This is a genomic window from Rhizobium sp. BK538 (assembly GCF_014197575.1).
Taxonomy (GTDB): domain Bacteria; phylum Pseudomonadota; class Alphaproteobacteria; order Rhizobiales; family Rhizobiaceae; genus Rhizobium.
Map to the genome: position 1 here is coordinate 1 of NZ_JACIFT010000027.1, position 57,671 is coordinate 57,671.

General features: G+C 58.9%; 46 protein-coding genes and 7 pseudogenes. 26 read left to right on the forward strand and 27 right to left on the reverse strand.

Annotation, left to right across the window (positions count from 1 at the left end):
- The first annotated feature begins 188 nt into the window (after window positions 1-188).
- Window positions 189-2,192, forward strand: coding sequence for a CocE/NonD family hydrolase (locus FHX09_RS25650; protein WP_184450804.1), 2,004 nt, complete (start codon window positions 189-191; stop codon window positions 2,190-2,192).
- Between the two features lie 278 nt (window positions 2,193-2,470).
- Here FHX09_RS25650 and FHX09_RS25655 read toward each other — a convergent pair whose 3' ends face one another.
- Window positions 2,471-2,785, reverse strand: coding sequence for a hypothetical protein (locus FHX09_RS25655; protein WP_132593524.1), 315 nt, complete (start codon window positions 2,783-2,785; stop codon window positions 2,471-2,473).
- Between the two features lie 505 nt (window positions 2,786-3,290).
- Here FHX09_RS25655 and FHX09_RS25660 point away from each other — a divergent pair.
- Entirely contained in the window at window positions 3,291-4,535 is a 1,245-nt protein-coding gene (locus FHX09_RS25660; protein WP_184450805.1) for an ATP-binding protein, read from the forward strand.
- A gap of 3 nt (window positions 4,536-4,538) precedes the next feature.
- Window positions 4,539-5,201, forward strand: coding sequence for an RloB family protein (locus FHX09_RS25665; RefSeq protein ID WP_132593528.1), 663 nt, complete (start codon window positions 4,539-4,541; stop codon window positions 5,199-5,201).
- A gap of 532 nt (window positions 5,202-5,733) precedes the next feature.
- Here the strand turns inward: FHX09_RS25665 and FHX09_RS25670 are convergent.
- Both FHX09_RS25670 and FHX09_RS25675 read right to left on the reverse strand, forming a co-directional pair.
- A complete protein-coding gene (locus tag FHX09_RS25670; RefSeq protein ID WP_246699511.1) occupies window positions 5,734-6,480 on the reverse strand; it encodes a tyrosine-type recombinase/integrase in 747 nt (248 codons plus the stop codon).
- A gap of 80 nt (window positions 6,481-6,560) precedes the next feature.
- Window positions 6,561-7,802 carry a site-specific integrase gene (locus FHX09_RS25675; RefSeq protein ID WP_132593530.1) on the reverse strand — a complete coding sequence of 414 codons (1,242 nt, stop codon included), beginning with the start codon at window positions 7,800-7,802 and terminating at the stop codon, window positions 6,561-6,563.
- A 124-nt stretch (window positions 7,803-7,926) separates the two neighbouring features.
- Here FHX09_RS25675 and FHX09_RS25680 point away from each other — a divergent pair.
- Both FHX09_RS25680 and FHX09_RS25685 read left to right on the forward strand, forming a co-directional pair.
- Window positions 7,927-8,070, forward strand: a pseudogene (locus tag FHX09_RS25680) (transposase domain-containing protein); the annotation flags it as partial.
- Window positions 8,070-8,375, forward strand: coding sequence for a hypothetical protein (locus tag FHX09_RS25685; protein ID WP_132593532.1), 306 nt, complete (start codon window positions 8,070-8,072; stop codon window positions 8,373-8,375). The pseudogene FHX09_RS25680 and the gene FHX09_RS25685, both read left to right, overlap by 1 nt.
- Before the next feature lie 87 nt (window positions 8,376-8,462).
- On the opposite strand, the pseudogene FHX09_RS25690 reads toward FHX09_RS25685, so the two are convergent.
- Window positions 8,463-8,831 (reverse strand): annotated as a pseudogene (locus tag FHX09_RS25690) (transposase); the annotation flags it as partial.
- Between FHX09_RS25690 and FHX09_RS25695 the strand changes: the two are divergent.
- Window positions 8,775-8,942 (forward strand): annotated as a pseudogene (locus FHX09_RS25695) (IS630 family transposase); the annotation flags it as partial. The pseudogenes FHX09_RS25690 and FHX09_RS25695 sit on opposite strands and share 57 nt — an antisense overlap.
- 6 nt (window positions 8,943-8,948) lie before the next feature.
- Here the strand turns inward: FHX09_RS25695 and FHX09_RS25700 are convergent.
- The 3 genes from FHX09_RS25700 to FHX09_RS30375 all read right to left on the reverse strand — a co-directional run bounded on the left by FHX09_RS25700 (window position 8,949) and on the right by FHX09_RS30375 (window position 18,157).
- On the reverse strand, window positions 8,949-10,265 hold the full coding sequence (locus FHX09_RS25700) for an HlyD family type I secretion periplasmic adaptor subunit (protein ID WP_184450806.1): 1,317 nt from the start codon (window positions 10,263-10,265) through the stop codon (window positions 8,949-8,951).
- A complete protein-coding gene (locus FHX09_RS25705; protein ID WP_348632829.1) occupies window positions 10,258-12,045 on the reverse strand; it encodes a type I secretion system permease/ATPase in 1,788 nt (595 codons plus the stop codon). Before FHX09_RS25705 ends, FHX09_RS25700 begins: the two co-directional genes overlap by 8 nt.
- Window positions 12,046-12,121: 76 nt before the next feature.
- The gene (locus tag FHX09_RS30375) at window positions 12,122-18,157 is read right to left on the reverse strand and encodes a peroxidase family protein (protein WP_165933179.1); all 6,036 of its coding nucleotides are present in this window, start codon (window positions 18,155-18,157) and stop codon (window positions 12,122-12,124) included.
- Between the two features lie 237 nt (window positions 18,158-18,394).
- Between FHX09_RS30375 and FHX09_RS25715 the strand changes: the two genes are divergently transcribed.
- A complete protein-coding gene (locus FHX09_RS25715; RefSeq protein ID WP_165933180.1) occupies window positions 18,395-19,786 on the forward strand; it encodes an ATP-binding protein in 1,392 nt (463 codons plus the stop codon).
- Window positions 19,787-19,914: 128 nt separating this feature from the next.
- Here FHX09_RS25715 and FHX09_RS25720 read toward each other — a convergent pair whose 3' ends face one another.
- Entirely contained in the window at window positions 19,915-20,559 is a 645-nt protein-coding gene (locus tag FHX09_RS25720; RefSeq protein ID WP_132593542.1) for a response regulator transcription factor, read from the reverse strand.
- 543 nt (window positions 20,560-21,102) lie between these two features.
- Here FHX09_RS25720 and FHX09_RS25725 point away from each other — a divergent pair.
- From FHX09_RS25725 to FHX09_RS25735, 4 genes and pseudogenes are all read left to right on the forward strand, one after another.
- Complete coding sequence (locus tag FHX09_RS25725) at window positions 21,103-21,810, forward strand: hypothetical protein (protein WP_183722828.1); 708 nt, start codon at window positions 21,103-21,105, stop codon at window positions 21,808-21,810.
- A 161-nt stretch (window positions 21,811-21,971) separates the two neighbouring features.
- The gene (locus tag FHX09_RS25730) at window positions 21,972-22,202 is read left to right on the forward strand and encodes a hypothetical protein (RefSeq protein ID WP_062369725.1); all 231 of its coding nucleotides are present in this window, start codon (window positions 21,972-21,974) and stop codon (window positions 22,200-22,202) included.
- Between the two features lie 383 nt (window positions 22,203-22,585).
- Window positions 22,586-22,765: pseudogene (locus FHX09_RS30115) on the forward strand (aldo/keto reductase); the annotation flags it as partial.
- Window positions 22,762-23,244 (forward strand): annotated as a pseudogene (locus FHX09_RS25735) (substrate binding domain-containing protein); the annotation flags it as partial. The pseudogenes FHX09_RS30115 and FHX09_RS25735, both read left to right, overlap by 4 nt.
- A 120-nt stretch (window positions 23,245-23,364) precedes the next feature.
- On the opposite strand, the gene FHX09_RS25740 reads toward FHX09_RS25735, so the two are convergent.
- Window positions 23,365-24,105 carry an SDR family oxidoreductase gene (locus FHX09_RS25740; protein WP_113544111.1) on the reverse strand — a complete coding sequence of 247 codons (741 nt, stop codon included), beginning with the start codon at window positions 24,103-24,105 and terminating at the stop codon, window positions 23,365-23,367.
- A gap of 84 nt (window positions 24,106-24,189) precedes the next feature.
- On the opposite strand from FHX09_RS25740, the gene FHX09_RS25745 reads away from it, so the two are divergent.
- Window positions 24,190-25,164: an AraC family transcriptional regulator gene (locus FHX09_RS25745; RefSeq protein WP_246699512.1), complete on the forward strand. Its 975-nt coding sequence runs from the start codon at window positions 24,190-24,192 to the stop codon at window positions 25,162-25,164.
- A gap of 39 nt (window positions 25,165-25,203) precedes the next feature.
- A pseudogene (locus FHX09_RS30120) lies at window positions 25,204-25,506 on the forward strand (class I tRNA ligase family protein); the annotation flags it as partial.
- Between the two features lie 137 nt (window positions 25,507-25,643).
- Here the strand turns inward: FHX09_RS30120 and FHX09_RS25750 are convergent.
- The gene (locus FHX09_RS25750) at window positions 25,644-26,477 is read right to left on the reverse strand and encodes an enoyl-CoA hydratase/isomerase family protein (RefSeq protein ID WP_132593548.1); all 834 of its coding nucleotides are present in this window, start codon (window positions 26,475-26,477) and stop codon (window positions 25,644-25,646) included.
- A gap of 125 nt (window positions 26,478-26,602) precedes the next feature.
- On the opposite strand from FHX09_RS25750, the gene FHX09_RS25755 reads away from it, so the two are divergent.
- Together FHX09_RS25755 and FHX09_RS25760 are read left to right on the forward strand one after the other, a co-directional pair.
- Complete coding sequence (locus tag FHX09_RS25755) at window positions 26,603-26,977, forward strand: helix-turn-helix domain-containing protein (RefSeq protein WP_007826017.1); 375 nt, start codon at window positions 26,603-26,605, stop codon at window positions 26,975-26,977.
- 264 nt (window positions 26,978-27,241) lie between these two features.
- Complete coding sequence (locus FHX09_RS25760) at window positions 27,242-27,445, forward strand: cold-shock protein (RefSeq protein ID WP_007826019.1); 204 nt, start codon at window positions 27,242-27,244, stop codon at window positions 27,443-27,445.
- 672 nt (window positions 27,446-28,117) lie between these two features.
- Here the strand turns inward: FHX09_RS25760 and FHX09_RS25770 are convergent.
- From FHX09_RS25770 to FHX09_RS25800, 7 genes are all read right to left on the reverse strand, one after another.
- Complete coding sequence (locus FHX09_RS25770) at window positions 28,118-28,936, reverse strand: type IV toxin-antitoxin system AbiEi family antitoxin (RefSeq protein WP_132593552.1); 819 nt, start codon at window positions 28,934-28,936, stop codon at window positions 28,118-28,120.
- A 150-nt stretch (window positions 28,937-29,086) separates the two neighbouring features.
- Window positions 29,087-30,076, reverse strand: a complete 990-nt coding sequence (locus FHX09_RS25775; protein ID WP_132593554.1) for a tripartite tricarboxylate transporter substrate binding protein — start codon at window positions 30,074-30,076, stop codon at window positions 29,087-29,089.
- Window positions 30,077-30,123: 47 nt separating this feature from the next.
- Complete coding sequence (locus FHX09_RS25780) at window positions 30,124-31,629, reverse strand: tripartite tricarboxylate transporter permease (protein ID WP_132593556.1); 1,506 nt, start codon at window positions 31,627-31,629, stop codon at window positions 30,124-30,126.
- Window positions 31,630-31,638: 9 nt separating this feature from the next.
- Window positions 31,639-32,100 (reverse strand): tripartite tricarboxylate transporter TctB family protein, encoded by a 462-nt coding sequence (locus tag FHX09_RS25785; protein ID WP_007800836.1) that lies wholly within the window; start codon window positions 32,098-32,100, stop codon window positions 31,639-31,641.
- 142 nt (window positions 32,101-32,242) lie between these two features.
- Entirely contained in the window at window positions 32,243-33,226 is a 984-nt protein-coding gene (locus tag FHX09_RS25790; RefSeq protein WP_132593558.1) for a tripartite tricarboxylate transporter substrate-binding protein, read from the reverse strand.
- A 184-nt stretch (window positions 33,227-33,410) separates the two neighbouring features.
- The gene (locus FHX09_RS25795) at window positions 33,411-34,757 is read right to left on the reverse strand and encodes a sigma-54 dependent transcriptional regulator (RefSeq protein ID WP_132593560.1); all 1,347 of its coding nucleotides are present in this window, start codon (window positions 34,755-34,757) and stop codon (window positions 33,411-33,413) included.
- On the reverse strand, window positions 34,757-36,586 hold the full coding sequence (locus tag FHX09_RS25800) for a sensor histidine kinase (RefSeq protein WP_348632830.1): 1,830 nt from the start codon (window positions 36,584-36,586) through the stop codon (window positions 34,757-34,759). The genes FHX09_RS25795 and FHX09_RS25800 overlap by 1 nt, the downstream gene beginning before the upstream one ends.
- 288 nt (window positions 36,587-36,874) lie before the next feature.
- On the opposite strand from FHX09_RS25800, the gene FHX09_RS25805 reads away from it, so the two are divergent.
- On the forward strand, window positions 36,875-37,675 hold the full coding sequence (locus FHX09_RS25805) for an inositol monophosphatase family protein (protein ID WP_132593562.1): 801 nt from the start codon (window positions 36,875-36,877) through the stop codon (window positions 37,673-37,675).
- 50 nt (window positions 37,676-37,725) lie between these two features.
- On the opposite strand, the pseudogene FHX09_RS30125 reads toward FHX09_RS25805, so the two are convergent.
- A pseudogene (locus tag FHX09_RS30125) lies at window positions 37,726-37,860 on the reverse strand (hydrolase); the annotation flags it as partial.
- 130 nt (window positions 37,861-37,990) lie between these two features.
- On the opposite strand from FHX09_RS30125, the gene FHX09_RS25810 reads away from it, so the two are divergent.
- Complete coding sequence (locus FHX09_RS25810) at window positions 37,991-38,629, forward strand: hypothetical protein (protein ID WP_132593564.1); 639 nt, start codon at window positions 37,991-37,993, stop codon at window positions 38,627-38,629.
- Window positions 38,630-38,720: 91 nt separating this feature from the next.
- On the opposite strand, the gene FHX09_RS25815 is transcribed toward FHX09_RS25810, so the two are convergent.
- A complete protein-coding gene (locus FHX09_RS25815) occupies window positions 38,721-39,158 on the reverse strand; it encodes a hypothetical protein (RefSeq protein WP_132593566.1) in 438 nt (145 codons plus the stop codon).
- A 382-nt stretch (window positions 39,159-39,540) separates the two neighbouring features.
- On the opposite strand from FHX09_RS25815, the gene FHX09_RS25820 reads away from it, so the two are divergent.
- Window positions 39,541-40,320, forward strand: a complete 780-nt coding sequence (locus FHX09_RS25820) for an ATP-binding cassette domain-containing protein (protein ID WP_132593568.1) — start codon at window positions 39,541-39,543, stop codon at window positions 40,318-40,320.
- A 189-nt stretch (window positions 40,321-40,509) separates the two neighbouring features.
- A complete protein-coding gene (locus FHX09_RS25825) occupies window positions 40,510-41,727 on the forward strand; it encodes an SfnB family sulfur acquisition oxidoreductase (RefSeq protein WP_132593570.1) in 1,218 nt (405 codons plus the stop codon).
- A gap of 72 nt (window positions 41,728-41,799) precedes the next feature.
- On the opposite strand, the gene FHX09_RS25830 is transcribed toward FHX09_RS25825, so the two are convergent.
- Together FHX09_RS25830 and FHX09_RS25835 are read right to left on the reverse strand one after the other, a co-directional pair.
- The gene (locus FHX09_RS25830; RefSeq protein WP_132593572.1) at window positions 41,800-42,999 is read right to left on the reverse strand and encodes an acyl-CoA dehydrogenase family protein; all 1,200 of its coding nucleotides are present in this window, start codon (window positions 42,997-42,999) and stop codon (window positions 41,800-41,802) included.
- Window positions 43,000-43,073: 74 nt separating this feature from the next.
- Window positions 43,074-44,117: a substrate-binding domain-containing protein gene (locus FHX09_RS25835; protein WP_132593574.1), complete on the reverse strand. Its 1,044-nt coding sequence runs from the start codon at window positions 44,115-44,117 to the stop codon at window positions 43,074-43,076.
- Window positions 44,118-44,349: 232 nt separating this feature from the next.
- Here FHX09_RS25835 and FHX09_RS25840 point away from each other — a divergent pair, with 232 nt between their 5' ends.
- The 7 genes from FHX09_RS25840 to FHX09_RS25870 all read left to right on the forward strand — a co-directional run bounded on the left by FHX09_RS25840 (window position 44,350) and on the right by FHX09_RS25870 (window position 53,014).
- The gene (locus tag FHX09_RS25840) at window positions 44,350-45,825 is read left to right on the forward strand and encodes a sugar ABC transporter ATP-binding protein (RefSeq protein ID WP_184450807.1); all 1,476 of its coding nucleotides are present in this window, start codon (window positions 44,350-44,352) and stop codon (window positions 45,823-45,825) included.
- Window positions 45,822-46,874 carry an ABC transporter permease gene (locus tag FHX09_RS25845; RefSeq protein ID WP_132593578.1) on the forward strand — a complete coding sequence of 351 codons (1,053 nt, stop codon included), beginning with the start codon at window positions 45,822-45,824 and terminating at the stop codon, window positions 46,872-46,874. Before FHX09_RS25840 ends, FHX09_RS25845 begins: the two co-directional genes overlap by 4 nt.
- Before the next feature lie 120 nt (window positions 46,875-46,994).
- The gene (locus tag FHX09_RS25850; protein ID WP_132593580.1) at window positions 46,995-47,999 is read left to right on the forward strand and encodes a sugar ABC transporter substrate-binding protein; all 1,005 of its coding nucleotides are present in this window, start codon (window positions 46,995-46,997) and stop codon (window positions 47,997-47,999) included.
- A 60-nt stretch (window positions 48,000-48,059) separates the two neighbouring features.
- Window positions 48,060-49,601, forward strand: a complete 1,542-nt coding sequence (locus tag FHX09_RS25855; protein WP_132593582.1) for a sugar ABC transporter ATP-binding protein — start codon at window positions 48,060-48,062, stop codon at window positions 49,599-49,601.
- The gene (locus tag FHX09_RS25860) at window positions 49,591-50,610 is read left to right on the forward strand and encodes an ABC transporter permease (RefSeq protein ID WP_132593584.1); all 1,020 of its coding nucleotides are present in this window, start codon (window positions 49,591-49,593) and stop codon (window positions 50,608-50,610) included. The genes FHX09_RS25855 and FHX09_RS25860 overlap by 11 nt, the downstream gene beginning before the upstream one ends.
- 2 nt (window positions 50,611-50,612) lie before the next feature.
- On the forward strand, window positions 50,613-51,590 hold the full coding sequence (locus FHX09_RS25865) for an ABC transporter permease (protein WP_184450808.1): 978 nt from the start codon (window positions 50,613-50,615) through the stop codon (window positions 51,588-51,590).
- A 35-nt stretch (window positions 51,591-51,625) separates the two neighbouring features.
- Complete coding sequence (locus FHX09_RS25870; protein ID WP_132593588.1) at window positions 51,626-53,014, forward strand: LLM class flavin-dependent oxidoreductase; 1,389 nt, start codon at window positions 51,626-51,628, stop codon at window positions 53,012-53,014.
- Window positions 53,015-53,234: 220 nt separating this feature from the next.
- Here the strand turns inward: FHX09_RS25870 and FHX09_RS25875 are convergent, their stop codons facing one another.
- Genes FHX09_RS25875 through FHX09_RS25900 form a run of 6 tightly spaced genes read right to left on the reverse strand, consistent with a single transcriptional unit; the run spans window position 53,235 to window position 57,469 of the window.
- Window positions 53,235-54,044: an IclR family transcriptional regulator gene (locus FHX09_RS25875; RefSeq protein WP_007800163.1), complete on the reverse strand. Its 810-nt coding sequence runs from the start codon at window positions 54,042-54,044 to the stop codon at window positions 53,235-53,237.
- A 14-nt stretch (window positions 54,045-54,058) separates the two neighbouring features.
- A complete protein-coding gene (locus tag FHX09_RS25880; protein WP_132593590.1) occupies window positions 54,059-54,448 on the reverse strand; it encodes a RidA family protein in 390 nt (129 codons plus the stop codon).
- Between the two features lie 17 nt (window positions 54,449-54,465).
- A complete protein-coding gene (locus FHX09_RS25885; protein WP_132593591.1) occupies window positions 54,466-55,236 on the reverse strand; it encodes an amino acid ABC transporter ATP-binding protein in 771 nt (256 codons plus the stop codon).
- Between the two features lie 12 nt (window positions 55,237-55,248).
- Window positions 55,249-55,908, reverse strand: a complete 660-nt coding sequence (locus FHX09_RS25890; protein ID WP_007800158.1) for an amino acid ABC transporter permease — start codon at window positions 55,906-55,908, stop codon at window positions 55,249-55,251.
- A gap of 4 nt (window positions 55,909-55,912) precedes the next feature.
- Complete coding sequence (locus FHX09_RS25895; RefSeq protein ID WP_132593593.1) at window positions 55,913-56,575, reverse strand: amino acid ABC transporter permease; 663 nt, start codon at window positions 56,573-56,575, stop codon at window positions 55,913-55,915.
- Window positions 56,576-56,629: 54 nt separating this feature from the next.
- Window positions 56,630-57,469, reverse strand: coding sequence for a transporter substrate-binding domain-containing protein (locus FHX09_RS25900; protein ID WP_007800155.1), 840 nt, complete (start codon window positions 57,467-57,469; stop codon window positions 56,630-56,632).
- Between the last annotated feature and the right edge of the window lie 202 nt (window positions 57,470-57,671).

Sequence of the window (57,671 nt, forward strand, 5' to 3'; positions counted from 1 at the left end):
TTCGGCCCGAAATCGACGGCGCTGTCGCCGCCCTTTGACGACTACACGGATCTGCTCTTGAAATCCGTGCCGGAAATGGAGATCGGCTGGCTGGAGAAGGTGCTCACGACGCGAAAGATGGCCAGCGCCGGGAATTGACCAAGCGGTCGTTCGAGACCAGCAGGCGTAATGAAACATGGAATTATACAATGACTAACCGCAGCTTCACTGTCATCGAAAACGAATGGATCATGCTCAAGGACGGAACGCGGCTGGCGGCGCGTATCTGGATGCCTGACAATGCCGAGGCACAGCCGGTGCCGGCGGTGTTAGAATTCCTACCCTACCGCAAGCGCGACGGAACCAGCCTGCGCGACGAATCCACCTATCCCGTCTTTGCCGCGGCCGGCATTGCCGGGGTGCGCGTCGATATCAGAGGGTCCGGTGAATCCGACGGCGTTATCGACGGCGAATATACCGAGCTCGAACTCGCCAATGCCTGCGAATTGATAGCCTGGATCGCAGAACAGCCCTGGTCGAACGGCTCCGTCGGCATGATGGGCATCTCCTGGGGCGGCTTCAATTGCCTTCAGGTCGCGGCCCTTCGCCCGCCGGCGCTGAAGGCGGTGATTTCGATTGCCTCCACTGTCGACCGTTACAACGACGATATCCATTACAGGAACGGTTGCCATCTGTCGGCGCAGCTCTCCTGGGCTGCCACCATGCTTGCCTATCAATCCCGTTCACCCGATCCGGCCATCGTCGGTGAAGACTGGCGGGAGATGTGGCTGCGGCGCCTTAAGCAGGAACCTTTCTTCATGGAGGAATGGCTTCAGCATCAGCGCCGCGACGACTTCTGGCGACATGGGTCGATCTGTGAGGACTTCGACAGCTTCGATATTCCGGCCCTCGTCATTGCCGGCTGGGCCGACGGCTATCGCAACACGCCGTTGCTCGCAGTGGAAGGCCTCGGCGAGAAGGCGAAAGCGCTTGTCGGACCATGGATCCACAAATATCCGCACCTCGCCTGGCCGATGCCGCGCGCTGATTTCCAGGGCGAAGCCATTGCCTGGTGGAATCGCTGGCTACGAAACGGGGATAATGGTGCGGAGACCATGCCATCCGTGCGCGCCTATATTCTGGATGCCATCAAGCCCGCCACGCGCCGGGATTTCGACCCTGGCTTCTGGATCGCCAAGCGTAGTTGGCAGCAGCCTGACATGCAGTGCTTCTATGTAGAGCAGTTCGGCACCTTGATGGAAGGCATGCCGATCCCGCACGCGCCGGAGCACCCCGTCTATCTGCGCTCGCCGCTCGACACGGGCACCGCCTCGGGCGAGTGGTTCTCGCTGAAGCCGGATGCGGAACTGGCGATCGATCAGCGCGTCGATGACGCCGGGTCGCTGACCTTTCAGACCGCGGCGCTGGCCGAAGATCATGATTATCTCGGCCGTCCGGTTGTGACGCTGGCGCTCAGATGCGATGCCGAAACCGCCAATCTCTGCGCAAGGCTTGTCGATATCCATCCGGACGGCACAGCAACCCGTGTCTCCTTCGGCCTGCTCAATCTCGCCCATCGCGATAGCAACGCCGCGCCCGAACCGATGAGCAAGGGTGAACGCACGACTGTGAACCTGACTCTCGATGCCTGCGGCTACCGTTTTCGCAAGGGGCACCGCATCCGTCTATCGCTATCGACTGCCTATTGGCCAATGGTTCTGCCGCCTCCGGAAGATCCGGGTCTGACGATCGACATCGCCTCCATCGGCCTTGGCCTGCCAATTCTCGGGCCGCATGAGCTCATCGACGTGAAGCAGCCTGACAATCCCGATCCGCTGCCGAAATATATCGAACATGCGCCGGGCTCGACGAAGCGGCAAGCGGTGCGCGATCTCTCGGCCGGCCTTACCCGCTATGAAATCCAAGAGGACACCGGCCTTTTCGAACATCCCGGTACCGGCCTGTCGACGCGGCAGCTGCGCGAGGAAACCTGGTCGATTGCGCCGGATGACCCGCTGTCGATGTCCGGCATCTCGACCTGGACCTGCGATATGCAGCGCCCCGGCTGGTTCGTTCGCACGGTCGCGACCTCATCCATAGCCTGCACGGCAAAGGACTGGATCATCAGCGCCTCGGTCATTGCCTATGAAGGCGAGACAGAGATCTTACGGAAGATATTCGAAGAGAAGCGCATCGCGCGCGACCTGATGTAAATCAGCGCTGACAGGCAAATGGGCTCGCCGCCGCAAACCGCGGCATGATTGCAATTGGTGGGGCAGTTTAGCCCGTGCCCCAAAAATGCTTAACCAGCTTGGGACAAATGTCCGGACATCGATGTTAAGGGCGTGCGTGCTTTCCATTTCAAGAGCTGGTGGAGAGCGGCCCAATTTCCGGCCAACTTCGCATCGATCCCGACGTGGATGCTATTGAGCCAGTCGCACGCTGATTGCAGCACTGCCAATTCCTGCGTCACGAGGTTGGGGTCGTATCGCTATGTCTCGACGATCTCGTCCTCCTGGTTCAACGTGACCAGAGCCCTGAGCGCGCTGCGCTGATCCCTGTCCCACCCCGTCAACTCCTCGGCGGTAATCGGTTTCTTCACCGACTTCGCTACGTTTCTGTCCGTTGGATACCGGAAGAACACACCGCGCTCATCCATTGCCTCTATAGCGCTAATGGCCCTGTCAAGTTCGTCCGGCATCGGCAGCCACGCCGTTCGCGCCTGCTTTTCAAGCTCAGCTTGGTTCTTGCTAAGGACATCGACCAACGTAGCGTACGGTGCTCCAACGCCGTGCACGCCGGTCATGGGCCTGAATTTACCCCCACCGACACAGCAGGATAGCCCGCGCCCCGGCCTACAAATGCTCGATGCGCCACCACAACGGCGGACTTCTAAAACAACTCGGTCGCGTGTCACTGTAGAAAGCAAGTGGCAATTTTCGATCGGAATCCTTCTCCGCAGCCAGCGACATCTCTGCGCTGGCTTTGAAAGCACCGGCCATAGCGCCGAATCCATCATCCGAATGGTGGTCGTAAGAAGGTGTAGTAGCCAAAGCACGGTGGGGCACATCGCTTGGACTGAGGCGGAATGGTTGCTTTGAGAAATCGCCGGCCGCGAAGAGGAAAAGGAAATCAGCGAGTTGTCTGTCATCCCTGTTGTCCAGCGGCGTCGCCCCAACGTGAACGGCCGCCGGTGGCGATTCTCCGGTAAGCTGCACGTATTCGATCTATTTCGGCGCGTCAGCCGAAATAAATTGACTTTTTGCGGAATTTACGCGAAATATGGACTTGATACAGGAAGGCCATAAATTATGTTGCTCGAATTCCGCGTCAATAACTACCGCTCAGTCCGTGACGAGGCTGTGCTAAGCATGGCCGCGAGTTCCGACTCCACCCTAGAAAGCACGCATACCCGCGAAACCGGCCTGGAAAAGGTCAAGCGGGTGCTCAATACCGCGGCTATTTATGGAGCCAACGCCAGCGGCAAGACGAACATCATCCGTGCCCTGCAATTCATGCACAGCATGGTGATAACCTCAAACCAGGTTCAACCCGACCAGCAAAACAACCTGACCCCATTCCGAATGCGGCCAGATCATGAAACTCACCCGACCTTATTCGAGGCGACGTTCCTTATTGCCGGAAAGCGCTTTCAGTACGGTTTCGAGCTGACGCGCACCCATGTCCTAAGCGAATGGCTGCTGGTTTACGAAAGTGCGAAGCCGCAGGTCTGGTTCTCCCGCACGTACAATGAGAAGAAAAAGAGCCGCTACGACTATACCTACAGCGACTATTTCACCGGCTCGAAGAAGCTCTGGGAGAGCGCGACCCGAAAAGAAACGTTGTTCCTCACAACGGCGATCCAGCTCAACAACGAGCAGCTGAAGCCCCTCTACCGGAAGTTCGCCGAGGATATGGCCATCTTCCCCGACGGAGGAGGTATAGGCTACGGGTTCTCAGCTAACTATGCGGAAGAGAACTCCCGCAACCTTTCGAGCGTTGTGTCCCTGATCGCTGCGGCCGACACGGGCATCTGCCGTGTATCCTTCACGAAACAGCCGGGTCGACAATTTCATATTAATCTAGGCACAGGTGTGCCGGAGGTTAAAGACACGGAAATCGACGTTCCGCAGTTTGGCCACCTCGCCGAAGGCCAGGTATACGAATTTGAGTATGGCGAGGAATCCGCCGGCACTCAGATCCTCTTCAGCCTCTCGGGGCCAATCTTGGATATTCTCCAGCGCGGCCGCCTACTGATCGTCGATGAACTTGATCGGAGTCTTCATCCGCTGCTGGTGCAGAAGATCGTCAAGATGTTCAACAATCCGGAGCTGAACCCCAAGGGAGCGCAGCTGATCTTTACCACCCATGACGTGTCCCTGCTCGACGGCAAACTCCGGCGCGACCAGATCTGGTTTGCCGAAAAAGACGCAGCCCAGGTCTCGCATCTCTTCCCCTTGCTGGAGTTTTCGCCACGGAAAGGCGAAGCCTTGGAGAAAGGCTATTTGGGCGGTCGCTACGGCGGCATCCCAATCTTCGGTACGATGAAAGAGTAAGATTTGGCCAAGAAGCACCGCTTTGAACGCACCGAAGCACGCCTGACACGCCGACCGGGTCGGAAGAGGTCCTATGACCGGACGCTGATCGTGTGCGAAGGCGAAAAGACTGAGGTCAATTATTTCGAGGCGATCCGCCGCGAAAAACGGCTTCCCAACGCCGATGTCCGGATTGTGCCGTCCGACTACGGAACCTCCCCATTGAACATCGTCGAGTATGCGATCGACCTGTTCAACGAAACCAAGGGCTTTGATCGCGTCTACGTCGTCTTCGACCGGGACGACCATCCGAGCTACCACAATGCCCTCGCCAAAGCTGAGGCCACCGACAAGAAGCTGAAAAGCGACGAGGGGAAAGCGGTTCCGTTTACCGCCATCCCATCGGTTCCGAATTTCGAGCTGTGGGTATTGTTGCACTTCCGCGACATTCTCGCTCCCATCCACCGGACCGAGGTTCATGCCGAGTTGAGAAAGCCGGCGCACTACCCAACCTACGCCAAGAACAGCAAGACAGTGTATGAAGACACCAAGGACCGGATTCCCACCGCCACGGCCCGCGCGGTTAATCTTCGCGCGCACTTTAACGCACATAACGGCACGGATCCCTACACGGCCGCCGACGTGCTGACCGGCGAGCTGATGAAGATTGCCGGACGGTTCTCCTAGATGGACGAGCTTGCAAAGGCGACCGCGGCGTTTCGGGCTGCGATTGAACATACGCCGTCGAGCAAGTTGTAGATCGGCCTTCAGTGGTTCCCCCGTAGAGCCCGTGGCGATACGACTGACCGTCTAGGCTACTATCTGAAAACTCACGGGGATCCGGATCAGGACAGGTTTGCCTATCATCTCCGCCGCTGTGAAGCCAACAGGCGCTTCGCGCCCCCATTCCAACTGGTGTCAAGCCGTCCAGCGTCTTGTTCTCACGTGCCCTTTATGGGACCCCAAAGGAGGATCTGGTCCGATCTTAAATCGAATTCGCCTTGAAGGGATCAGAACCAAGCATCCTGTTATTACACATTTCCTTTGTAATAGTTTCGTTAGGAGAGCCAAGAACTTGGCCTAACTGGATTGGGTGGTGATATGTGAGGAGGCGCAGGGACGATCCTGCACCTCCAAGCTTTAGTAGAAACCTGCTACGGGTAAAACGCCGCGCCATATCGCGGTGAGAACCATGGCAAGCGCGGCGAGGATCGCGAGATTACCATCGGCTTTTGCTTCGAATACGTAGAGCTTGAATTTCAGCCACATCTTCGCCAGCGCGATGCCAGTTGATCAGGGTCTGGACGGCGAAACGGTGACGAAGATCGTGAATCCGCGGGCCATCGCGATCCCCCTCCTGCCGTAAACCAATTTGCCGGGATAGTCGCCAGAACACCCGGTGCACGTATTGATGCAGCAACCTGCCGCCCTGTTCGGCGACGAAGAAATAGGGACTGCGCGGCGTGCCAAGGTGTGCATCGCGTCGAGCAGCATAGTTTGTAAGGACAGCGATTGTCGTGCCATGCAGCGGCACCAGCCGTGACTTGCCGAACTTTGTCTCTCGGATAGTGAGGACACCTTGCTCGAGATCGACGTCGGCCCGGAGCAGGCCGAGCGCTTCAGAATGGCGCAGTCCGGCGACCGCTATCAGTCCGAACAGGCAATGATACGTCCAGCGTCGAAGGGCGTTGGCTGGCGGCAGCGACAGTGCTGCCGCCAGCAGCGCCTGAATCTCGATGTCGCTATAGATGTAAGGCTTTGTCCGCCGCGCCGGCGGCACTGCGTCGCTCGGTGGCACTTCCGTCAGAGGATCGAAATGACTGAGGTGCTGGGCAAAGCCGCGCACATCAGCCAGGCGGATGGACCAACTCGGCTGTCGGCCCATCGACGTCACCCACTGCATTGCCAGGTCCGACGTGATGGTCTCGGCGCCGCGGGCTTCCATGAAGGTGACGAATGCCGACAACCGTCGTGCCGGCCCATCATATTTGTATCCCAGCCCTCGGCGCATGCCGACATAGCGGTTGAGGGCAGTGCGAAGCCGGCTCATTGGACACCTCCCGGCCAGGGCAGGCTCAGTCCACGCAGCTTCTCAACATCGAGCTTGGCATAGATCCTTGTGCTGTCGATGCTTCGATGGCGCAGCAGTTGGCCGATCTCGGCAAAGCTGGCACCCGACCGTAAAAGGTCGGTCGCGAGGCTGTGGCGGAAAAGATGGGCGCCGTGATGGGCATAGCCATCAATGCCTGCCCGCTCGAGTGCCTGCTTCGCGATCATCGTGATGGCGCAGCCGGAGGCAAAGCCCACGTGCGGCGCAAGTGTTCGCAAGAAAACTCGCCGACACGCCGAAGCGGGACGCCCATGCCGGATATAAGCCACGATAGCTGTTCCGACGTCGTGACGCAGCGGCATAGTCGCTTGCCGCCGGCCCTTTCCTTGTACGAGAATCGTGCCCGACTGCCAGTCGATGTCATCGAGATTGAGGCTAGCAACTTCGCTAGCGCGCAAACGGAGCTTGGCCAAGATCATCAGAACCGCATAGTCCCGATGCCCCATTGCCGTCGTCCGGTCACAGGCATCGAGAACCTTCTGGACCTTTTCTGGCGGCAGGAAGGTTGGAAGGCCGGCAAGTCGCCAGCGGCGGATGGATGGCACGCAATCGGCCAACGCCGTCGAAATGAAGCCCTTCAAATGCAAGTAGCGCAGCAAGGCACGCACAACCCCGCACATTGCCTTGCCGCTGTCGGCGGAGCCATCGAGCGCATTTCGTTCGACATACCCGATGACAATCTCCGGGGTGAGCGCTGCAAACCCATTCGCGCCGGCAGGACAGGCCTCCCGTAGAAATCGAAGTGACAGAAGCTTGTGGCTACCCACCGTCGAGGCGGCGAGCCCTCTCTCATTCGAGAGATATGCCCCGAATACATCGACGATCTGCTCGTGCTCAGTGCGCTCAACCGGAAGCGCAGCTGGTATTAAGCCCTCTTCCCGTAACGCTGAAAGCACACGTCGGAGTGCCGATCGGTCGCCCGTATCAGGACTCCAGTGTTTGAAGCGATGCTCAAGAAAACGATCGACATAAACTTCGTTCAAATCCTGCGGGGCATATCCATTGCCAACATGCCAGTCCATCATGTCTCGAAACAGGCTCAGCGAGCGCCACGTGCATTGCCGACCCAAACCTTCTTTCGACATCTTGGCGGCGTAGACACGCGCAAACTCCCGATACGGACCGTGGAGCAGCTTCCGATATAGGGCGCTGCGATTCAAATAGTCAGTTGTGTTCATGTGTCCTCTCCTTCGCGTCAATTGCGACGGAGAGACCCTAATCTATGCCGACTGAGCGACCGCTATGCTGCCGGAAACGTTGGGAAAAACTTGATTAATCGGCATAGTTCGCCGGTCGGCATAAACTGCTAAACTCCATGGCCACAATCCGGAGGTCTATCTCACAGACGTCCTGACCCGGATCAAAGATTACCCCACAGACAGGCTTGAAGACCTGTTGCCATGGAATATGCTCCCAGCAGATTCCGCGCTGCAAAAGGCTGTCTGATGGCTCGTTCGATGCACATCTATACGATCGAAAACGTCGCTGCCATGATCGGCGAAAACCTCGAACTGCTCCAAGAGATCGCTGCAAACTCGGACAATATCGACTACGGCGAAATGGTGCGCGTCCACAACGGGACCGAAGATGGCACAACCGGCTTCACGGACCGGGGCGTCGAATGCCTCGAGGAGTTCCTAGCGGATGTCAGGACATGGACCGGAGGGATCCGGCAGTTCTTGGTCGATGAACAATGCGATCCCGAGATGATCGAGCGCGTCATGGCAGATGAGCTAAGCCGCAAGTCCTAGACCGCGCCTCGTAGACGAAGAAATGCATTCGCCGGACGCTCACAAATCAGCTGCGGGCAGTCGAATATCTTTACTTTCCCGCACAACAGCCATCAGCGCCGCAACGTTGGCAAGGCCGCCGGTCGCGATGATCCCCGGTTCAGCCAGATGCGTACGCAAGGCGTTGACCGACTGCGTCCTCTGCTGGACCAGAAGGGCACGGGTTTTCAACACCATTACGTCTGCCTGCTGTTCGGCGGTCTTGATGGGAACGAAGCGCATGGTCTTGCGGATCACCGCCTCGCTGATGGCTTCCGCATCGGCCGCGTCCGTCTTGCCGCGTTTGACGAAAGGTTTGACGTAACCCGGTGGAATGAGGCGCAGATCATGGCCGAGTTTCGCGATCTCGCGCACCCATACCCCGACCTTAATCCGATCGAGCAGGCCTTCGCCAAGATCAAGCACTGGATGCGCCAGGCCCGAAACATTGAGGAAACTTGGCGACATCTGGGTCTGCTCGCCGACACCATCAAGCCAGAATGCGCCAACTACTTCTCAAACGCCGGCTACGCTTCCGTCAAAACATGAAGCGCTCTAGTGCTCACGAATAGCGCGCCGCAGTCGGTCAGAAAGCGGCTCCCAGAGATAATCGAGAAAAGTACGCTTGGATGTTGTGATAAAAGCCTCGACCGGCATGCCCGGAACAACTTGTGTACCATTGAGCCGGTCAAGCTCGCCCGGTGGCAGATGAACGCGGACGGGGTAATAGGAGATCCGCGTTGGAGTATCCTCGACCAGGTCTGCCCCGATCATTTCTACCTTTCCCTCGAGATCTGGAGTCGTGGAACGATTGAGGCCACTGATTCTGACAAATGATTTATCCCCCACATGGATCGAATCCACCTCTTGCGGCGAGATGCGCAATTCGACGTTGAGCTCTGCCATCTCCGGCACGATCATCATAAGCACCTCGCCTGCGCCAACAACGCCACCGACCGTGTGGACGGAGAGCTCGTGTACGACACCGGCCAGGGGCGACCGGACGCTGACGCGTGTCAAGGCATCCTCTGCCTCAATCTGTTTTTCGCTGAGTTCATTGATCTTGCTCTCGGTTTCCGCAAGATCCTTGCCCGCCTCGGCAACCGCGATCTGATCCAGATTCAACACCTGGAGTTTTGTTTCCGCGATCTTTGCCCGAATCTCGGCTGTGGACGCTTGAAGCTGCCCGATCTCACCATCGAGTTGCGCCATGTTCCGCTCGAGGATCTTTACTTGGCTAACCAAGACAAGCTGCCTGTCGAGGAGACTGCGAAGGCTGCGAAGCTCTGTATCGAGCAATTGACGCTCGTGTCGTTTGGCACTCTCTTGCAGGCTAAGGCCATCAATCTGATTCATCAACTGCGTCACGCGCTCGGTAAGCTGCTGCTTCTGTCCCTGCCTTGCCTTCAGGCGCGCATCGAGAAGCCGCTGCTCTCGGTTGAAAAGGACGCGAGCCGACACGGCATTAGAATATCTGGTGAAGTAGCTGGGAAGTTCGAAATGGACTGCTCCGTCGCGTTCGGCGACCAGCCTTGCTGCGCTCATTTGAAGTTCCGCAAGCTGATGCTCGACGATTTGGAGTTCAGACCGCGCATTGGTATCATCAAGACGCAGAAGTGTCTGTCCTCCCGCGACCCGCTGTCCCTCATGGACAAGTATCTCCGAAACAATACCACCTGCCTTGTGTTGAATCTTTTTTATGTTTCCTTCGACCTCGAAATGTCCTGACGCAACGACAGCGCTGGAAAGTGGTGCAACGGTTGCCCAGACACCGAACGTAGATGCGAAGGCGGCAATCAACATCGCGCCGGCTCGCCTGTAGCGGCGAAGCGAAAGCGAGTGGTCGGAATACAAAGGGGTCGAGCTATACATGGCTGGAATTTCCACTGGCCCTAAGGGGGATCGTGCTTTCGGAGGGCCTCGAAAGCACCGCCATGACCTCATCCTTGGGGCCAAAGAGCTTGATGCTCTTTTCGTGAACAAACGCGACCTTGTCCACGGATGCCAGTCCGAGCGGTCGATGCGTGATTACAATCGCGATTCCGCCTCGACTGCGCACGCCGCTGATGGCATTGCTGAGCGCCGCATCACCGGACGCATCGAGGTTGGAGTTCGGCTCATCGAGAACGACGAGAAACGGATCGCCATACAGTGCCCTCGCCAAGCCAATCCTTTGACGCTGACCCCCGGACAGAAAAATGCCCCCGTCGCCGATTCTGGTATCATAGCCGTCCGGCATGCCGACAATGAGCTCATGGGCGCCCGCGGCCGTCGCCGCCTTGATAATCTTCTCGGAGTTGCCCTCAACCTGAAACCGGGAAATCGCCTCCGCGATCGTGCTGTCTACCAGGGCGAGATCCTGCGGCAAATAACCGATATGGCGCCCAAGGCTGTCGCGGTTCCATTGATGAAGCAATGCACCATCGAGCCTCACACTGCCTTTCATCGGCAACCAAACGCCGACAAGGGTGCGCGCCAGCGATGACTTGCCTGAGCCACTTGGCCCGATGATACCGAGGCCGTCACCGGCTTTCAGTTCAAACGCGGCGTTCAACACGACAGGATCCTGGGCACCCGGCGCGGCAACAGCAAGTCCGTCGACGGTTACCTTCAGGCGGGGTGCCCGCAACTCGACCTGCTCGCCTTCGACAGCAATCGACAGGGAGCTCTTGAGTCTCGTATAAGCCGCCCTCGCGGAGACGAATCCCTTCCAATGTGCGATTGCTGTTTCGATCGGCGCCAGTGCTCGAGACGTCATAATCGAGGCGGCGATCATAGCGCCGCCCGATACCTCCTGGTTAACCGCCAAGTAGGCTCCCAACGCCAGTATTGACGACTGAAGGACCGTGCGGAATATCTTTGCAAACGCACCGAGACTGGCCTGCACGTCACTTGCCTGCAAGCTCGTATCGCGAAAATCGCGACTGAGCTTCCTCCACCTGTTTCCCATCGATCCATGCATGCCCATGGCATCGATCGCCTCGCAGTGGCGTCGCGCCGATTCTGCGAACAGTTGCTTCCGATTGCCATGCAAACTGGCTTCATGTGTCGGGGCGCGAACTTGCACATCCGTCGCGATGGCCAGAATGACGATGACACTCCCGCCACCGACCGCGAGCCAACCGAGCCATGGATGCAGCAAAAAGCAGCCGACCACGAAAAGCGGCATGAAAGGGAGGTCAAACATGGCTGTTGGACCAGGACTGCCAAGGAATGCGCGAACCTGATCGACATCGCGTAGAGGCTGCATTGCTTCGTCTGGCTTTGCACCCTTCAAGGGCAAAAGGCTTGCAGCACGAAAAGCCAGACTTGAGAGGTCTTCATCGAATTGCGCGCCAATGCGGCTCAGCATTCGTAGTCGAAACGAGTCGAGTAACCCCTGTAACAGAAAGGCAATAAGCGCTATCGCAGAGAGCACAATTAAAGTCTCAACGCTCCGGCTCACCAAGACCCGGTCATAGACCTGTAGCATGTAGAAGGATCCGGTCAGCGTCAAAATGCTGATGACGCCGGAAAAGATCCCGACTGCCCGAAGATCAGGCAGTCGGCGCCTGAGGGCGATGCTCGCTGGTAGTGTTCTGGATAGTCTAGGATCGAACAAAGCATGGTTTGCGTTTGCAGCACGCAGTGGTTGATGCATGTGAAGCTCCATCTATCGCCCGGCGAATGTCTCGATGGGGCCAGCCAATACCGGAGGGGTGCACGGGGCTGGCCGGCCCCCCCCGGCATCAGACGACCAGGAAGTCGGCTGCCTGCAGCGTGAGGTTTGCTTCGAGCGTGGCAAAATGCACCGGCGATCCGCCGTTGGCGGTGCCGTCGCTGTCGTATGTCAGCCAACCGTTCGTGGTGTTATAGATAACTCTGTCGGTAATATCGTGCGCCGTACCCGTTGCAGAGCTCCAAAAAGCTGCTGCCAAAAGATTTCCATTGTTTCCGACCTGGCTGAAAATGCCGTTTGCATTATCCAAGACGATACGATCGTGTTCAGCGGGATTGGCGGAGGTGCTGACGAAACCGGTAATCGTATCAACGCCCGCGCTGTTCAGGTTGGTGTTAAAGACAAACTGATCGGCACCTGCGTTGCCCGCAAGGAAATCGTTGCCAGAGCCGCCGACCAGGGTGTCGTTGCCGTTTCCACCATTCAGGCTGTCGCCGCCGCCGCCGCCCGTCAGCGTATCGTTTCCGTCCCCGCCATTCAGGGTATCGCCGGCACTGCCTCCGGTGATGGCGTTGTTGAGGGCATTGCCGTTGCCAGTGAATGATGCGTTGCCGACGTATACCAGATTCTCGACGTTGTCAGACAACGTGAAGATGGGCAACGAGGTGCGTACTGTATCAGTGCCCTGATTGGCATTTTCATGGATCGTATCACCTGCGTTGTCGACGATGTATGTGTCATTGCCGGCCCCGCCGGTCATCGAGTCTGCGCCCGCCCCTCCGTCGAGCGTGTTGTTGCCGGAGTTGCCGACGAGACTGTTTAAACCACCGTTGCCAGTACCGTTGATATTGCCGCCGCCGGTCAGTGTCAGGTTTTCGAGGTTGTTGCCTAGAGTATAGCTCGTCGAACTGAGCACAAGGTCTGCCCCGCCGTTTGCTTGCTCCACGATCGTGTCAGTACCCCCAAAAAACCCTCCATTGTTGGCGATCACGTAGGTGTCATCACCGATGCCACCTGTCAGAGTGTCATTGCCGGCTCCGCCATCGAGATAGTCGTTGCCATCGCCGCCGTTCAGAACGTCGTTTCCATTGCCACCAAACAACCGATCATCGCCGGCCAACGCGTTCAATGTATCGTTCCCTGCAAGACCGAAAATCGCATCCCCGATCAACAGACTGCTGGTGCCGCTCAAAGCGGCGCCGCCAGCGTTGTTGGAGGTGGTACCAACGATGAGGTTCCATGTATTCGATTGCACGGATTCGGGATTTCCGAGCGAGTCCACGAAGGATGCCACAAGCCTAATCAGCTTGCCCGAGGTCTGCCCCTGACTTAGAACGTGCTGGTTGGATTGCTGTCCGCTTCCGTTGCCACTCTGCACCGTTGTCCAGACGACGCCGTCGGCGCTTGTTTGCCAGTTGTAGCCGCTGTTCGGAATGGTGACGCTGCCCTGCGGGTTTGCGACAGTGATGTTATCGGCGTCAAAAAGCGCACTCGTCGGTGTAAGGCGCGCGAGACTTCCCTGCTCCCCGGCACTAAACGACAATGAGCCCGTGGCCGCGTGATTAGCCAATTGATCAATGGTGATCGTCCGATCCGCAAATTGCACGAGATCAATCCCAACCAGCAGGTCTGTGCCATCCGGCGAACCAGGTCTATTGTCCTGTATCTTGTAGGCTAGGACAGTGCCCTGATTTGCCGACGAAAAGGTGATCGCGGTAATGGTGTAGTCGGCTCTGTTGCCCGAATAGACCGTGGTATCCGCTCCGGCAGCCGCCGAGTCGGAGCCGAGTACCATGTCCTTGAACTTCTCGGTCTTAAGCAGATCGGTATAGTGCGTGGCAAACATTTGCGTACCAAGCGCTACATTGCCAAGGAGACCGGCGCTGAGGATATTTCCGACGGAATGAACGGCGTTGCCAATTGCATCGAGACTGATTGAATAACCGCCGTAGGCGCCGATTAGGGTGTCGAGACGGATACTGTCTCCGATGACGACGTCATTGCCGCCACTGCCGATGTTGCCGGTCGCGTCGGCGATCGTGGTATTGAAGCGATCGGCACCCCCACCCCCGATTAGCCAGTTGTCTCCGGCATCTCCGATCAGCCTGTCGTTGAATTTGGATCCGATAAGGCCTTCAATTTGGCTCAGCAACTGGTTGAACGGATTGAAGGCGGTTCCGCCATTGGCCGCGGTCAGGCCCTGGTTGCGAAGATCGGCAGCGACGTCGAGCACGATGCTCACATCGCTGTATGACGCCATGTCAAAGCCATCGCCGCCAAGAGCTTCGTCGGCGTCGCCAACTTGCGCGGCCTGTCCGATACCACCCATGATGATGTCGTCGCCACCTTCGCCAAGCAACATGTCCGCACCGGAGCCGCCGGAAAGTATGTCGTCCCCTAGGCCGCCGCGCAGTTCGTCGGGGCCGTCGCCGCCATACATCTCATCGTTACCGCCGTCTCCGAATGCAAGGTCGGTGTCGCCGCCGGCGTCGATATAGTCGTCGCCGCTGCCGCCGTAGATTTCGTCGATGCCGGCTTCGCCGTAGAGCTTGTCGTTGCCACTTCCGCCGATAACGACATCCAGCGCCCCGGCACTGGTGCCAGCGTAGACAATATCGTCGCCCATCCCTCCATCGAGAAAGTCCTCGATATCTCCGCCGTAGATCACGTCCTGACCGTCGCCGCCGTAGAGATGATCTGCACCGGCCTTTCCGTCCAACACATCATCCCCCCGGTCGCCATAAACCGTATCGTCGCCATTACCTGCGTCGATCCAGTCGTCGTTGTCTGTGCCGGCGAGTACCTCGTGGGAATTGTATCCCGAGGCCGGTGTGCCATCCGGGTTCTCGCCCATGTCCGGACGAAAATCGCGAATGAAAGTACGCGTGATGCCAAGGTCGGAATTGGTTTTGGTTATAAGACCACCATTGCCGACGATGCCATTACCGAAACCTGAATATATGCCATAGCCCAGATTGGCTGCACCGCCGACAACATCTATGCCGTTGGGCGTCGCTGCGTAGCTTGACAGCAACGCGCCATAGGCGTGTGCGTTTTGATAGTCCTGTGTGATCAGTTGGTGGTTTGCATCATATTTCAGGTCGCCCAGGTTGCCGGCGACTGGATTGCCATTGATGTCAAGAATGAGCTCGCCTCGTACAGCCCGCAATGCCGTGCCTGGCACCACTGTACGGGCGAGTTCGATATTGCTATCCGCATAACCCATAACGTCGCCGTTCAGGTGAATGGCGCCGGTCGTCCGCTCGATAATGTCCTTGAACTGCTCGGTAACGATGGCGTGCCCGAGATCGGTGTCGATGTTCAAGGCGGTCTGGAGACGGTAGATGTAGTAGAAGCGATCGCCATCCATCAGCCGTTCCATCTGGTCTTCAAAAATCGCATTGAACGTAGTCCCGAGCTGGCCGGTAAAGACATGCAACTCAGCCAGGCCGCCGATCCATAGGTCTATGCTGTTGAACGCGTCAGCCCCGAGCGGCGGTTGCTCGCCTGGATTGACCCCGGTATTGTTGAGGAATGCGATCGCATAATCGACGGAAAAGCCCTGCGCTTCTGACGAGCCCTCGGCGATCGTACCATTCTCCAGTCCGACGATTGCTTCGGCCTTGGCCAAGTCCCCGTCAAACGCATAAGCCGCGATGAAATTTACCAGCGATTGCGGATGCTGCATCTGGGACCCGAATTCGGCCCAGCTTGTGTATGGATTTAGCGCATCGACGATGAGATTGGTATGGTGCGGGGTTGTCGGGTCCGCCGCGCGTTCCGCGACAAGTGCATCGTGAAGCTGCCTGCGTACCTCGTTTAGGGTCGGGATTCCGAGGTCTCTACCGCGGGCGATGTTGATCGCTGCGAGGTCAAGCGGTTGACCGAGCAACGACTGCTGCATGGCCGGCGTCAGGAACTCGTCCACCTCATTCGACAATTGCTGCGACATGCCGCGAACGATGTCGGTTGCTCCAACGGCAGCGAACTGTCCCGGGTTCAGAAACGCGCCCGACAGGGCAAACTTGCTGACCAGGCCATTGGGATCGATGGCGTCGATCGTCTCACGCAGTTGCGAATGGCCGAAGCGGAAGGCGGCTTGCGCATACTCAAGGGAGATATCGGCCTTGATATCGTTGTCGTAGGTCACGAACTCGGGAAGATCCGGCGTGACAAGGCGTGCATACTGGTCGATTGCCACATGCTGATATTCCATTTCGTTGATCAGCTTCGTGGCTTCGAACATCTTGTCGGGATCCCATGAGATCTGTCCGCCGGCGGAGACAAGGTAGTTTCCGTTCGCATCGGTGTAAGGACCGTTCGGGCCGTTGACCGCGATCTGGAAATTGTGGCGCGATGCCGCATCGGCCTGGCCGAGGATCGCGTTCTCGAGGTTGACAAGCTGGACATTGTGGTTTTCGTGAAAGACATGGTGCAGCGCCGTGAGGCCGAAGTTCTCGTTCGCACGACCGTCGCCGGCGACATAGTGGTTTCCCACCGATTGCATCAGCGCTTCGCTGACGGCGGCATACTGCGCGGCGGTGACTGCTACTCCGCCGACTGAATTGCGGATGGAAAAGTTGGAAAAGTCGATGAAGGACATCAGATTGGCAGCGGTAATGCCGCCCGCTACGATCGTCGCATTGGCGTAGTCAATGGCCGTCGTGAGGTTCGGGTTCATATCCAGGAGCAGCGCCTGGCCCGTGAAGACGTAGCCCCCCGGGACGGCGCCATTCGTATCGATCACATGGCCGCTCGCATCGCGAGCGCGATAATTGTTGATATCATCCCATGTCAGGTCATCACGGCCGGTTGCTAGCAAATGAGCGCGCAGTTCCGCGAGCGTGGGTACGGTCCTGGTTGTCGTCCCGGCACCCAGTCCATTGGGGCTGGCATCGTTGAAGACATTGCTGTTGTATGCCTGCGTCTGATGGCCGTCGAAAAGCTCTGCGCCGGGACGATATTGTCCGCTATTCGGGTCCAACACCCATGCCCGCAGTAACAGCGTGATTTGCGTGTCCGAGCCGTAGCTCTGGCTTTGGTCGATGTACGGTGACGTATGATTGGTGTAGCTCGATGCGGCAGGCTTGGCAACCGGGCCAAGAACATCGGCATCCTGCCCCGTCCCTCCGAGCACGCCATCAGCACCCAGTGACTGGACGTCATCTCCAGTTCCCCAGACGTTGTCGGCACCCGCTATGGATACCTGACGGCCGTGAATATCCCGCAAGGTGTAGTCATCCGGCGTTGCGCGCGAAATGGTAATGGTCGTGTTGCCAGGGTCCGAAGCACCGTTCGTCCCCGGTGCCCTGTAAAGGGGGTCGTCCGGATCCAGCGGGATGATGATTTTGGCGCCCTGACCGCCCTTGTCGATGAAATCGAGCCCGTGATCGAAAAACTGCCCGAACAAGGTGAAAATTCCGCTTGTCGAGGGGTCACCCGGGAGGGTGTTGAGGTTGCGTACGATATTCTCCGTGTGAACCGACCCGTCCGCATACGTTGAAGTGACAACGTCGGTCACGGTTCCCGGCGCGCTGACCTCCACCCGTTGAAGGGCGCCACCCTCATTGGATGAGCTGATCGTCTGGGCGATCATGCGTGGTGTGTAGTCGACCACACTCTTGTTGGGATCAGCGTAAGCCGCCGGCGTTGCCAGTGTCGTAGCAGCGTTTGGGTCGCTGATTGTGGGGTGCGTCGTGAGATAGCCGTCGTGTGTCGCATCTCCCGCCAGCGCCTGGTTGGTCACTATCTGCTGCACATAATGGTTGTAGTCCGCGACTGTAAGGCGCGGAAACGGATTGTCGGTGGCACCCCATGCCCAGCGGGTGAGATCCACGAGGTTGTTGAACAATCCACTGGGGATGCGAAAGCCGCTCGCTTCCCGCGCACCATCGTAGATCAACAAACCGGTGATGGGATCGACAATGCCCAGGGGGTCAAAGGTTCCAAACAAACCCAGCTCGTGGACGACGCCGGCAGAGTCATGATACCCATAAATCGGCCGGCCCTGTGCATCGAATCTGACAATAAAAATAGCATCGCGCATCTGGTCGAGCAGATAGTTGATATCGCCTAGTGTTATTTCGAAAGGTTTAACGGAGGGCATGTTCATCTCCCCTTGCTGGCGCGATCGCGCAGATGATTATGCGTGCATCTGGCGAAATCTATCAGAAGGAGTGTGATCCATATTCAGTTCCCATATCAGCTCAGAAAGTCCCATGCGATGGTTGAACTGAAGCCCAGTGGCCGGATAGGGCAATTAGGCCGTATTGGCCTGCGACTTTGGTCCCTCGTCTCAGGTCGCCGGAAGCGCCCAACCAGCAACTTGTCCCGACAGTTCCTGATGACCGCAACGCTGATCGTCGGGGTCTCGATGCTCATGCTCGGAAACTGGATGAGTTCGCGATACCAGGCGAGCGCCACGCGAAGCGCAGCCGAGGCCGGCGCGATCTTCCTGCAAGCGTTCCTCCAACCCTACATCCAGGAGCTTGGATCGGCAGATCCCTTGGCAGAACACATCGAAGAGCGCCTAGATACGCTTTTTGCCCATACGCTCTTTGCAGGTCACGATGTGAGCAATCGTTTTATCCTCCTGAAAATATGGCGCCTCGACGGGACACTCGCCTACTCTTCGAGCGATAACATCAAGGTCGGAGAGCAAGCGGAGGATGAAGTCAGGATTGCAGCAAGCGGGGGCCTGGCAACCGCGTTCGAAGATCTTGACGAATTGCTGGACGGCGTGACCGGGGACCAGAACATCCGATTGATCGAGGTTTATGCGCCACTCTATCAGACAGGAACCAACCGTATCATTGCGGTGGGCGAATTCTACCAGAGCGCCTCTGCTTTGATCGCCGAACGCACTAGCACGCGCAACTGGACCTGGCTTCTTGTTGGATTGACCTCGCTCGGAATGATCGCGGTACTCCACCTCATCGTTTCTCAAGGAAGCAAGACCATTGATCGGCAGAGAGATGATCTTAAGCGGCGTTACGCCGAAGCGGCTCATCTCGCCAAGCAAAATGACGAGTTGCGCAAGATTGCCGAGCGGGCTCGTGTGCGAGCAAGCGAGGACAACGAGAATTTCCTGGCCCGCCTGGGATCGGAGCTTCATGACGGGCCAATCCAGACACTCAGCATTCTGATGCTTTCGCTGCAATATGGACGCGATGGCGAGGAAAGGCCCGAGCTCATCAACGATGCCAATTCGGGCGGTGCCCCGCCAAACACCATCCAGCTCGCCAGATATCTCTATTCGGAACTCCGAAACATTTCGAGCGGGCTCGTATTGCCGGGTATTCAGGCGGAAGGATTGGCGCAGGTTGTTGAGGCTGCCATTTATCGCCATGAGCAGTTGACCGGGACGTCCGTGGCGCGAGACATCGGCACGCTGCCGGAAAACGTTCCGACGGCTGTGAAGATATGTTGCTACCGAGTCATTCAGGAGGGCTTAAACAACGCCTACCGACATGCCGCGGCGGCCGGCCAGTCAGTCACCGTCAAGGAAGAGAATGGCCGGCTTCTGATCACAGTGAGGGACCGCGGACCAGGCGTCTCGGCGCAAATGCCCGAGCCAACTGCCAACGCCAAGCTTGGACTAGTCGGGCTACGGAATCGGCTTGCCGCTCTATCTGGCGAGTTTTCGATCATATCGCCCGCATCCGGTGGAACCGAACTCATCGTCAAACTTCCCCTCGATCTGGAAAACACAGAGGTTGGATTATCACAGCCATGAACGGGCAGATCCCGCTACCGACTCAAGCGGCACCCACAACGTTATCTCCCGACAGAGCAGTCGATGGGGTGCGCTGAACGGTTCAGGAAGCCACACGTCACAACCGCGGAAATGCAGTAGTAGCGGCGCTAGCTGATGAGCGACACGTGCTGTTGGGCCGCGAGCGCGACTTCCACTCGATTTCGGGCGTTAAGTTTCGTCATGAGGTTGGCCATGTAGTGCTTTACTGTCTTTTCGCTGATCGACAGGGACAGAGCGATTTCCTTGTTTGAACGAGCTTTCAACAGAAGTGCAACGACCTGCTCCTCACGATGGCTAAGTTTGGCGCCTGCCGCTCCTTCTTTTCGACGGCGGCCCTTCAGGGCGAAAATTACCTTGCCGGCCAAACTGGGAGAAATGAAAACTTCGCCCTTCATGACGGCGTCAACCGCCCCAAAAAGCTCGTTCGAAATGCTCTCCTTGAGAATGAAGGCACTGGCGCCGCTGTCCAAGGACTTGACCGCCAGATCGACGCTATTGCACGCCGTGTAGACGATGACCTTTGTTCTGCCGGCCGCCGCGATGTCAGTGATAGCCCCATAGACGTCACCAGGCATGCTTAAGTCAACAAAGATCAGGTGTGGCTCATTTCGAGCCACAATGGCACGCGCAGCACCCGCGTCGCTGCCTTTCGCAACAACATCGTATCGACCGTGCCGGGCGAAGACAGCGCCGATACCTTCAAGTAACATGGGATGATCATCAACGAACGCCACTCTAACAGAGTTGAGCATAACCCCTCCACTACAGTACCGTAAATGGCGTCAAGACTACACTCAAATGTTATCTCTGCATAGGCGCGGCAATATTTATATAATATCAGTAGATTATTCAGGTTAGAAAATATTATCATTAATCTCTCAAAGAGAATACGAGCGAATGCGCTTACCTATTATTTCACGAGTACTCTACATCGTTGCTCCGTCATTCGCCAAATGCTGACGCTTTGGAAAGTTGCAACATCGAAGGGCTGGCCGCCAGAGAGGCCGCCATCAAGATGAGCGAAACCGAAGAAGAGAAACTCCGAAACTCCATGCTCCATCACGAAGCCGGCCTCGCGGGATCGGAGCCGGAGAAGCACAATGCGTTGGGTTCGACAGATCGCGACTTCCATTTCGATCTCTTGATCCAACTGCTGTGCGCTGAACTCCACCCTTTGCTCCGATTAGAGCAACCGGCAGACGCGGTAGCGACTGAGCCGCGATGAAGGAAATCTGCCCGGATCGAGCAACGCCCGAGTTGATGGAACTAATATAACCGCGCGGCTGGGAAGCATGATGCCGTACCGGCAGGCGGCGAGAGTGCTTGCTGAATTCCTGCCGGTTGAGCCGACCGAGACGCATGCGACCGTGCGCAAGCGCACCATCAGGATCGGTGAACGGCTGGACGAGCAGCACGCAGGAGAAGAGCGGCGCGCAAGGGCTCAGATGGAGGAACGGCGCCAACTTGAAATGCAGCTTCCCGGCGATCGGCGCAGAGAGTTCGTCGTCAGCATCGATACAGCGCATGTGCGGAGCGCCGATCCCAATTCAGCGCGAAACTTCGAGCTTGTTGTGGCCAGATGTGGTCGCGGCGGTCGGGGCGAACCAGGTGGCCGCTATTTCGCGACCAGCAGCACCGACCAGGAGGATTCGCAAGTAGAGGGCGAGTTCTCGATCGCCCGGCTTCACAACCTCGGCTCGCAGCTCCTGACCTATGTCAGATCGAACCGCGGCGCGATCGTCAACTATGGCAAGCGCTACCGAACTGGGCTTCGTGTCGCCACTACTCTTGCCGAGTCAGCGGTGAATTCGCTTGTCGGCAAACGCATGATCAAGAAGCAGCAGATGCGCTGGTCCCTCCATGGTGCCCACATGCTCATGCAGGTTCGGGCAGCGCAGATCAATGGCGACCTTCACGATCGGCTGCGGGCGCCGTTCCGACAGGCAGAATCGCACGTGCCTCCATTATTCAAGGCCAGACCGCCTCTTCTGCGAGCCGCATGACCCCAGAGAAATTACCGGTCTCTTGCGCGATCAAGATAGATCGTATTCCAAACATTCAGTCCGCTGGCGGACACTGAGCATGCAAGAAGTGAGCAATATAGGTCACGCTCTGTTGTGCCAATTGTGTTTGAAAAGCGGCAAGATTGTGTAATAATTAGGCAATGAGGGAAATCAAACCGCCGTTATTTGGGCTGTACCATGATCATCGCGCCTCTCAACGCCGGGCAGTATTTCAACGTGAGCTTGACCGATTGATTGAGGCGGCGGTTGCTGCAGGTTGGAGAGAAGCGGAAATCGCACTTGAAGTTGCGGACCTCGCGGAGGATTACGTCATGAAGCTGGCAAAGAGCGACGGCATATCATTCGCCAACGACAATACTTGCAAGAATTAGACTGGATGGCGCGGGAGCGATCGCGAGCACTGCCCCGACCCCGGAGGAAAAAATGAACTCAGCGGCAAAAGGTTGGATGCAGTCTACGATAAAGCCCCTAAAGATATTCGCGTTTGCAATGTGCGTTTCCGCGCTTCTACTGTGTTTGCTCGTAATTATGATGCGACATTTCGGTCCCCTCATTGTCGCGAGCTATCTTTATTCAGAACAATCGACGGCGATTCTAATAGTCAATTAGCTAAGTAGATCAGCAAAAAGGGAGTTCGGCGGCGGCCTGCTCCTGCAGGTGTCGACCGAGAATTTGCGCCGAGCCCCCGCCGGACCACGCAGCGCCATGTAGTCCGGCCCTTCGAGTTCGGCATAGACATAGCCCGCGACGTCGCCTTGCGACAAAGTTCGGCTTCAAGAACGGGCGCCCGGACGTCGGCCTCGACAGCCGGCCCGAAAGGATTCGCCAGGTCGCCGACGAGGCGCTGACGCGGTTGCGGACTGACCGGATCGACATCCGCGTCGATCCCAACGTTCCGATGGCGGACGTCGCAGGGGCCGTGAAAGACTTGATTGCGCGATCCGGGTCGGCACACTTCAGGATTCCAACCTGATTGCAAGACGCGTTGGTCCCCTTTATGGAAAATACGTCGCGAGCCCCGCCTATATCAAAGCCCATGGCTCCCCGGAAACACCGGAGGAACTCGTCACGCATCAGGCGCTTATGCAGGGGATGGAAACGTGGCAGGTGATGGACGGCGACAAGATCCTGACCATTCGCCCGCAGGGCCGTTTCAAGGCTGACAACGGGGCGGCTCTCGTCGTCGCTGCCGCGGCCGGTTTGGGTATCGCTGCCCTCCCCGATGGCCTCACCCGGGACTATCTCAATTCCGGCGCGTTGGTGACGGTCATGACGAATCATCCGCCACCACCGGCCGGAATCTATGTCGTTCGTCCGCCGGGACAGCACCCCTCGAGAAAGGTCCGCGTCCTGACCGAAATGCTGATCGAGTGTTTCGATGATAGCGGGCAAGGAAACGAACAGCCCATCTAACCGGATATCGAGCGGCAGATCGAGACGGTCCCGGAGCTGACGCGCAGGCCGGCGACTATGTCGGCAGGTACTTTGAGTAGAACGCCGTCAGCCCGGGCAACCAACAGCCATTACCAAACACTACGCAAGCGCACCGCCGTCCACCGTAAGGATGGTGCCGGTAATTTGCCGGGCGGCCGGCGTTGCGAGGAAAGCGACTGCTGCCGCGACATCCTCCGGCTGGTTAAAGCGGCCAAGGGCGCTGAGACCACGCTGATAGTCGGCGAATTCCCCCGTCTCGGGGTTCGCGTCGGTGTTTGTCGATCCAGGCTGGACGAGATTAACCGTTATATCTCGGGCGCCCAGTTCGCGGGCGAGGCCACGGTTGAATGCCTGGAGCGCGCCTTTGGTCATATAGTAGACCGTACCAGGCACGCCGGCTATGCGATCCGCGCCCGCTGATCCGATGGTAATGATGCGCCCGCCTTCCTTGAGGTGGGGGATGGCAGCCTTTGCGGTCAGAACAGGCCCACGCACGTTTACGGCAAGCAGCGCGTCGATGTCCTCGATCGTGAAATCTGCAATGTTGTTGTATCGCGCGATCGCCGCATTGTTGACGAGAATGTCGAGACCGCCCAGTGTGCGGACAGTTTCGTCCACTGACCGCTGGATGGCCGAAGGATCCGCGCTGTCGGCCTGTATCGCCATTGCCTTGCCCCCATTCCTTTCAATAGTCCGGAAAAGTCGCTCCGCGCTGTCGGCGGATCGCTCGTACGTTATCGCAACGTTCGCACCTTTCTCCGACAGAGCAATCGCGATCGCGGCCCCGATGCCACGCGATCCACCAGTGACGAGCGCATTCTTTCCAGCTAGTTCCTGCATGGTCGAACCCTTTCCTATTCCTGTCGCCTTGACGCCGATTTGGAGGCTCATTCCTCGCTACTGGCTGCTCCGGCAGGCTTTCTGTTGAGCCTCAAAATAGGCAGTTGCGACGCAGGCAACATTCCTGATCTTCCCAGACACTTGCCTGATCCTACCAAATCACTACATGCTGGCGTGATGTTCGACCCTGTGAAGCCATCGACACTTCTGCTGAACGCCATTGCTCCGTTTGTTTCGGCGCATGCGGGTACCGTCGGCGTTCCTACCCCCGTTCCGCGCTTGACGATTTGGACAAGCACAAGGGCCACGTCGCCCACTCCGGCGGTGTTCGAACCCATGTTCTATGCGGTGTTGCGCGGAACCAAAGTCTTGATCATGGGCGCCAATCGGTTCGAACTGGCCACAGGCGCTTGCGCGGTATCGTCCTTTGGCCTGCCCTACAGCCACCAATTGACCGGCGCTAAGCCTAATTTCCCCTATGTCGGCATCAGCCTTCATCTTGATGCCGATATTCTGACGCGCGTCATGCTCGATATCCCCAAGCGTGAGGACCGTTGGACATGCGCAGTCGCCACCGGCGGTCTGGACGGACCCGTCGGCGACGCATTTGCTCGCCTCGTAGGGCTGCTGAAAGCGCCCGACGATATCGGTGCGCTGGCACCGCACTACGAGTTTGAGCTTTATTATCGCCTGCTTCAGAGCTCGATGGGCGACACGCTGCGACAGGTCAGCCAGAGAAACGGCCGATATCAACAACTCAAGTCGGCGGCCGATTGGCTCGCTTCCAATCATAGCGAGCCTGTCAATATTCCTGAGCTGGCGGCGGCTTCTCACATGAGCGTCACAAGCTTTCACAGGCATTTCAAGGAAGTCACCGGGTTCAGCCCACTTGCGTTTCAACGCCATATCCGTTTGCTTGAGGCGCGGAAGCTCCTTGCCGGCGGCAGCACCAATGTTTCGCGCGTGGCGTATGAGGTCGGTTATAAAAGCCCGTCGCAATTCAGCCGCGAGTACAAGAGCATGTTCGGCAGCGCGCCGGTGGGTGATCTGGAGCGGTGAACCCAGTCGTATCCGCTGACGGCAGAAAAAGGTCGATGGCTTCGGCGGGGACTGGAGGACATCAGTGTGTCGCGTAGTGCTGAACGAGCACGCGGCTGGGGCGTGCCCGTGCCTGGGAGCGACGAAGTTATCTATGTCTAGTTCGATGCTCTGGCGAACTATCTCAGAGGGCTCGATTACGGTTCCGACTAAACCCTGTTCTGGCGAAACTGGGCACAGCAAGGCGAACCCTCCCACTTTGTCGGCTAGGGAATTTCCAAGTTTCACGCGATTTACGGGCCTGCGATACTCCTGTCTGCCGGAGTGCTGCTCCCGTCATCGATCTTCGTTCATGGCTACCTGGAGAGGTTCTCCTCCCGCGGCAGGCAGCGGTGCGAACGAGGTGATGATTCAGCGCGAGCGCTTCCGATAACGCCTACGCACAATCCAAAGACCGAAACCGCTATGCAATATTTCGCTGTTCTCTCGTCAGTCAGGACTCACACCGTCAACATCCGGAGCAGGCCTTCCAGATTTCTCTCGCCCTCCTTGGTCTGCGCTCCTGCTTTCAGTCCACCCCGGATGAGCTTTTCGGCAGCAGGGAGTTCGAACAATCCTGCCCAGGCCTCATGCTCGCGCTGAAAGCCATCCCGCAGGTCCTCGGGAGGCAACGCCCTCTTGGCCGCGGCCATGACGCCGGTGGGCAGCGCGGCGATGTTGCGTGCCAAACGCTCGACGAAGCCGTCGAGTTCAGAAGCCGGCAGTGCCCGGTTGATCCACCCATATCGCTCCGCCGTCATAGCATCGACGAGATCGGCGGCAAGGATCACTTCAAGAGCTCGGCCACGCGTCATCCGGCCGGACAGATACTGGGTCGCTCCGCCGCCCGGCGTAATCCCCATTAACGCCTCGCATTGAGCAAGCCCTGCCAGCCCTTCCGCAGCAAACACCATGTCCGCCGCCGCGACAAACTCAGCTCCGCCGCCGCGGGCCAGCCCGGCGAGCTTGACGATCGTCACTTGCGGCTGCTCTCGTAGAAGTTCGCCAAATGCCTGGAACGGGTTGAGGCCTTCGCGAGCCTCACGGGCGATCTCGTCGAAGGCGTGCGGTTCATCGATCAATGTCATGTCGACATGGGCAATGAAGAACTCGGGGTCCGCACTTTGGAAAACCAGCACACGGGTGTCCGGATCGTTGCGAACAGAAAGGAGAAAGCGGCGGATCTCCCTCATCAGGGGGACATCGAGAACGTTTACCGGCGGGTTGTTGATCGCAATCGTGGCAACGCCGTCTGTCCGACTAATCCGAAGCCGGCTGAAATCTGTGTCTGTCATATTTGAGTCTCTGTTCTTCGGGAACCTCTGGCGCCGCACATGCGCCATTGACCCTAAAGTATTCATTGGATACCTAGCGTCAATTACGCACCAGAAGCATCCCAGGGATGCTGGAGGATACCGAAATGGATGAACCGACCGATGAAAATGGCCCGGTCTACCGTGCCGACTGCCCGAGCCGCGTGATCCTCGACCAGATCGCCGACAAGTGGTCGATGATGGTGCTGGCGGTGTTAAGCGAGCCCCGTCGCTTCAATGCGATCAAGCGTCGCCTCGATGGCGTGACCCAACGCGTGCTGACACAGACGCTTCGAAAGCTGGAGCGCAACGGTATGCTGACGCGCAGGATCCTGGATGGGCGTGTGCTCGGGGTTGAATATGCCTTGACACCCCTTGGCAGGTCGCTGCAAGGGCCGTTCTCAACCCTGTTCGACTGGACTGTCGAGAATATCGACGTCATCCAGGATTGTCAGCGCAGCTACGATGCGCGCGAGGATTAGGGCCGACTTGAGCGGCGGTTTACGCGCAGCCCAATTCAGTGGGTGAAATAGCATGTACGCGCGAGTCGAACAGCCGGAATTGTTCTAAGGTTGCCGACATATGCCATCCCGCCTGGTCCACAATCAGGATGGCGTGGGCCTCGTTGGCGACGTTTCGGGATATCTCGATCAAAGCCACCTGCATGCTCACCGTTGATCGATGGGTGATGGCGCTGTAGCTTCCACTTCGCAATTTGGACGAACGACACAAGGATAAGGTCTCTCATGCCAACGGGTACGGTTAAATTCTTCAACGACGACAAGGGGTTCGGCTTCATAACGCCTGAGAATGGCGGCCAAGATGTATTTGTTCACGTGTCTGCCTTGCAACGCGGTGGTTCGCTCCGGGAAGGCGATAAAGTCAGCTTCGAGGTCGGACAGGATCGCAAGACCGGAAAGTCGAAAGCTGAGAACGTCTCGGTGCTCTAATCAACGGTCGTAGATTTCCCAGCCTGCCTGGACAGGCTGGGCTTCGCGTGAAGATACCATCGCAGGCCAACGCGAAGGCGCTGAATATCTGCGCGCGGCCCTTTAGGGTGTAGGGACTGCGTCGTGCCTTCGCTATCCTCACTCAGCGCGAGGCACAATGTAGAGCCAATTCCATCTACCGCCAAGGAACGTTGCTCGAGTGAGTACCGATATGATGTCCGCGGCACCGTTGAACCACCCATTCTCCACCTTGAACGGATATCCTTGCGCGCCAAACAACGACGTGTGTTCGCGAGTGTTGATCTCCACCTTGAGCTTAAGTGACGTTCCAGGCTCGGCCTCGGGCGCGAAGCGGAAAACCAAGTGGGTCGAATGACCCGCTTGCTCCCTTTTGCACTTCCCGAGCCAGGAAAGAGCATTGCGGATCGCGTCGATTGTTGGTCCGATGGGTTCGGCCGTGATCTGAACGATCGATATCTTCTGAATAGCGCAAGGGCCGTTTGAAAAGCAGCTTGTTGATAGCAGTGCCACCTCGGAATGCGATTTTGCCCTTAAGCTTTGGCGCCGAAAAAAGATCGCAGAGAGCGCGGGAAATAATAAAGTCCTGCTCAATCTGACGAGAATCCGGCCATGGCGCCTGAGTAGCCCAAGCTGTGAGGTGAGCATCTGGGATCAAAAGTCGATCTCCACGTTTTCATTGATATCGAGACGCCACCGATCATCTCTTGCTTCGGAGAATGAAAGGCCCTCGATTAGCGACCTTACCGATGGGTCGAGCCGCGTATATTTGTCGCTTTGCTGGGCAAATGATTGCAACGCGTCGGCCTGTTTTTTGTGATTTGACAAATCGAGCAGGTAGCCGAGTCGTCGGACCGATGTGTTTTCGAAATGCTGCGCGACTGATGTCAATTTCCTTGGATTCGCGCGGGCGCCGATATCCTTCGCGATCTGGGCCACACCATTGATGCCCGTAGCCCGCTTAAAGTAACGGATACAGTCGAGGAGCGTTAACTCCACACCGGCAGCTTGAGCGTATCCCGTGTCTGTCTTGAGGGGCGTCAGCCAATCTTTTTGGTTGGTAGCGCTGAAGATGCTCGGCGCCAAATAGATGAACTGAATCCGGTGGCGCCCAATAATAATCGATCGGAACTGCTGCGGCACGACAAGTTGAAACACCATTGATGCCTGGTGCGAAGAACCATGCATGGCCGCCGCACGCAGAAGGGATATGCGGTAATCAGTGCCGAGATATTTCATCAGGGGATCGATCCAGCGCGCAGGATCTGGAGCGCCGGCAGTCCTATCTTCAGGCCGCAGGATGATATAGAATCCGTGCCTCGGATTGGCCAATCTTTTCCTGGAGATTTGCCGCGTCAAAGCTGCGGTAAAGGCTTCAGGCTTCAGCGAGAGCTCCGCCAAAGCATCTTCACGGGTAAACGTCGAGTACCCGCTCATCAGTTTGCTTTCGATGTAATCTTCCAGCGAAGACATCCGTCAATCATACGCAAAAACAAACAGAAATATAGGGGTTTTGCATATGATTGGCGACAGATCGTCGCCACGCGGCTGGAGCTTGACCATCGACGATCGGCGTCGCTCGCCCCATCCGCACGACAACGCTCGCCTGAGATTCGGCAGCGCCTATTCGAGTTCAATCTTGGCGTCGCGCACGACAGGCGTCCACTTGGCGATCTCCGCCTTTACATGTGCGCCGAGCTGCTTTGGCGTCGAACCCACGACAACGGCACTGAATTCGGCCATTTTCTTGCTAACGCCCGGATCGGCGAGCGCCTTGCTGGCCGCCAGGTTCAGGCGAGCAACGACGTCTGCCGGGGTGCTGGCGGGAGCAAACAGCGCATTCCAGGTATAGGTTTCGTAGCCCGGAACCGTCTCGGCTACCGTCGGCACATCGGGGAAGGACGGTGCGCGCTGCTTGGTGGTGACCGCAAGTGCCCGCAGCGTGCCACTCTTGATGTGGCCGGACGACGACGGCAGGTTGTCGAACATGATCGGAACCTGATTGCCCAGAACATCATTCAGGGCCGGGCCCGAGCCCTTATAGGGGATATGTTCCATCTCCACCCCGGCCATTGCCTTGAAGAGCTCTCCGGAAAGATGCAGCGGCGTGCCGTTGCCGGACGAGGCATAGCTGTAGGTGCCCGGATTGGCCTTGAGGAGTGCTACCAGTTCGGCAAGTGTTTTGGCCGGCAGTGCGGGATTGACGACGAGAACGTTGGGAACCAGAACCAATAGCGAGATTGGGGCGAAATCCTTTTCGGGGTCGTAGGGGGTCGACTTCAGGATCAACGGATTGAGCGCATGCGTCGCAACCGTCCCCATCAGGATCGTATAACCATCCGGATCGGCCCGTGCGACATTGCCGGCGCCAAGATTGCCGCCCGCACCTGCCACATTCTGCACGATCACCTGCTGGCCGAGATCTTCGGACATCTTCTGCGCGAGAATGCGGGCAACGACGTCGGTCGATCCGCCGGCCGCAAATGGCACGACCATCGTTACCTGCCGATCAGGAAAATTCGCCGCAAGCGATGGTGATCCAGCCACCAGCGTCGCTGCCAAGGAAAGGCCTGCAGCAAGCGTGCCTCGACGCGTCAGGGTCAGTCTCGTCATCCTATTTCCTCCTCGTTTCCAGTCTTCGATGCAATGGTCCGGTTTGCTCAGTCTTCTTCCTGGAAGACCTCCTCGCGCTTGGCCTTTACCGACGGCAAGAACACGACCAGCAGGACAGCGAGCGCAATCAGCAGCAGGATGGCACTGATTGGACGCGTCACGAACGTCATCGGATCGCCGCGGGAAAGGATCATGGCGCGCCTCAAGTTTTCTTCGAGAAGCGGCCCCAGCACGAAGCCAAGAAGCAATGGTGCCGGCTCGCAGCGCAGCTTGACCAGCAGGTAGCCCGCCAGCCCGAAAAAGGCGACGGCGTAGAGGTCGTAAACGTTGGAATTGACGCTGTAGACCCCGATCGAACAGAAGGCCATGATGATCGGAAAAAGCACGTAGTAGGGAATAGTCAGCAATTTCACCCAAAGGCCGATCAGCGGCAGATTGAGGACAACCAGCATCAGGTTGCCGATCCACATCGAGGCGATGATCCCCCAGAATAGCGCCGGCTGCTCGATCGCCACGTTCGGACCTGGCACAATCCCCTGAATGATCATGGCGCCCACCATCAGCGCCATCACCGGATTTGCCGGGATTCCCAGCGTCAACAGCGGAATGAACGAGGTCTGGGCGCCTGCGTTGTTGGCCGATTCTGGCCCCGCAACACCGGCAATCGCCCCGTGACCGAACTCCTCCGGGCGGTCGGAGATGCGCTTTTCCACCGTATAGGAAGCAAAGGCGGCAAGGATGGCACCGCCCCCCGGCAGGATGCCAAGTGCCGACCCGATTGCCGTGCCGCGCAGCACCGGTGCGATCATCCGCCGGAAGTCCTCGCGCGTCGGCCACAGATCGCTGACCTTGGCCATCAATACCGTGCGGGTCTTCTCGCCCTCCAGATTGCGCAGGATCTCGGCGACACCGAACACGCCAACGGCAACCGCAACGAAATTCAGCCCGTCGGCATATTCACGAATGCCGAGGGTAAAGCGCGGCGTTCCCGTGTAGATATCCGTACCGACCAATCCGAGCAGCAGGCCAAGCGCCACCATGGCGAGCGCCTTGACGATCGAGCCATGCGCAAGGGCAACCGAGGACACCAGCCCGACGATCATTAGCGAGAAGTATTCGGCAGCACCGAATTTGAGCGCAAGCGCGGTCAGAGGGATTGCGAAGATCGCCACAAGAAAGGTCGAGACGGTGCCGGCAAAGAACGAGCCGAGTGCTGCAATCGACAGTGCCGCCCCTGCTCTGCCGCGACGGGCCATCTGATAGCCGTCGATGGCAGTCACCGCCGAGGAGGATTCGCCCGGCATGTTGATGAGGATGGCCGTGGTCGAGCCGCCGTACTGGGCGCCGTAGTAGATGCCGGCAAGCATGATCAGCGAGGAAACCGGCTCGAGCTGGAACGTGATTGGCAACAGCATCGCGATGGTCGCGGTCGCCCCGATCCCCGGCAGGACGCCGATCAAGGTGCCGAGCAGCACACCGATCAGGCAGAACAGAAGGTTTTCGGGCGAGGCAGCGGTGCTGAAGCCGAGGGCGAGATTACTGACGAGATCCATCGACGCCTCCTAGAACCGTACCCAAGGGCCGAAGCGCTCGAATGGCAAGCCAAGCGCGTAGCTGAACACGGCGACCGAGAAGAGGGTTATTGCGGCTGCAAGTATGATCGCCAGCGGCACCTTCATCCGCGAGGAAGCGAAAGCCGCGATAAGTGCCACGACGAACAGCGACGGCACGAAACCGAGACCGCGCACCGTCAATCCAAAGACGATGGGTGCTGGCAGGATAAAGGCCATTCCGCGCAGCGCGATCGGGCCAAGCGGCTCGCCCTGGACTCGTGTCGCCTGTATCAGCACGATCAGGCCGAGACATGTCAGGACGACAGCAAGCAGCAGCGGAAAATAGCCCGGGCCCATGCGAAGCGCGGTGCCGAGCTCAAGGTTCAGACATTGATAAATGAAGAAACAGCCGAGCCCGATGAAGAGCGCGCCACAAAGGGCGTTGGTGCTGTCGAATGTCAATGATTTCATATCTCCCCCTGTGGCGATGCCGTTGTGTTCCCACTGTCACCGTATGCAAAATCCAGACGTTGCCCGCACGAACGGCAAGGGCAGCCAGGTGCTGCCGCGACAGCGCCGCCCGAAACGCATCCCGGGCGGCAACCGACAGCGCCTAGTCGGCGTACTGGCCCGCCGCCTCGATCACCGGCTTCCAGCGGGCAATCTCGGTTTCGAGCTTGGCCTTGAGCGCTGCCGGTGTCGCGTCAGCTTCCGACGACGGCTCGGTGCCGAGTTCGGCAAAGCGGGCAACGACGTTTTGATCCTTGAGCGCAACCTGCAGCGATTTCGACAGCCGCTGGGTCACATCAGCCGGCGTGCCTTTTGGCGCATAAATACCGTGCCAGATACCGACCTGGAAATCGGCAAGACCGCCTTCGACGGCAGTCGGCACATCCGGCAGCACCTTCAGGCGCGCGGGCGAGGTGACGGCGTAAGCCTTGATCGTGCCGCCCTTGATCTGCTTGGTCGTGTTGGTGGTCTGATCGCACATGATGTCGACCTGGCCGCCGAGCAGGTCGGTCATGGCGGGGCCAGTGCCCTTGTAAGGAACCGTGGTCAACTGCGTTTGGATCGCGCTCATCAGCATCATGCCACACAGGTGGGAAGCCGCGCCAATGCCTGCATTGGCAACGGTCACGCTATCCTTGTTGGCCTTGATGTATTCGACGAGGCCCTTGAGGTCGGTCGGCTCGAAATCCTTGCGTGCAACGATGGTCATCGGCACGTCAGTCACGAGACCGACATATTCGAAGGAATTCAAGGTGTCATAGGCAAGCTTGCGGTAAAGCGTGGCGCTTGTCGCCATGCCGATATGATGCAACAGCACCGTGTAGCCGTCCGGGTCTGCCTGCGCGACGCGGCCTGCGCCAAGCGTGCCACCGGCCCCGCCGACATTTTCGACAATGATCTGTTGGCCGAGATCCTTCGACATCGACTCGGCCACGAGACGGGCGACCGTATCCGTCGGGCCGCCGGCGGCGAACGGAACGACCATCGTGATGGTCCGTTCCGGATAGGTTTGAGCGATTGCGGACGCGGACATGAGCGAAACGGCGGCAACGGCCGTCATGCCCAGCAAGGCATTCAATATTTTCATTTCATCCTCCCAGTAAACCACCGGAGCGGCTCCCCCCGCCCCGGTTATCAACTGTTACTGTGGAGTGCTCAATGCGTCGGACAACCGGGCGAGGTGCTGCTTGTCGCATTTTCCTGCATGATATCACACAAGACGGGTAGAAAAGGGGACAAACGAGCGGGACCATGGGTGGATTTCCACCCATTCACGCTTCGACCTCGTCCTCACGCCGACTCCCTTTTTCAAGCCCGTATTTCTGCATCTTCTCGTAGAGCGTCTTTCGCGAAACGCCGAGCATCTCATAAACTGGACGGAGACTCCCACCGTGAGCGGCAAGCGCGCTGGCAATAAGGCCGCGCTCATAGGCGGCAACCCTGTCGGCGAGCTTCTGGTTTTGCTCTGCCGTGTCCTCAGGCTGCAGGTCGAGACCAAGAACCAGTCGGTCGGCGGCGTTGCGCAATTCGCGCACGTTGCCCGGCCAGCTTCGCGAGCCGATCTTGCCGAGCGTCTCCGGCCGTACCTCCATGTCGCTGCGCCCGTAGCGGGCCGCCGCCTCTCGAACCAGCTGGAAAAACAACAGCGGAATATCGGCTTGCCGCTGCGCAAGCGAAGGGACGTGAATGGTAACGACATTGAGGCGATAAAGGAGGTCAGGACGAAAGCGCCCGCGCGCCACTTCGGTCTCCAGATCGACCTTGCTGGTGGCAATGAAGCGCACGTCGAGCGATATAGCTTCGTTGGAGCCGAGACGGGTAATGACACGCTCCTGCAGGACACGCAGGAACTTCGCCTGGAGATCGAATGGCATCGAGCCGATCTCGTCGAGCAGGATCGTGCCGCCACGACCGTGCTCGAACTTTCCGTATCGCGGTCGAAGAGCACCGGGAAAAGCGCCGGCTTCGTGTCCGAACAATTCACTCTCGATCAGGGTCTCCGGCAACGCCGCGCAATTGATCGCAATGAATGGCTTTCCGGCACGGGCGCTGGTGTCGTGCAGCGCCCGGGCGACAACTTCCTTGCCGACACCGGTCTCCCCGATGATCAGCGTGTCGGCATCCGTTGCCGCAATTGCTCGCAGCCGATAGCGCAGGTCCACCATTGCCTGCGTGCGTCCGGGCAGACGAGCCTCGATGTCGTCGCGTTTGCCGGCCACTGCACGCAACCGCCTGTTCTCGAGAACCAGGCTGCGCCGATCCAGCGCGCGTCTGATGATGCCAACAAGGTGCTGGGCCGCGAATGGCTTTTCGACAAAGTCATAAACCCCGGCATGCATTGCGCTGACGGCGAGCTGCACGTCCGCATGTCCCGTCACCAGGATGACCGGTATCTCCGAATCCATCTCGCGTATCCGCTGCAAGAGCGTCATGCCATCCATGCCCGGCATCCGGATATCGCTGATCACCACGCCGTCAAAGCCATAGCCGACACGCTCCAGCACCGGCTCTGCGCTGGCGAACGTAGCAACGTCCAATCCAAACAGGCCGAGCGCCTGGGCGGAAGAGCGGCGCATCTCCTCCTCATCGTCTATCAGGAGTATCCGGCCTGCGCTCATTACTCAGCAGCCTCGCTGACGACAGGTGCAGCATCAAGGACGATACGGAATTCCGCGCCTCCGTCCGGTGCATTGCACACCGAAAGGCTGCCGCCAAAATCCTTGATGATGTTGTAGGAGATCGACAGGCCGAGCCCGAGGCCGCGGCCGACGCCCTTCGTGCTGAAGAACGGATCAAAAATACGCTCGGCGATCGAAGGGGGAACGCCTGCTCCATGATCGCGGACGGTCACGATCACTTTGGCACCGTCGCGAGACGACACGACATGGATTCGCCTGTCATCAAGCCCCTCCACCGCATCAGCAGCATTGGTGATGATGTTGACAAGAACCTGCTGCAGACGCACCGACCCCGCCTGCACGGCGACAGATGGCTCGCTAAGATCGATGTCGAGTGTCGCGTCTGCCACTTTCAGCCGGGCAGAAACGATTTCGAGCGTATCGGCCATTGCGGCCGCAAGCGAGACCGGACCGATCTTTTCATTGGGCTTACGCGCAAAATTACGCAGGTGCCGGCTGATCGACGCCATCCGGTCGATCAAGCCGGAAATGCGACCAAGGTTGTCACGCGCCTCATCCACACGATTTCGCGCTATCAGCATCGAGGCACTGTCCACATAGGTCTTGGCGGCGGCAAGCGGCTGGTTGAGTTCATGCGATAAGGCTGCTGACATTTGCCCGAGGCCGGCAAGCTTTCCCGCCTGAATGAGATCGGCCTGCATCTGGCGAAGCTTTTGTTCCGTCAGTCGTCGCTCGGCGATTTCCTCTTCGATGCGCTGGTTAACGCGCGCCAGATCGGCGGTTCGCTCCTCTACACGCTGCTCCAGCTGGTTGCGGGCATCGACCTGCATGCGCATTCTTTCGCGCGCACGTGCCCGGCGCTGCAGCACGATCGCGACAACCAGCCCCGACAGGCCTAGGGAAAGCAAGACCGCGATCAGCATGGTCCGCGCCTGCGCATGCACGGAGCTCGTGTCCATCAAGACACTAACGGTCCAGTCAGCGTTCGGCATGTAGTGGGAGAGCGACAGATATTCCCTGGCAGCGGCGCCATCGGCAACAGTGATCAATCTGTGACCACCCGCATTCTGCTCGCTGATTGGAAGCGGCTTTAGAACAGCTTCGGCGTAGCGGCGCGATGCCTGGGTGCGTTGCAGGCGCTCGTCTGTCAGGGGCAGGATGCCGGAATACAGCCATTCCGGGCTACCGGTCATGAAGATGATGCCTTCAGGATCGGAGACGAGTATCTTGTACTCGCCACCCTTCCACGAGGCCTCGATTGAGTCGATATCGACCTTGAAGACGATAACCCCGCGGATTGCATTGTTCACCCGGATTGGCGAAGCGAAATAGTAACCTCGCTTCAGCGATGTTGTACCGAGCGCATAGAACCGCGCCTGACGACCCGCTATCGCATCCTGAAAGTAGGGCCGGTAGCTGAAATTCTCACCCACGAAACTCGTCGGGCCATCGTAGTTGCTGGCGGCGATTGTATCGCCGTTCATCCTCATCACGTAGATATCGGATGATTCAAGCAAACTGTTGATCTCCTTCAGATAGGTGTTAGCCGCATCGCGCAGGGCCGGATTGCCAGGATCGCTCACAAGCTGCTTGATATCGTCATGATCTGCGATCAGTTCAGGCAGCGGCTCGTATCGGCTCAGATGCCCGCCAAGTGCCGAAACAGCAAGCCGAAGCGCCGAGCCAGCTTGCAGTGACGCCTCGTCCATATAGCTTCGCGTTGCGAATTCTCTGCCGGGAAAGATGCCAACATAGCAAACAGCCGACAACAGGCAGAAGCCGACAAGGATACGAAATCGTTGCTTCACGAACGCGGGCTCCTCCTTCCCTCGCCGCGGCCACTGCGACCGTCAGGCAAGTCTAGAGTTCAATCCCGCAGTTTCCAAGGGTGCACGTTAACACACCTGTTCGCTCCGACGCTGCACACTTAAGATCGTCGCGAAATGAGGTCAAAACCAACAGCGGCGCCCTGTCTGTCGTCGATTCGCGATGGATAGGGCTTTTGAGCCTTTGACAGAGGTGGAAATCGGCTTCAAGGATCGCGGGATTGCCATCATCGGCGGCTGAGCGCCGCATTTGATCAAGGGAAGATTTTTATGACGTCGCATGTCGTACCAGGGCTCGAGGCGCGCTTTGCACTTGCCGAGGCGGTGGCCCGCGAGGCAGGAGCGGTGGCGCTCGATTACTTCAAGCGCCGCGAGACACTCGTTATCGAAACCAAACGGGACCCGCAGGACGTGGTCTCGATCGCCGACCGGGATGTCGAAAACCTGATCCGCGCCCGGTTCAACGAAGCATTTCCCGCCGATGGCGTGCTTGGCGAAGAGTATGGCCTTGAAGAAGGCACCTCGGGGCTCACCTGGGTCGTCGATCCGATCGACGGCACCAGTCCGTTCGTCAACGGCATGCCGAATTGGTGCGTCTCCATCGGCCTGCTGCATGACGGCGTGCCCGTCATCGGTGTCATCTCGGCACCATGCCATGACGAGCTCTATGCCGCAGCGCTCGGCAAGGGAGCAACGCTGAATGGCAAGAAGCTTTCCCTGGACGCGTCTCGGACCATCAGAAACGCCGTTACAGGCATCGGTGCCAACAACCATGTCACGCCGGCGCTCGTCGCCGGGATAGTCGAAAGCCTCCTGGAGGCAGGCGGCAACTTCATCCGCAATGGATCGGGCGCCCTGATGCTCGCCTATGTCGCAGCCGGCCGTCTCGTCGGCTACTACGAGCCATACATGCACGCATGGGATTGCATGGCCGGATACTGCCTCGTGAAGGAAGCAGGCGGCTGGTACCAGCCCTTCCCGACGTCGGGAGAACGGCTGACGAAGGGCGCGCCGGTGCTTGCTGCCGCGCCGGGTGCGATTGACGACCTGCGCAAGATCGCTGGCATATGATCCATTCCCAATCGAGCGACGGCCGGTTGGCGTCAGGCGCTGCGCCGCCTCTATGCCTTCGCCTTTAAGAGCGCGGTCGCAATGTCGACAAACCCAAGGCCGGCCGGTTCCGAGGAAACCCATCGGGGCTTGTGCGGGAACTTGTCCAGGATAGGCACGATGTTGCGCACCCCGAAGGAATTGCGATGTAGCCGAACATCGGGGGCCGAGGCGAAAGACTGTGGAAAGTCACCCTGCCACACCCTATCTAAAAGTATGCTAGGTTTCCGGTGCCCGATGCTGTGATATTGCCCGATCTCAATCGGGAGAGATTCGATGGCCTTGATCGATATACTGACGTCCGTGGCTCTCGCGGCAACTGCAACGGTCACCGCGTCCATTTCGCCGGCTCAGACGTCAACTCCTGCCTTCCGGCCATTCGGCGTTTCGCAAGATGCCCTGCCCTCCGCGCTCGGCTGCACGCCGATTTACGGCAACCAACCCGATGCGACAGGACAATATTCGTGCAATAGCTTGCCGGACGGAAATGACCTCTACGACCAGTATGTGCTCGCCTATGTCCGCGGGATGGGAATCTGCAACGTCGTCGCGGTCTCTCGCTACATCAACGATGACCAGCGCGGCACTACGACGCGGCAGGTCTATAGGGAGGCGGCTTCCTTGCTCGCATCCCAATTCGGTCCCGCGGACGAGAAGATCGACCATGTTGCCACGTCCAAATTCGGAAAGGATGGGATGTTCAAAGAGGCCGTCATCGCCCAGGAACGACAGATCTTCGAGCAGTGGGACAATCTGAACACTAAGTTTCAAAATGCTCAATCTGCCAGCGTGACCATTTCCGGAAGTGAGGACGCGGGGTTGGCGGTCTACAGTATTCTCCGCTTCGCCCACAACGATGCGTGCCTCAGCAATCTCGAGCAGCAGACGGGACTGTCAGGCGACGATGCAGAGTGATTGGTATTGGCAGATTTCGGACAAAAGGCCGCCAGCCGGCGGCCTCAAGGCAAGCAGCTCAGGCGTCCGATCGAGCCCGACCCGTTTGTAGTCAGGATATGAACAATGCCCGCAAGCGAGAGAATAAGCTCGGCCGTTCTGCGCCGAGGATCCCGCGCACATAATGGGCTGCCGTTGCGGCGTTGACGGTCGCGCCGAAATGGCAATAGCAAAGCACATTGTGCAGTTCACTATCGGTAAGACTGAAGAACTTCCTTGCCTGACCGTAAGTGTCATTTTCCAATCCAGCAGCCCGCAGGATCGGATCCTCGAAGGCGACGGAAATCGGCGAGTTATCACTGCGCAGCAGCGACAAGACTGAAGTCGGCTGATGTTCCGTCTGGTAGAGGGTCGCCAGTCGTCGATGCGGACTCAGCTCGAGAAGCTCCACCCAGCGCTCGAGACGCTCGTTTCGCGACATGATGCGGTGCGGATATGTCTGGTCGATATCCGCAATATTTTGCAGTTGCTCCAATGTCTGATGTTTCATGGTGGGCTCCATTCGGCTGAAATTTGCGCAGCCCCAACACGCGTACGCCCTGTATAATTGAGCTAGGGGACAGGGAAGCCCAATCAAGATAGCTTCGAAGGATTTATGCAGGCTTCGAGCAAATTGAATGACAGGCCGCATTGGTGCCGCGCTCTGTTACACGGCGCATCCGGCTGCAACGCGCCTTTGGGCCAGCCTTAAGGATACTAAAAAAGCCCAGGCTGTCGGAAACTGAGCGGCCGAAAAGCCCCTCAAGCCGTATGAATTTCATTCATAAAGGGTTTCGCGCGACGAACAATATAAGTTGACATCAATAGTAAAGTTTCGCAGGAGCGTACGAACCGGCAATTGCTATCTGAATGCGAACAAAGAGACACCGCGCATGTCGACGCCCTTCCTGACCATGTCACAGATTGCCTATCAAGCCGAAGGAAAGACTATCCTTGCGGCCATCGACCTGACATTGAAGAACGGACGCGTCTATGGCCTGGTTGGGCAGAACGGTAGCGGCAAGAGTACGCTTCTGAAGATCATGGCCCGACAGATCACTCCGACCGCTGGCGCCATCGATCTGAAAGGACAAGCGCTTGCGCGCTGGGGCGGCAGAATCCTTGCCCGGCAGATCGCCTATATGCCGCAGTTTACGCCGGCAACCGACAGTATGACAGTTCGAGAACTGGTGGCACTCGGCCGCTTCCCCTGGCACGGCACGCTCGGCCGATTTACCAGCGTCGATCAGAAACTGGTCGATGAAGCCATAGAGCGCACCGATCTCGAGCGTTTTGCACACAGCTCGGTTGCCCACATGTCTGGCGGCGAGCGGCAACGGGCCTGGATTGCCATGATGCTGGCACAGAATGCGCAGTGCCTGCTTCTCGATGAACCGACTTCCGCGCTAGACCTTCTGCACCAGGACGGTGTCCTGGCACTGCTGCGCGAACTCAGCCATGAGCGCCGTTTGACAATCGTCGTCGTCCTCCACGATATCAATCTGGCCGCCCGCTATGGCGATGAGATTGTGGCCCTGAAGAATGGTCGTGTCTCGGCACACGGCACGCCCGCCGACATCATAAAATCCGATGTGCTGAAATCGGTCTTCGATTTGGAGATGGGTGTATTTTCGCACCCGGTCAGCAACGATCCGATCAGCTATATCCTCTAACAACGGCATTGTGGTCGTCATGCGCGTTGACGGGACCGGGGTTGGCGGGTTCACCGTATTCAGCCTATAATCTATTATTTCTATGGACTAAGAAATACGCAGCCCCCACGGCCGTCAAATAGGAAAAGTCTTTCCTCGATGCCCCTCCCCGGATGCTGCATGGTGACGCCAAATGAACGGGAGTCAGCCATGAACGCGCAACTGCATCACCTCGTACCGGACCGATCTGCGGCTATTTCTCTTGAGAATGAACAACAGGCGATTGCTGTCGCGCGGGAGCTCGCCAAGCAGTTTCAGACAACCGCATCAGGGCGAGATCGTGAGAGGCTGCTCCCCTTCGCTGAACTCGACGCCCTATCGCAATCCGGCCTGCTTGGTATCACGGTTCCTGAGCAGTATGGCGGGCTCGACGTGTCCAATTCGGTATTGGCTGAGATCATCGCCATACTTTCCGAAGCAGACGGCTCGATTGGTCAGATCCCGCAGAACCATTTCTATATCCTGGAGGCGCTGCGCACCGACGGAACGGAAGAGCAGAAGCGCTTCTATTTCGGCCGTGCGCTTGCAGGCGACCGCTTCGGCAATGCTCTTTCGGAGCGCGGAACAAAGACTGTCGGCCACTACAATACCCGCATCACACGCGACGGCATCGGCTACCGCATCAACGGGCGGAAATACTACTCGACAGGCGTCCTGTTTGCCGACTGGATCGCGATTTTCGCATTGGATGAGGAAGAGCGGCTGGTTATGGCCTTCGTACCGAAGGGCACCGATGGCGTGGAGATTATCGACGATTGGGACGGTTTCGGTCAGCGCGTCACCGGCAGCGGCACGACGGTTCTCAGCAATGTCTATGTCCATGCAGATTCCGTGGTGCTTCATCATAGAGGGTTCGAGCGTGCGACGACCATCGGCTCTGTCGGACAGATCATTCACGCTGGCATCGATCTCGGCATAGCCCGCGCTGCCTTCAGCGAAACGCTCGACTTCGTGCGCACCAAATCGCGCCCTTGGACGAACAGCGGCGTCGACCATGCGTCGGACGATCCGTTGACGATCGCCAGGATCGGCCAAATCGCCATTCGGCTGGAGGCCGCCACGGCGACAATCGAACGGGCCGGCCGCAAGGTCGATGCGGCACAGATCGACACGACGGAGGAGAAGGTCGTTGAGGCAACGCTTGCCGTGGCGGCAGCGAAAGTCCTGACGACCGAGATCGCCCTTGAGGCCACCAACACCCTCTTCGAACTTGCCGGCACCGCGTCGGTGACGCTCGATGCCAATCTCGACAGGCACTGGCGCAACGCACGCACCCACACGCTGCACGATCCGGTGCGTTGGAAGTACCATGTTGTCGGCAACTATCACCTGAACGGCGTCATCCCGCCGAAAAGCGGCGCCCTATAAGTCATCCGTCAAAGCAAAACCCCATTCCCTTACCTGGGTATGGGGTTTTGCGTTTTGAGACTGTAGTGCACCTTAACTGTAAAGGCTGACCTCAGGAATCTTGTCGTTCAGAACAAACTCGCCGATTTCCTTGGCCTTGTAGAAGACTGGATCGTGCAGCGTGTGTGTGCGCACGTTTCGCCAGAAGCGATCAAACCGATATCGTTCTGCCGTCGAGCGCGCACCGGTCAGTTCGAAGACGCGCGAGGTGATGTCGAGCGACACATGGGTCGCATGCACCTTGGCAGCATAGGCCTCCGCCGCCGCTTCGCCACGCTCGCGTGCCGTCACATGGTGCCCACGCGCGAGACTTGCCTGAACGGCTGCAGCAGCATGGTCCGCCAACGCTGCCGAGGCTTTCAGCGCTGCGGTGAACTCGCCGATGCGCTCGAGAATGTAAGGGTCATCGGCGGCGCGCTCGACGCCAGAGGTGATCCACGGCCGCGTCGTGGTGCGGACATAGTCGATGGCCGCCTGCAGCGCCCCTTCTGCCGTACCGAGGTAGAAATTGACGAAGACAAGCTGGATCAGCGGCGTGTTGAAGGTGGCGAGCACGGGCGCCAACGCACCCGGCGCATCAACGAAATCCTCCTCGTAGACGGGAAAGTCGCGGAACTCAACGCTGCCGCTGTCGGACAAGCGCTGGCCGAAATTGTCCCAGTCGTCGTTGGCCATGTAGCCCGAGCGGCTTGTCGGTACCGCAAAGCCGACGCTCTTGCCATCGAGGCTCGCATTCGCGTTGATGTAATCGGAGACATGCGCCGCCGTGGAAAAGGACTTGCGCCCGTTGAGCACATAACCGCTGCCGCGACGCGTCAGGACGAGACCGGTATCGCGTGGATTGACAGCGGCCCCCCAATAAAGATTCTTGGCGACCGTTTCGCTCCCGAGCACGCGGGCACGGGCCTCGTCGAACGCCCAGTAGACGTACTGACTGTTGACGAAGTGGTAGCCGAGCAACTGGCCGATGGAGCTTTCGCCGCGTGCGAGAATGCGCGTGAGCTTCAAACCGTCCACCCAGTTTAACCCACCCCCACCGATCTCCGGCGCATGCAGAGCGTTCAGCAGACCAGCGTTCTTGAGTTTGACGATCTCTGAAAGCGGGGGACGCCCATCGCGGTCGAGCTGGGCGGCGCGCTTGGAAAGATCGGCGGAAATATCCTTTGCACGGGAGAAGAGATCCTCTCGGCTGGCTGTGCGATTGCTTGCAAAGAGCACGTTGGATTGGCTCATGGGTCGGAACTCCAATTCTTGAAATGGTGTCGGCGGGACCTCGCTGCTCGCGCCGACAGGTCGAGGCAGGCAGCTTAGAAAAGCCTGTCCGGAATCCAGCTTGCGGTCGCCGCGTCGCTCGTGCTGAAAGCCGGAACCTTCTGCGCCAGGTCCTCGATCGTCTTGACCCCGGCCGCGCGCAGGCTTTCCTGGGTGAGCAGCGCCGGCTTGACGGTGATCTGATGGGGAACGTCCTCGCCCGCGACCTGCAGCGCCGCCGCACGCACGGACACGGCCCCGACCACCGCCGGATTGGTCGCGACTGTCGCGACCCAGGGGCTACCGTCTTCGGTGATCTCCTGAATGTCCGCAGTCGAAACGTCAGCAGAGTAGATCTTCAACTTCTTGGCGATGCCGAGATCGCTTGCCGCCAATTTTACGCCGCGGGCAAATTCGTCATATGGCGCGAAGACGACACTGATGTCGGGATTGGCCGAGAGAACGGCCTTCGCCTGATCGGCCGTAGAGGTTGCCGTCGTATCGTTGACGACACCAAACCGCGCCTTCTCCACAACGCCGGAGTTTTCCGATCGGAACTTGTCCCAAACCTCGTTGCGGCGGTCGAGTGGCGCAAAGCCGGCGACATAGGCGTAGCCCGCCTTGAAACTCTTGCCATTGTCTTTCACCGCCTCATCGAGTGCGAGTTGCGCAAGCTCGTGGTCGCTCTGTTCGACCTGCGGGATCTTCGGGTTATTGAGGTTTACGTCGAAAGCGACGACCTTGATGCCCTTGTCCAGCGCTTGCTGGGCTACGTCTGCGAGCGATTCCGGCAGGCCGTGATCGATCACGATGGCGGATACGCCGAGGTTGATTGCCTGCAGCACCTGTTCGCGCTGCTCCGCGGCGTCCTGACGGCCCGGAAAGACACGCAGATCAATATCGAGCGACTTCGCCTGCGCTTCGGCACCGGCCTGATAGGCCTGGAAGAAGTCGCCGGCGGAAATGTAGCTGATCAGCGCTATTTTGACGCCACCCTTGTCGAAGGGGGCGGGCGCACCGGCGAGGCCTCCGGCGAAGGCTGCCTCAGAGACAAAGAGTGGGATGGCGGCGCTCAGGGCCAGCCGTGCAAGAAGTTTCATCGTCGCGTTCCTCTAGTCATTTGAAAGCGTCGTCTGACGGACGGCAGATCCCTGCGACGCACGAATTATTAGATATAAACTCTATGTTTTTAGTAGATTAAATCGTCTGATTTTGCAGGCTTGCAGAGATTCTTTGTTTCGCGGGTAAGACCTGCCCGGCAAAGGCTTGCCTGGAAGTTCGGCCATTCTCCAGGTCAATATCAGCCGCTCGAAGCCGATCGGAATACCCACGATGCCACTTCTTCATATAGACAACCTCACCCGCAGCTTTGGCGCGACGCGTGCGCTGACGGGGATCGATCTTTCGATCGATCGGGGAGAGATCGTCGCGTTGATGGGCGCGAACGGCGCCGGCAAGTCGACGCTGGTCAAGATCCTGTCGGGCGTGCTTGCCGCAGACGACGGCAAGATCAGCCTCAACGAACATGCCTTCGCTCCCCGTACGCCTTCCGAGGCCAGCAGTGCCGGTATAGCGACCGTCCATCAATCGACGGATATTGTCGGCGCCGCCGGGCTTACGGTAGCGGACGCACTGCTCCTGCATCGCTTTGCCGACCGCGGCACGCCGTTCTTCGTCTCGAGCCGGAGCCTCCGTCGCCAAGCGCGGGCAATGCTCGACGCCGCAGGCTTTTCGCTACCGCTCGATCGCGACTTCGGCGATCTCGCTGCGGCCGACCGTCAGCTCGTGGCGATTGCCCGGGCTCTTGCGGACAGGGCCGATCTGCTGATCCTCGACGAGCCAACCGCCAGTCTTTCCGGCGACGAAAGCCGCCGACTGTTCGACATACTTTTGCGGCTGCGTTCCCAGGGCCTCGCGATCCTCTACATATCCCATCGTACGGCCGACCTCGAAGCCATCGCAGATCGAGCCCTCGTGATGCGCGGCGGCCGTGTCGTGCGCAGTTTGCGGCGACCGATTGACATCTCGAGTGCCATCGAAGCAATGATCGGCCGCCGGCTCGAGGCGGCGCATCCGGATGCGCGCGGCCAGGCTGGACCCTTGGTCTTTGAGATGCGTAGCGCGCGGCTCGTGCCGACAAGCGTGCCCTTCGATCTGACGATACGAGAAGGAGAGGTCGTCGCAATCACCGGGGCGCTCGGCGTTGGCAAGAGCCGACTGCTGTCTGCGATCTTCGGCGCGAACCGGCTTGCCGGCGGAGAAATGCTGCTCGACGGGCGACCGCACGCGCCGCGATCCCCTGCCGAGGCGCTTGCCGTTGGCGTTGCAATGGCTGGGGAAGACCGCCATCGTTCATCCTTGATCCCAGCGGGCTGGCCGGGTCATTCGCTTGCCGCCACGATCAGTCTTCCGCATTTGTCGAAATGGTATCGGCAAGGCTTCCTGCTCGGCGACCGGGAACGGCGCGAGGCAGCAAAGGCAATTTCCCGTCTCGGGATCAAGACTTCTGATCCCCTCGCCTCCGTCTGGAGCCTTTCCGGCGGCAACCAGCAGAAGACTGTGATCGCCCGCTGGGAGGCTGAACCAAGCCGACTGCTTCTCCTCGACGAGCCTTTCCAGGGCGTCGATGTCGGGGCGCGCCGCGATATCATCGACGCGATCCGCGCCCGTACCGATCGCGCCACATTGATCGCCAGCTCCGATCCTGAGGAGGCCTACGAGGTCGCCGATCGCATCCTGAACATCGAACGCCATACCCTGCGACCGATCGCAGCCGCCAATCCAGTCATTCAAGGAACATATGCATGACGACGATCGATGATCGTGCTCTTTCAAAGGAAACAGCTGCACCTGACGGCAACAGCAAATATAGACGCAGCGCCGGCGCGGTCTTGCGCTCCGGCGCGGTCTTCATTCTGCTCGGCCTGATGCTGGTCGGCTTCGGCGTTGCCGAACCAGCCTTTATCAACATCGGCAATCTGATGAGCGTCCTGCAGGCAGTGTCTGTCGTCGCGATCCTCGGGGCCGGCGTCACAGTGACGCTCGCCGTCGGCGGTTTCGATCTTTCCATCGGCGCGGTCGCCGCCTCGAGCGTCATGGCGGCAAGTTACGCCATGATCGTCTGGCAGTTCGATGCCTTTGCGACGGTACCTCTCGTGTTGGCCTTCGGCGCGACAATTGGGCTCATCAACGCCGTGCTTATCGTGCGCCTGCGCGTGCCCGATCTGCTGGCCACGCTTGCCATGATGTTCCTTTTGTCCGGATTGCAGCTCATCCCGACGGCGGGCCGCTCGATCTCGGCCGGCCTGGTTCTGCCGGATGGATCGAAGGCGGTAGGAGCCTTTGATCCGGTCTTTCTCCTCATCGGCCGGTATAGCTTCCTCGGCACCTTGCCCGTCTCGGTGCTGCTCATGACGCTCGTGGCTCTTGTTCTTTATGTCCTCACCGAACGGACGCGCATTGGTCGCCTGCTCTTTGCAACCGGCGGCAACGAGGTGGCGACACGCCTTGCAGGAGCGTCCACCGCGCGACTGAAGACGCTTGCTTATGTCATTTCAGGTGCGCTCGCCTCTCTCGGCGGCATCGTAATCGCCGCCCGCGTCGGTCGCGGCGACGTCTCGTCCGGCGGATCATTGCTCATGGATGCCGTGGCCGCCGCTCTGATCGGCTTCGCCGTTCTCAACCTTCGCCGCCCCAATGTGCTCGGAACTCTGGTGGGGGCGGTCTTCGTCGGCGTGCTGCTGAACGGCCTGACGATGCTGAACGCGCCCTATTACACGCAAGACTTCGTCAAGGGTGCAGTGCTGGTCGGCGCACTTGCCCTCACCTACGGCCTTGGCCGCAACCTGGATCGCTGAGGGCTGGCTGCCGCCTTCCGAAATTTTCCCGTCGGGCGGTCCTTTTGGAATGACGTTTCTCCTTAATGATATAAATCCATATATTTTATGGATTAAAGGAAAAACGAGAGGGCTATTTCCATGACTGAAGAAACGGCATCCGGCTTCGGCCGCCGCGAAATATTGAAGCTCGCGGCCGTCGCGGGGGCAACATTTGCAGGCGCAGGCGTATTTGCGTCGGCGTCGGCTGCGGAGGATGGGCTTTCGCTGAAGGGCAAGCGCATCGCAATCAGCGCGACCGGCACCGACCACTATTTCGATCTGCAGGTCTACAACGCCCAGATCGAAGAGGTGAAGCGGCTGGGCGGCGAGCCGATTGCTGTCGACGCCGGCCGCAACGACGGCAAGCTGATCGCCCAGTTGCAGACGCTGGTTGCCCAGAAGCCCGACGCACTGGTGCAGATCCTGGGTACTCTTAGCGTCATCGACCCGTGGCTGAAGAAGGCCCGCGACGCCGGTATCCCGGTGCTGACCGTCGATGTCGGCTCGACCAATTCGCTTAACAACACGACCTCGGACAACTGGGGCATCGGCAAGGATCTCGCCTTGCAGCTGGTGTCCGACATCGGCGGCGAGGGCAACATCGTCGTCTTCAATGGCTTTTACGGCGTGACGCCCTGCGCCATCCGTTACGACCAGCTGGTCAATGTCATCAAGTACTTCCCGAAGGTGAAGATCCTTCAACCGGAACTGCGCGACGTCATCCCGAACACCGTCCAGGACGCGTTTACGCAGATCACCGCGATCCTTAACAAGTATCCGGAAAAGGGTTCGATCAAGGCCGTCTGGTCAGCCTGGGATATTCCCCAGCTCGGCGCTACACAGGCGATTGCCGCGGCCGGCCGCAACGAGATCCGTACCTACGGCGTCGACGGCAGCCCCGAGGTTCTCCAGCTCGTCGCCGATCCCAAGTCTCCAGCAGGTGCCGATGCTGCCCAGCAGCCGGCCGAGATCGGTCGCGTCGCGATCCGCAACGTCGCCAAGCTCCTGGCTGGCCAGACCCTGCCGCGCGAGACTTATGTCCCGGCTCTCCTCGCAAACAAGGACAACGTCACCGAGATCACCAAGAAGCTCGGCATCGGTTGATAGCCGTCCCGCGATGCGGCCAGGCCGCATCGCGCACCTTACCTGTGAAGAGCCAGCAACATGACCGCAGCTGAAACAGCTAAGCCCGGCGACGACATCATTCGTTTTGACCGTATCGTGAAACGCTTCGGTGGCGCGCAGGCGCTGGCAGGCGCCTCCTTTGCTGTGCGACGCAGCACCGTGCACGGCCTCGTCGGTCAAAACGGGGCCGGCAAATCCACACTCATCAAAATCCTTGCCGGCCTGCATAGGCCGGACGAAGGGCGCATTGAAATCGAAGGACGCGGCTACGAAAGCCTGACGCCGCATCTCTGCGAAGAGCTTGGTATCCACTTCATCCATCAGGACCGCCTGTTGGTGCCGACGTTCACTGTCGGGGAAGCGCTTTTTCTCGGCCGCGAAACACGCCTTCCCGGAACACCGTTCCTCGATCGCCGCGCCATGCAGCGGCGGGCAGAAGAAATCCTTCTCAACTACTTCGGGCTGCGGCTGGCGAAAGATGCCCTGATCGGCGAGCTTTCCACTGCCGAACGACAGATCGTGCAGATTACCCGTGCCCTGCTCGACCAACCCAAGGTACTGGTCTTCGATGAGCCAACAGCAGCGCTGGTGCGGCGTGAGGCGGAAACGCTCTTCCGGCTAATCCGACGCCTTCGCGACGATGGCGTCACCATCATCTATATTTCTCACTACCTCAACGAGATCGAGGACCTGTGCGACCACGTGACGGTCCTGCGCAACGGCCTCGACGTCGCCTCGCTGCCGATTGCCGAAACCTCGGCGAAGGGCATCGCCGGACTGATGATCGAGCGCGATATCACCGAGATGTTCCCGAAGTCACATGTCGAGCCGGGCGCTGAAATCCTCAGGGTCGAGGCTCTATCGGCACCGAACCGTTACGACAATGTCGGTTTCACGCTGCGCCGTGGCGAGGTGCTTGGCATCACCGGTCTGCTGGGATCGGGAGCCAAGGATCTCATCCGTACGCTCTTCGGGCTGGAACAGGCCGCATCCGGTCGGATCGAGATGGACAGCAAGGCTGCGCAGTTACGCAACCCCAAACAAGCCGTCGAGCGAAGCGTCGCATTGGTGCCGGAGGATCGGCGTGGCCATGGAGTGGGTCTCGATCTTAGCCTGACCGAGAACATAACCTTGTCGAGCCTTGCGCGATATACCCGCTTCGGCTTCCTGAAGCGGAAGCGTGAACGCTCGGACACCGACGACCTCATTTTACGCCTGCAGATCAAGACCACCGGACGAGACGCCCTGGTGCGCACACTTTCCGGTGGCAACCAGCAGAAGGTCGCAATTGCCAAATGGCTGAGCCGACAATCGGAGATCTACCTCCTGGACGAGCCGACCGCAGGCGTCGATATCGGCTCCAAGGTGGAGATCTACGCGTTGATCGGAGAGCTCGCCGCCCGTGGCGCCGGCGTCATCGTTCTTTCCTCTGATCTGCCCGAGCTTGTGGGCATTACCGATCGGATCCTCGTTTTCTTCCGCGGGCGTGTTGTCCGCGAACTCGTCTCCTTAGACACCACAACGGATGAAGTGCTGGCGGCATCGACCGGCGCTTCGGAAGGATTGCGCCATGTCGGCTGATGTTCAGTTCGCTTCCCTGCCCGCCATTGCCGACAGCGACGCACCGAAGTCCAGGGGCAATCTTGCAGCCGCTGCACTTCGCTTCGGCTCGTTGCTCGCCTTTGCCTCCATTTTTGTCGTCTTCTCGCTCACCGCTCCTTATTTCTTCACGATCGGCAACATCGGGAATGTTCTCGGTCAGTCGGCCATCGCAGGCGTTCTTGCGATCGGCTTGACGATCGTCCTGATCGCCGGAGGCTCAAACGTGGTCACTGGCGGCATCGATCTGTCGCTTGCCGCCAATATGGGCTTGAGCGCTGCGGTCTATGCTTCGCTCATTCAGCTCGGCTATGGCGATGCGACTGCCGCCGTGGGAGCAATCCTTACCGGGCTTGCGATCGGTGCCGTCAACGCTGCCGCCGTCGTGCTCGCCGGCATCGTGCCGCTTCTGGCAACGCTTGCCGTGATGAATGTTGTTGCCGGTCTTGAACTGGTTCTGACCCAGAACACCGTGGTACCCGCCTCCACCGACGTGCTGACCGCGATCTCGACGTCTGACAGCTTCGGAGTGCCGATCCTCGCCTATATCCTGATCGGCTTCACAGCCATTGTGGCGGCGATCATCCAGTACACGCCACTCGGGCTGCGGCTTTACGCGGTCGGTGATTTTCCGGACGCTGCCCGCGCAGCTGGCCTTCCCCTCAAGCGTCTTGTCGCCAGTGCGTTTATCGCAAGCGGCCTCTGCGGTGGCCTCGCCGGTGTTCTCTCGGTGTCCTATCTCAGCGGCAGCACGACGGGTTCCGGGGAAATGCTCCTGCCAGTCGTCGTCACCGCCCTGCTTGGTTCGGTGTTTTCGCGCCGCCTTGTTCCGACGATCACCGGCACCCTGATATCGGCGCTCTTCGTCGGCTTCCTCGTCAACGGCTTCCAGCTTCTGAACCTGCCGAGCACACTCGTCAGCGGCGTCCAGGGTCTCCTGATCCTGATCGTCGTCTCTGCCACGACCTTGCTACGCAAATGGGAGATCTGACCATGTCTGCCTCAATTTCCGCCGGGCGACTGATCGCCCGCCTTTCCCGGTATGGTTTGATACTCGCTCTCATCGCCGTCTTCTCGATCTTCTCTGCTGCCGCCCCAACCTTCCTGACGACGGGCAATCTGCAGAGCATTCTCGTCAACAACTTCACGCTGCTCGCCATCGTCTCGATTGCCATGACGCTCGCGGTGTCGGCTGGCGGGATCGACCTCTCGGTCGGCACCGCAGTCGATTTTGCAAGCTTCGCGTTCGTTTCGCTCGTTCTTGCCGGCCAACCCGTCGCGCTCGCACTGCTCGCGGCCCTCCTGGCCGGCGCCCTTGTGGGAGCCTTCAACGCGATCCTAATTTCTGCAATCGGGGTGTCGCCGTTCCTGGCAACACTCGGCACACTGTTCATTGGCCGCAGCATCCAACAGCTGCTGACGAATGGCGGCAATCCCGTCTATCTTGCCCCGAACGGCGTTCCCGATGCCTTCCGCTTCCTCGGGCACGGAACCATCGCAGGCCTACCAGTTCCACTTCTAATCGCTGCCGTCGTGATCTCAAGCGTCGCAGTGCTGTATTCTCGAACGCGTTTTGGTCGTGTTGTGCTATCCATCGGCCTGCAGCCAAGCGTGGTGCGCTATTCTGGCATCGCGCTTGGACGAGATGTCGCCGTCATCTTCATTCTCGCAGGCACGGTCGCAGCAATTGCCGGCATCATCCTGACGTCCACCGTCACGGTCTACATTCCCTCATCAGGCAATGCTTTCCTGCTGAATGCGATCGGCGCCACGTTCATCGGTACAACCTTCTCGCCACTCGGCCGGCCGAACGTCGCCGGTACGGTGCTCGGGGTTCTCCTTCTCAGCATCGTGTCCAACGGTCTGCTTTTGACCGGACTGAACTTCTACTGGCAGCAGGTCGGCACCGGCAGCCTCATCTTCGCCGTGCTGGCATTCAGCTTCATCAACCAGAAAGCGGTCGGCGCCTGATCGCGGCCGAACCAAACCAATGCAGGAACAGTGACATGAGCCGAGAAATCAGGCTGAACGCCTTCGACATGAGCTGCGTCGGACACCAATCGCCCGGGCTCTGGCGCCACCCGCGCGACAAATCCTGGACCTACAAGGATCTCGATTACTGGGTGCATCTTGCCAAGACGCTCGAGCGCGGGAAGTTCGACGGGCTCTTCATCGCTGACGTGCTCGGGGTCTACGATGTGCTGAACGGCAATGTCGATGCGGCGCTGCGCCATTCGGCACAGGTGCCGGTCAACGATCCGCTGCAGCTCATCCCAACCATGGCCCATGAGACCGAACACCTCGGCTTCGGGCTGACGGCATCGCTCTCCTTCGAGCACCCCTATACCTTCGCCCGCCGGATCTCCACGCTCGATCACCTGACCAAGGGGCGGGTGGGCTGGAACATCGTCACCTCCTACCTCAACAGCGGTGCCCTCAATGTCGGCCAGCCCGCGCAGACGAACCACGACGATCGCTATGACCTCGCCGACGAATATCTCGAGGTCTGCTACAAGCTTTGGGAAGGCAGCTGGGAGGATGACGCCGTCGTCCGTGACCGCCAGAAGGGCGTTTTCACGGATCCGCGGAAAGTGCACCCGATCCGCCATGCGGGCAAGCATTTCACCGTGCCGGGCATTCACCTCAGCGAGCCCTCCCCACAGCGCACACCGGTACTCTATCAAGCGGGCGCCTCCAGCCGTGGCAAGGACTTCGCCGGCGCTCATGCCGAGTGCATTTTTGTCGCCGCACCGTCGAAAGCCGTGCTCAAGCGCTATGTCGCCAATGTCCGGCAGGCGGCCGAGCGGGCCGGCCGCAACCCGCGCGAAATCCTCGCCTTCAATCTGCAGACGGTCATCCTCGGCGAAACGGACACCGAGGCGCAGCGCAAATTCAGCGAGTACCGGCAGTACGCATCCTTTGAAGGAGCGCTGACACTGATCTCAGGCTGGACGGGGATCGACTTTGGCCAGTTCGGCCCCGACGAGGTGCTGCGCCACCGCCATACCAATGCCGTACAGTCCGCCGTCGAGACCTTCACGACGATCGATCCGAGCAAGGAATGGACCGTACGGGAAATGGCCGATTGGGTCGGTGTCGGCGGCTTCGGACCCGTCTTCGTCGGCTCACCATCGACAGTCGCGGACCTGATGCAGGAATGGGTCGAGGAGACCGACGTCGACGGTTTCAACCTTGCTTACACGGTAACCCCGGAGAGCTTCGAGGACGCGGTCGAGCTACTGGTGCCGGAACTCCAGAAACGCGGCGTCTACAAATTGGAGTATCGACAGGGAACCCTTCGCGAAAAGCTGGGTGGCACAAGCCCTCGCCTGCGGGCGCCGCATCCAGCCACCGCCTATCGCAATCTCGCAAACACGACGAAGCTTGCCGTGTAAGGCCGATAGGACGCAACGGCAAGAAGCCTATGACGTCTTGTTTGATCATTGCCGGCTCGGCTTAAGAAGCAACCTATAACGTTACCGTGCTGAGCTTCGACGTACTGCTGGCAAAGTTGCGCGACGACTTAGCTTCCTAAAGGGCGAAAAGGCACCGCGTTGACCTAGAAGAAAAGCCGCGCGGGAAATGGTCCGCGTCTGGCTTTGTCGCCAGGTGCCCTTAGCTTAGCGCGCCAACACGCCGATCCGAGTTGCGTGAATAGCCGAGCTTCTCGGATATTTCCGATGCAGCGTCGAGAAGACTCTCAAGGTAGGCCGCCCGATTGCGCAGGCCATCTTCGCGCGGCGCGACTAAACATAGCGTCGCGATGCATGCACCATCCGCCTGATGAACCGGCACGGCGAAGCAATGCGTAAAGTTCTCGACTTCGCTGTTGAAGGTGAAATAGCCGTCGCGCGCCGCGTTGCGGACTTGGCCGATGAAGTCGGCTGGATCGAGGCGCCTGCCGTTCGGCAGGACGAAGTCGTCCGGGGGAATGAGGTCAAGGATCTGGCGGTCGGACAGGTGCGACACGAGCAGCCGCCCCGAGGCCGTCCAGGGTATCGAGACGAGTTCGCCTACATTTGAGGAAATGCGGAACGGGCGGATGCCTTCCCGCATCATAGCCACCGTATACTTCGTACCCTCGAGGACGCACATCTGCGCCGTCTCCCGGGTTTCCTCTGCGAGGCGGATCAGCATGCGCTCGCATTCGCGCATGAGGTCGAACTGTTCGGCATAGGCGGTGCCGAGGAAATAGAGCCGGCGGCCGAGATAGACCCGGCCATCGTCCTGATAGTAGTCGAGCATTCCATGGCTGAGCAACAGGTTGACGAGCTCGTAGACCGAGGAGCGCGGCGCACCGATCTCGGCGGCGATCTCGTTTGGCCGCATGGGCTGGCGCCTCACGCGCAGGAATTCGAGGATCTCAAAGGCACGATCCAGTCCTCGGGTGCGCCGCGACACTGTGTCGACACCAGCCTCAGCCATGCTTTTCTCCAGTATTAGGCGCGATCCGCGCGGTAGGCAACGCAGTCAACTTCGACCTTGCAATCGACCATCATGCGTGATTGGACGCAAGCGCGCGCCGGAGGGTTTTCGCCGAAATAGTCGGCATACACGCCGTTAAAGCTCCAGAAATCGCGCGGATCGTCAAGCCAAACGCCCACGCGCACGACGTCTTCAAGGCTGTAGCCCGCCTCATTGAGAATGGCAATCAGGTTTTCGATCGCCTTTCGGCTCTGGGCAACGATTCCGCCACCGACAATCTCCCCCTTTTCCATAGGGACCTGACCGGAAACATACAGCCAGCCGCCTGCTTCGATGGCTCGGGCGAAGGGAAGTGGTTGTCCGCCTGCGCCAGTTTCACCGGCCCCATAGCGCTTGATCGTCATTCTTTTCACTTTCTCTTTTAGTTGAAGCTGGAGGTCTTCAGGAATTCAGCCAAGCGCTCGGTCTTGGGCCTCACGAACATCTCCCTTGGATCACCCTGCTCGCAGATGACCCCTTGATTCATGAAGATGACACGCGATGAAACTTCGTAGGCAAAGCGCATCTCATGGGTGACCAGCAGCATGGTCATGCCGTCTGCCGCGAGACCCTTGATCACCTGCAGCACTTCACCCACCAGTTCGGGATCAAGAGCCGAGGTCACCTCATCGAACAGCATAAGGCGTGGTGACATTGCGATTGCGCGGGCGATTGCCACGCGTTGCTGCTGACCACCGGAAAGCTGGCCGGGGTAATGATTGGTTCGTGCCGACAACCCGACGCGGTCGAGCCAACGCTCGGCGATCAAGCGCGCTTCGGCTTTCGGCATCTTCTTGACCTTGATGAGGCCAAGCATGACGTTCTGGGCTGCAGTCAGGTGCGGGAACAGGTTGAATTGCTGGAACGCCATTCCCGTAAGAGCGCGTTGACGGGCAATCTCCTTCTCGGTCTTGCGCCGACGCGTCGATCCTTGGACGTGGTAGCCGATCTCTTCGCCATCGAGGCTGATCGTGCCGCCCTGGAATTCCTCCAGCATGTTCACGCAGCGCAGCATCGTGGTCTTGCCCGAGCCGGACGAGCCGATGATCGAAATGACCTCGCCTTCCTGCACGGAGCAGTCGACGCCTTTGAGAACCTCGTGTTGGCCATAAGTTTTGCGCAGGCCCTTGATTTCAAGCATTGTCTTGGCCATCGATCGGCCTCCTCAGGATGGAAGGGCAGTCTTGCGCTCGACGAATTTGCCGAAACGCTCGATACCGAAGTTGACGACGAAATAGAGGGCTCCTGCCAGGAAGTAGAACTGCAGGCTCATGAAGTTGCGGGAGATGATCTCCTGCGTGCGCAGCAGCAGCTCCGCTACACCGATAACCGACAAAAGCGTCGATGCCTTCACCATTTCTGCCGCCGTATTGACCCAGGCTGGCAGACACTGGCGCAGGGCTTGAGGCCACAGGACGGAGGTGAACGTCTGCGTGAACGTCAGTCCGATCGCCTTTGCAGCTTCGGTCTGTCCCTTCGGGATGGCTTGCAGGGCACCGCGAACGATCTCACCGACGTGGGATGAACAAAATATCGCCAGCGCCAGAACGCCCGCCGCGAATGGTCCCAATTCGATGCCCACGGCGCTCGAGACGTAGTAGCTGGCGAGGACAAGGACCAAAACCGGCGTGCCGCGGATCACATCCGTATAGGCCCTCACGATCAGGCGCAGCACACCGTTTCCATAAACCAGAGCCAGACCGACAAAGATCCCGAGCACCGAGCCTGCGAGGATGGCCAGCAGGGAGATCGATACCGTCATCGCGACGCCATTCACGATGACATGGCGGGCGATCCAAAGTTGATCGAGAAAAGTTTGAGACATTGGCTTACCTCGGCAATGCCAGACGCCGCTCGACAAGGCGCATCAGGGCGGCAATGAGGAAACAGGTGACGACATAGAGAGCGGATGTGACTATCCAGGTCTCGATGACACGGAAGCTCTCGACGTTGATCTTGCGCGCTGCAAACGTCAGCTCGGGCACGGCGATCGTTGCGGCAAGCGATGTGTCCTTAAAGAGAGAGATGATTGTCGACGATAGCGACGGCAGAACGTTGCGGATCATCAGTGGCGCTATGATCGAGGTGCGTATCTGCATCGACGTTAGGCCAATCGCCATTCCGGCTTCCGTCAATCCCTTTGGAATAGAAAGAAGTCCAGCGCGGAAAACTTCCGCCAGATACGCTCCCGAGTAGAGCGACAGAACCAGGACGAAGCTCTTTATCTTGTCGAGCCGGAAGCCGATCTGAGGCAGCGCAAAGAACGCAAACAAGACGAGAACGAGGATCGGCAGATTTCGTATCACAGTAACATAGGAGCGCGCCGGCACGACGATGAGGCGGTTCCTCGAAAGCAGCGCGAAAGCTACAAATATGCCGAGGACAGCCCCGATCAAGATCGAGATCACCGCCAAGCCGAGGCTCAACATCAAGCCGCTAAGTAGGAAATCGAAGTTGCGCCAAACGGCAGCGAAATTCAGCGTATAACCCATTGTAGGCCGCCCCTCCAGAAGCGGGAGCGGGATGGACCCGCTCCCTCGGGCCATTTACTTGTATTCGACCGGGAAGCCGATTTGCGGAGGCGTCAGATCCTTGCCAAACCAGGTCTTGAACGATTTGGCATAGGCATCAAATTCGACACCGGTCATGGCTTCGTGAAGGGCGGTGTTGACGAAATTCAGCCAATCCTGGTCGCCGCGCTTGACGCCGCAGGCATAGGTCTGCGGATTCCAGCCGAAGCCTGCATCCTTATACTTGCCGGGGTTTTGGGTCATGTACCACGCCAGCGAGGACTGGTCGGTGGCCACGGAGTCGGCACGGCCGGATTCCAATGCCTGATAAATCAGGTCTACGGAGTCATACTGGTCGACTGTCGCTTCTGGAAGCGCGGCATGAACCATAGCTTCTGCATAAACATTCTGCAGGACCGAAATTGTCACCGATGAGCCGGCAGCCTTAAGCGCTGCGTAGTCGGCATACTTGCCATCAGCCTTCAGCATCAGGCCGACACCTTCACGGTAATAGGGAATCGTGAAGGCGATCTGCTGGGCTCGCTCGCCCGTCACCGTCATGAACTGGCAGGTGATGTCGACTTTGTCCGTGGTGATGTTCGGAATGCGGGCGTCTGAGGACTGATTGACGTACTCGATCTTCTCAGGATCGCCAAAGAGAGCCTTGGCGATGATGTGACCCATATCGACGTCAAACCCCTGGAGCTTGTCATCGGCGCTCTTGAAGTGCCAGGGCGCATTGGTGCTGCCCGTCCCCATGACGAGGTGACCGCGAGCAAGCACCTCGTCGAGCTTGCTCCCGTCCGCGAGAACCGGGCTGGAAAGAATTGTGGCTGCGGCCAAAGCGATCAGGCCGACACGAAAAGAAGATGTCATGGCGTTCCCCTTGTGAACATTTTGCTCTTGTCCAATATTCCGGACACCTGTCTGTTTTATTGGATTTTCACAGGAAGCGGCATCAGCAATAAATTGTCAAGCTGCATCGCCAAAAAAGCTGCAGCGATGCGAACTGGCTTTTTTTGCAGGGCAGCATTTCTCCCATATTCGAGCTAGTAGCCCTCGACACGTTGTCTTGGCC

Coding starts and splice junctions, on each gene's coding strand:
- FHX09_RS25650 (WP_184450804.1), top strand. CDS start 189: ATGACTAACCGCAGCTTCACTGTCATCGAAAACGAATGGATCATGCTC.
- FHX09_RS25655 (WP_132593524.1), bottom strand. CDS start 2,785: ATGACCGGCGTGCACGGCGTTGGAGCACCGTACGCTACGTTGGTCGAT.
- FHX09_RS25660 (WP_184450805.1), top strand. CDS start 3,291: ATGTTGCTCGAATTCCGCGTCAATAACTACCGCTCAGTCCGTGACGAG.
- FHX09_RS25675 (WP_132593530.1), bottom strand. CDS start 7,802: ATGAACACAACTGACTATTTGAATCGCAGCGCCCTATATCGGAAGCTG.
- FHX09_RS25685 (WP_132593532.1), top strand. CDS start 8,070: ATGGCTCGTTCGATGCACATCTATACGATCGAAAACGTCGCTGCCATG.
- FHX09_RS25700 (WP_184450806.1), bottom strand. CDS start 10,265: ATGTATAGCTCGACCCCTTTGTATTCCGACCACTCGCTTTCGCTTCGC.
- FHX09_RS25705 (WP_348632829.1), bottom strand. CDS start 12,045: ATGGAGCTTCACATGCATCAACCACTGCGTGCTGCAAACGCAAACCAT.
- FHX09_RS30375 (WP_165933179.1), bottom strand. CDS start 18,157: ATGCCCTCCGTTAAACCTTTCGAAATAACACTAGGCGATATCAACTAT.
- FHX09_RS25715 (WP_165933180.1), top strand. CDS start 18,395: ATGACCGCAACGCTGATCGTCGGGGTCTCGATGCTCATGCTCGGAAAC.
- FHX09_RS25720 (WP_132593542.1), bottom strand. CDS start 20,559: ATGCTCAACTCTGTTAGAGTGGCGTTCGTTGATGATCATCCCATGTTA.
- FHX09_RS25725 (WP_183722828.1), top strand. CDS start 21,103: ATGCCGTACCGGCAGGCGGCGAGAGTGCTTGCTGAATTCCTGCCGGTT.
- FHX09_RS25730 (WP_062369725.1), top strand. CDS start 21,972: ATGAGGGAAATCAAACCGCCGTTATTTGGGCTGTACCATGATCATCGC.
- FHX09_RS25740 (WP_113544111.1), bottom strand. CDS start 24,105: ATGCAGGAACTAGCTGGAAAGAATGCGCTCGTCACTGGTGGATCGCGT.
- FHX09_RS25750 (WP_132593548.1), bottom strand. CDS start 26,477: ATGACAGACACAGATTTCAGCCGGCTTCGGATTAGTCGGACAGACGGC.
- FHX09_RS25755 (WP_007826017.1), top strand. CDS start 26,603: ATGGATGAACCGACCGATGAAAATGGCCCGGTCTACCGTGCCGACTGC.
- FHX09_RS25760 (WP_007826019.1), top strand. CDS start 27,242: ATGCCAACGGGTACGGTTAAATTCTTCAACGACGACAAGGGGTTCGGC.
- FHX09_RS25770 (WP_132593552.1), bottom strand. CDS start 28,936: ATGTCTTCGCTGGAAGATTACATCGAAAGCAAACTGATGAGCGGGTAC.
- FHX09_RS25775 (WP_132593554.1), bottom strand. CDS start 30,076: ATGACGAGACTGACCCTGACGCGTCGAGGCACGCTTGCTGCAGGCCTT.
- FHX09_RS25780 (WP_132593556.1), bottom strand. CDS start 31,629: ATGGATCTCGTCAGTAATCTCGCCCTCGGCTTCAGCACCGCTGCCTCG.
- FHX09_RS25785 (WP_007800836.1), bottom strand. CDS start 32,100: ATGAAATCATTGACATTCGACAGCACCAACGCCCTTTGTGGCGCGCTC.
- FHX09_RS25790 (WP_132593558.1), bottom strand. CDS start 33,226: ATGAAAATATTGAATGCCTTGCTGGGCATGACGGCCGTTGCCGCCGTT.
- FHX09_RS25795 (WP_132593560.1), bottom strand. CDS start 34,757: ATGAGCGCAGGCCGGATACTCCTGATAGACGATGAGGAGGAGATGCGC.
- FHX09_RS25805 (WP_132593562.1), top strand. CDS start 36,875: ATGACGTCGCATGTCGTACCAGGGCTCGAGGCGCGCTTTGCACTTGCC.
- FHX09_RS25810 (WP_132593564.1), top strand. CDS start 37,991: ATGGCCTTGATCGATATACTGACGTCCGTGGCTCTCGCGGCAACTGCA.
- FHX09_RS25815 (WP_132593566.1), bottom strand. CDS start 39,158: ATGAAACATCAGACATTGGAGCAACTGCAAAATATTGCGGATATCGAC.
- FHX09_RS25820 (WP_132593568.1), top strand. CDS start 39,541: ATGTCGACGCCCTTCCTGACCATGTCACAGATTGCCTATCAAGCCGAA.
- FHX09_RS25825 (WP_132593570.1), top strand. CDS start 40,510: ATGAACGCGCAACTGCATCACCTCGTACCGGACCGATCTGCGGCTATT.
- FHX09_RS25830 (WP_132593572.1), bottom strand. CDS start 42,999: ATGAGCCAATCCAACGTGCTCTTTGCAAGCAATCGCACAGCCAGCCGA.
- FHX09_RS25835 (WP_132593574.1), bottom strand. CDS start 44,117: ATGAAACTTCTTGCACGGCTGGCCCTGAGCGCCGCCATCCCACTCTTT.
- FHX09_RS25840 (WP_184450807.1), top strand. CDS start 44,350: ATGCCACTTCTTCATATAGACAACCTCACCCGCAGCTTTGGCGCGACG.
- FHX09_RS25845 (WP_132593578.1), top strand. CDS start 45,822: ATGACGACGATCGATGATCGTGCTCTTTCAAAGGAAACAGCTGCACCT.
- FHX09_RS25850 (WP_132593580.1), top strand. CDS start 46,995: ATGACTGAAGAAACGGCATCCGGCTTCGGCCGCCGCGAAATATTGAAG.
- FHX09_RS25855 (WP_132593582.1), top strand. CDS start 48,060: ATGACCGCAGCTGAAACAGCTAAGCCCGGCGACGACATCATTCGTTTT.
- FHX09_RS25860 (WP_132593584.1), top strand. CDS start 49,591: ATGTCGGCTGATGTTCAGTTCGCTTCCCTGCCCGCCATTGCCGACAGC.
- FHX09_RS25865 (WP_184450808.1), top strand. CDS start 50,613: ATGTCTGCCTCAATTTCCGCCGGGCGACTGATCGCCCGCCTTTCCCGG.
- FHX09_RS25870 (WP_132593588.1), top strand. CDS start 51,626: ATGAGCCGAGAAATCAGGCTGAACGCCTTCGACATGAGCTGCGTCGGA.
- FHX09_RS25875 (WP_007800163.1), bottom strand. CDS start 54,044: ATGGCTGAGGCTGGTGTCGACACAGTGTCGCGGCGCACCCGAGGACTG.
- FHX09_RS25880 (WP_132593590.1), bottom strand. CDS start 54,448: ATGACGATCAAGCGCTATGGGGCCGGTGAAACTGGCGCAGGCGGACAA.
- FHX09_RS25885 (WP_132593591.1), bottom strand. CDS start 55,236: ATGGCCAAGACAATGCTTGAAATCAAGGGCCTGCGCAAAACTTATGGC.
- FHX09_RS25890 (WP_007800158.1), bottom strand. CDS start 55,908: ATGTCTCAAACTTTTCTCGATCAACTTTGGATCGCCCGCCATGTCATC.
- FHX09_RS25895 (WP_132593593.1), bottom strand. CDS start 56,575: ATGGGTTATACGCTGAATTTCGCTGCCGTTTGGCGCAACTTCGATTTC.
- FHX09_RS25900 (WP_007800155.1), bottom strand. CDS start 57,469: ATGACATCTTCTTTTCGTGTCGGCCTGATCGCTTTGGCCGCAGCCACA.